At 40.8% G+C, this 57671-nt stretch carries 54 protein-coding genes and 3 tRNA genes (2 of these 57 cut by a window edge); 25 read left to right on the top strand and 32 right to left on the bottom strand.

Going from position 1 to position 57671, the window contains the following annotated elements:
* Both HUW48_RS22535 and HUW48_RS22530 read right to left on the bottom strand, forming a co-directional pair.
* A protein-coding gene (locus HUW48_RS22535; RefSeq protein WP_182413075.1) for a penicillin-binding protein 1A crosses the window boundary here: on the bottom strand, positions 1–1219 show its 5' portion. Its footprint begins 1115 nt before the window's first position; the window shows 1219 of its 2334 coding nt (coding positions 1–1219); the start codon lies at positions 1217–1219; its stop codon lies beyond the left edge, outside the window.
* A 386-nt stretch (positions 1220–1605) separates the two neighbouring features.
* Positions 1606–2763: a DUF2652 domain-containing protein gene (locus HUW48_RS22530; protein WP_182413074.1), complete on the bottom strand. Its 1158-nt coding sequence runs from the start codon at positions 2761–2763 to the stop codon at positions 1606–1608.
* A gap of 264 nt (positions 2764–3027) precedes the next feature.
* Here HUW48_RS22530 and HUW48_RS22525 point away from each other — a divergent pair.
* The 3 genes from HUW48_RS22525 (at position 3028) to HUW48_RS22515 (ending at position 5176) form a co-directional block, all read left to right on the top strand.
* Positions 3028–3099, top strand: a tRNA-Arg gene (locus HUW48_RS22525).
* Between the two features lie 261 nt (positions 3100–3360).
* Entirely contained in the window at positions 3361–3525 is a 165-nt protein-coding gene (locus HUW48_RS27085) for an ATP-binding domain-containing protein (RefSeq protein WP_317173807.1), read from the top strand.
* Positions 3526–3838: 313 nt separating this feature from the next.
* On the top strand, positions 3839–5176 hold the full coding sequence (locus HUW48_RS22515) for an APC family permease (RefSeq protein ID WP_182413073.1): 1338 nt from the start codon (positions 3839–3841) through the stop codon (positions 5174–5176).
* 178 nt (positions 5177–5354) lie between these two features.
* Here HUW48_RS22515 and HUW48_RS22510 read toward each other — a convergent pair whose 3' ends face one another.
* A complete protein-coding gene (locus HUW48_RS22510; RefSeq protein ID WP_182413072.1) occupies positions 5355–5843 on the bottom strand; it encodes a GNAT family N-acetyltransferase in 489 nt (162 codons plus the stop codon).
* Between the two features lie 120 nt (positions 5844–5963).
* Here HUW48_RS22510 and HUW48_RS22505 point away from each other — a divergent pair, with 120 nt between their 5' ends.
* From HUW48_RS22505 to HUW48_RS22485, 5 genes are all read left to right on the top strand, one after another.
* Positions 5964–6548, top strand: coding sequence for a Crp/Fnr family transcriptional regulator (locus tag HUW48_RS22505; RefSeq protein ID WP_182413071.1), 585 nt, complete (start codon positions 5964–5966; stop codon positions 6546–6548).
* Positions 6549–6624: 76 nt separating this feature from the next.
* Positions 6625–7272, top strand: a complete 648-nt coding sequence (locus HUW48_RS22500; RefSeq protein ID WP_182413070.1) for a PorP/SprF family type IX secretion system membrane protein — start codon at positions 6625–6627, stop codon at positions 7270–7272.
* A 23-nt stretch (positions 7273–7295) separates the two neighbouring features.
* The gene (locus tag HUW48_RS22495) at positions 7296–8393 is read left to right on the top strand and encodes a serine hydrolase domain-containing protein (RefSeq protein WP_182413069.1); all 1098 of its coding nucleotides are present in this window, start codon (positions 7296–7298) and stop codon (positions 8391–8393) included.
* 146 nt (positions 8394–8539) lie between these two features.
* Entirely contained in the window at positions 8540–9577 is a 1038-nt protein-coding gene (locus HUW48_RS22490) for a ligand-binding sensor domain-containing protein (protein WP_182413068.1), read from the top strand.
* Between the two features lie 303 nt (positions 9578–9880).
* The gene (locus HUW48_RS22485; protein ID WP_182413067.1) at positions 9881–10042 is read left to right on the top strand and encodes a hypothetical protein; all 162 of its coding nucleotides are present in this window, start codon (positions 9881–9883) and stop codon (positions 10040–10042) included.
* Positions 10043–10100: 58 nt separating this feature from the next.
* Here HUW48_RS22485 and HUW48_RS22480 read toward each other — a convergent pair whose 3' ends face one another.
* From HUW48_RS22480 to HUW48_RS22465, 4 genes are all read right to left on the bottom strand, one after another.
* On the bottom strand, positions 10101–10583 hold the full coding sequence (locus tag HUW48_RS22480) for a GNAT family N-acetyltransferase (RefSeq protein ID WP_182413066.1): 483 nt from the start codon (positions 10581–10583) through the stop codon (positions 10101–10103).
* A gap of 402 nt (positions 10584–10985) precedes the next feature.
* A complete protein-coding gene (locus HUW48_RS22475; protein ID WP_182413065.1) occupies positions 10986–11717 on the bottom strand; it encodes a hypothetical protein in 732 nt (243 codons plus the stop codon).
* A gap of 187 nt (positions 11718–11904) precedes the next feature.
* Complete coding sequence (locus HUW48_RS22470; RefSeq protein ID WP_182413064.1) at positions 11905–12687, bottom strand: SPFH domain-containing protein; 783 nt, start codon at positions 12685–12687, stop codon at positions 11905–11907.
* A gap of 260 nt (positions 12688–12947) precedes the next feature.
* Entirely contained in the window at positions 12948–13268 is a 321-nt protein-coding gene (locus HUW48_RS22465; RefSeq protein ID WP_220463959.1) for a cupin domain-containing protein, read from the bottom strand.
* Positions 13269–13950: 682 nt separating this feature from the next.
* On the opposite strand from HUW48_RS22465, the gene HUW48_RS22460 reads away from it, so the two are divergent.
* Positions 13951–16008 (top strand): amidohydrolase family protein, encoded by a 2058-nt coding sequence (locus tag HUW48_RS22460; protein ID WP_182413062.1) that lies wholly within the window; start codon positions 13951–13953, stop codon positions 16006–16008.
* A gap of 261 nt (positions 16009–16269) precedes the next feature.
* On the opposite strand, the gene HUW48_RS22455 is transcribed toward HUW48_RS22460, so the two are convergent.
* Positions 16270–16974, bottom strand: a complete 705-nt coding sequence (locus HUW48_RS22455) for a YetF domain-containing protein (RefSeq protein WP_182413061.1) — start codon at positions 16972–16974, stop codon at positions 16270–16272.
* Between the two features lie 175 nt (positions 16975–17149).
* Between HUW48_RS22455 and HUW48_RS22450 the strand changes: the two genes are divergently transcribed.
* Positions 17150–17791: a DsrE family protein gene (locus HUW48_RS22450; protein WP_182413060.1), complete on the top strand. Its 642-nt coding sequence runs from the start codon at positions 17150–17152 to the stop codon at positions 17789–17791.
* Between the two features lie 274 nt (positions 17792–18065).
* Here the strand turns inward: HUW48_RS22450 and HUW48_RS22445 are convergent, their stop codons facing one another.
* The 3 genes from HUW48_RS22445 to HUW48_RS27385 form a co-directional block, all read right to left on the bottom strand.
* Positions 18066–18524, bottom strand: coding sequence for a molybdopterin oxidoreductase (locus tag HUW48_RS22445; RefSeq protein ID WP_182413059.1), 459 nt, complete (start codon positions 18522–18524; stop codon positions 18066–18068).
* 11 nt (positions 18525–18535) lie between these two features.
* A complete protein-coding gene (locus HUW48_RS22440; protein ID WP_182413058.1) occupies positions 18536–20905 on the bottom strand; it encodes a molybdopterin oxidoreductase family protein in 2370 nt (789 codons plus the stop codon).
* A gap of 144 nt (positions 20906–21049) precedes the next feature.
* Complete coding sequence (locus HUW48_RS27385; RefSeq protein ID WP_262891468.1) at positions 21050–21181, bottom strand: hypothetical protein; 132 nt, start codon at positions 21179–21181, stop codon at positions 21050–21052.
* 564 nt (positions 21182–21745) lie between these two features.
* On the opposite strand from HUW48_RS27385, the gene HUW48_RS22435 reads away from it, so the two are divergent.
* A complete protein-coding gene (locus HUW48_RS22435) occupies positions 21746–22945 on the top strand; it encodes a GAF domain-containing sensor histidine kinase (protein WP_182413057.1) in 1200 nt (399 codons plus the stop codon).
* Positions 22946–23121: 176 nt separating this feature from the next.
* Here HUW48_RS22435 and HUW48_RS22430 read toward each other — a convergent pair whose 3' ends face one another.
* From HUW48_RS22430 to hflX, 11 genes are all read right to left on the bottom strand, one after another.
* Complete coding sequence (locus HUW48_RS22430) at positions 23122–23520, bottom strand: helix-turn-helix domain-containing protein (protein ID WP_182413056.1); 399 nt, start codon at positions 23518–23520, stop codon at positions 23122–23124.
* Between the two features lie 179 nt (positions 23521–23699).
* The gene (locus HUW48_RS22425; RefSeq protein ID WP_182413055.1) at positions 23700–24113 is read right to left on the bottom strand and encodes an ester cyclase; all 414 of its coding nucleotides are present in this window, start codon (positions 24111–24113) and stop codon (positions 23700–23702) included.
* Positions 24114–24266: 153 nt separating this feature from the next.
* Positions 24267–24737, bottom strand: coding sequence for a hypothetical protein (locus tag HUW48_RS22420; RefSeq protein ID WP_182413054.1), 471 nt, complete (start codon positions 24735–24737; stop codon positions 24267–24269).
* A gap of 59 nt (positions 24738–24796) precedes the next feature.
* Positions 24797–25303 (bottom strand): hypothetical protein, encoded by a 507-nt coding sequence (locus HUW48_RS22415; protein WP_182413053.1) that lies wholly within the window; start codon positions 25301–25303, stop codon positions 24797–24799.
* Between the two features lie 451 nt (positions 25304–25754).
* Entirely contained in the window at positions 25755–26621 is an 867-nt protein-coding gene (locus tag HUW48_RS22410; protein ID WP_182413052.1) for an alpha/beta hydrolase, read from the bottom strand.
* A gap of 87 nt (positions 26622–26708) precedes the next feature.
* On the bottom strand, positions 26709–27284 hold the full coding sequence (locus tag HUW48_RS22405; RefSeq protein ID WP_182413051.1) for a YdeI/OmpD-associated family protein: 576 nt from the start codon (positions 27282–27284) through the stop codon (positions 26709–26711).
* Between the two features lie 200 nt (positions 27285–27484).
* Positions 27485–27979 carry a cupin domain-containing protein gene (locus HUW48_RS22400; protein WP_182413050.1) on the bottom strand — a complete coding sequence of 165 codons (495 nt, stop codon included), beginning with the start codon at positions 27977–27979 and terminating at the stop codon, positions 27485–27487.
* Between the two features lie 218 nt (positions 27980–28197).
* Positions 28198–28680, bottom strand: coding sequence for a YybH family protein (locus HUW48_RS22395; protein ID WP_182413049.1), 483 nt, complete (start codon positions 28678–28680; stop codon positions 28198–28200).
* Positions 28681–28746: 66 nt separating this feature from the next.
* The gene (locus tag HUW48_RS22390) at positions 28747–30318 is read right to left on the bottom strand and encodes an IS1182 family transposase (protein WP_182411961.1); all 1572 of its coding nucleotides are present in this window, start codon (positions 30316–30318) and stop codon (positions 28747–28749) included.
* A gap of 160 nt (positions 30319–30478) precedes the next feature.
* A complete protein-coding gene (locus HUW48_RS22385; RefSeq protein WP_182413048.1) occupies positions 30479–31045 on the bottom strand; it encodes a suppressor of fused domain protein in 567 nt (188 codons plus the stop codon).
* Positions 31046–31259: 214 nt separating this feature from the next.
* The gene (gene hflX / locus HUW48_RS22380; RefSeq protein WP_182413047.1) at positions 31260–32492 is read right to left on the bottom strand and encodes a GTPase HflX; all 1233 of its coding nucleotides are present in this window, start codon (positions 32490–32492) and stop codon (positions 31260–31262) included.
* Positions 32493–32899: 407 nt separating this feature from the next.
* On the opposite strand from hflX, the gene HUW48_RS22375 reads away from it, so the two are divergent.
* Positions 32900–34015 (top strand): glycosyltransferase family 4 protein, encoded by a 1116-nt coding sequence (locus tag HUW48_RS22375; protein WP_182413046.1) that lies wholly within the window; start codon positions 32900–32902, stop codon positions 34013–34015.
* A gap of 146 nt (positions 34016–34161) precedes the next feature.
* On the top strand, positions 34162–34704 hold the full coding sequence (gene rfbC / locus HUW48_RS22370) for a dTDP-4-dehydrorhamnose 3,5-epimerase (RefSeq protein ID WP_182413045.1): 543 nt from the start codon (positions 34162–34164) through the stop codon (positions 34702–34704).
* 241 nt (positions 34705–34945) lie between these two features.
* Here the strand turns inward: rfbC and HUW48_RS22365 are convergent, their stop codons facing one another.
* On the bottom strand, positions 34946–36235 hold the full coding sequence (locus HUW48_RS22365) for a UDP-N-acetylmuramoyl-tripeptide--D-alanyl-D-alanine ligase (RefSeq protein ID WP_182413044.1): 1290 nt from the start codon (positions 36233–36235) through the stop codon (positions 34946–34948).
* Positions 36236–36278: 43 nt separating this feature from the next.
* Here HUW48_RS22365 and HUW48_RS22360 point away from each other — a divergent pair, with 43 nt between their 5' ends.
* Together HUW48_RS22360 and HUW48_RS22355 are read left to right on the top strand one after the other, a co-directional pair.
* On the top strand, positions 36279–38528 hold the full coding sequence (locus tag HUW48_RS22360) for an FG-GAP-like repeat-containing protein (RefSeq protein WP_182413043.1): 2250 nt from the start codon (positions 36279–36281) through the stop codon (positions 38526–38528).
* A 1-nt stretch (position 38529) separates the two neighbouring features.
* Positions 38530–38922: a hypothetical protein gene (locus HUW48_RS22355; RefSeq protein ID WP_182413042.1), complete on the top strand. Its 393-nt coding sequence runs from the start codon at positions 38530–38532 to the stop codon at positions 38920–38922.
* Positions 38923–39144: 222 nt separating this feature from the next.
* On the opposite strand, the gene HUW48_RS22350 is transcribed toward HUW48_RS22355, so the two are convergent.
* From HUW48_RS22350 to HUW48_RS22340, 3 genes are all read right to left on the bottom strand, one after another.
* On the bottom strand, positions 39145–39288 hold the full coding sequence (locus tag HUW48_RS22350; protein ID WP_182413041.1) for a hypothetical protein: 144 nt from the start codon (positions 39286–39288) through the stop codon (positions 39145–39147).
* Between the two features lie 118 nt (positions 39289–39406).
* Positions 39407–40183, bottom strand: a complete 777-nt coding sequence (locus tag HUW48_RS22345; RefSeq protein WP_182413040.1) for an amidohydrolase — start codon at positions 40181–40183, stop codon at positions 39407–39409.
* A gap of 50 nt (positions 40184–40233) precedes the next feature.
* On the bottom strand, positions 40234–41376 hold the full coding sequence (locus HUW48_RS22340; protein WP_182413039.1) for a methionine aminotransferase: 1143 nt from the start codon (positions 41374–41376) through the stop codon (positions 40234–40236).
* A 455-nt stretch (positions 41377–41831) separates the two neighbouring features.
* Between HUW48_RS22340 and HUW48_RS22335 the strand changes: the two genes are divergently transcribed.
* Complete coding sequence (locus HUW48_RS22335; RefSeq protein WP_182413038.1) at positions 41832–42224, top strand: hypothetical protein; 393 nt, start codon at positions 41832–41834, stop codon at positions 42222–42224.
* Positions 42225–42411: 187 nt separating this feature from the next.
* Here HUW48_RS22335 and mfd read toward each other — a convergent pair whose 3' ends face one another.
* Positions 42412–45783: a transcription-repair coupling factor gene (gene mfd, locus HUW48_RS22330; RefSeq protein ID WP_182413037.1), complete on the bottom strand. Its 3372-nt coding sequence runs from the start codon at positions 45781–45783 to the stop codon at positions 42412–42414.
* Positions 45784–46024: 241 nt separating this feature from the next.
* Between mfd and HUW48_RS22325 the strand changes: the two genes are divergently transcribed.
* Entirely contained in the window at positions 46025–46552 is a 528-nt protein-coding gene (locus HUW48_RS22325; RefSeq protein ID WP_182413036.1) for a hypothetical protein, read from the top strand.
* A 95-nt stretch (positions 46553–46647) separates the two neighbouring features.
* The gene (locus tag HUW48_RS22320; protein WP_182413035.1) at positions 46648–47121 is read left to right on the top strand and encodes a DUF4174 domain-containing protein; all 474 of its coding nucleotides are present in this window, start codon (positions 46648–46650) and stop codon (positions 47119–47121) included.
* A 5-nt stretch (positions 47122–47126) separates the two neighbouring features.
* Here HUW48_RS22320 and HUW48_RS22315 read toward each other — a convergent pair whose 3' ends face one another.
* The gene (locus HUW48_RS22315) at positions 47127–47678 is read right to left on the bottom strand and encodes a lipocalin family protein (protein ID WP_182413034.1); all 552 of its coding nucleotides are present in this window, start codon (positions 47676–47678) and stop codon (positions 47127–47129) included.
* A 524-nt stretch (positions 47679–48202) separates the two neighbouring features.
* Between HUW48_RS22315 and HUW48_RS22310 the strand changes: the two genes are divergently transcribed.
* Together HUW48_RS22310 and HUW48_RS22305 are read left to right on the top strand one after the other, a co-directional pair.
* Positions 48203–48694 carry a YajQ family cyclic di-GMP-binding protein gene (locus HUW48_RS22310; protein ID WP_182413033.1) on the top strand — a complete coding sequence of 164 codons (492 nt, stop codon included), beginning with the start codon at positions 48203–48205 and terminating at the stop codon, positions 48692–48694.
* A 266-nt stretch (positions 48695–48960) separates the two neighbouring features.
* Positions 48961–49725 carry a TerC family protein gene (locus HUW48_RS22305; protein WP_182413032.1) on the top strand — a complete coding sequence of 255 codons (765 nt, stop codon included), beginning with the start codon at positions 48961–48963 and terminating at the stop codon, positions 49723–49725.
* Positions 49726–49789: 64 nt separating this feature from the next.
* Here HUW48_RS22305 and HUW48_RS22300 read toward each other — a convergent pair whose 3' ends face one another.
* Positions 49790–50320, bottom strand: a complete 531-nt coding sequence (locus HUW48_RS22300) for an RNA methyltransferase (RefSeq protein WP_182413031.1) — start codon at positions 50318–50320, stop codon at positions 49790–49792.
* A gap of 327 nt (positions 50321–50647) precedes the next feature.
* Here HUW48_RS22300 and mutS point away from each other — a divergent pair, with 327 nt between their 5' ends.
* The 5 genes from mutS (at position 50648) to HUW48_RS22275 (ending at position 56104) form a co-directional block, all read left to right on the top strand.
* The gene (gene mutS / locus HUW48_RS22295; protein WP_182416485.1) at positions 50648–53242 is read left to right on the top strand and encodes a DNA mismatch repair protein MutS; all 2595 of its coding nucleotides are present in this window, start codon (positions 50648–50650) and stop codon (positions 53240–53242) included.
* Positions 53243–53832: 590 nt separating this feature from the next.
* A tRNA-Gly gene (locus HUW48_RS22290) sits at positions 53833–53905 on the top strand.
* Between the two features lie 79 nt (positions 53906–53984).
* Positions 53985–54068: transfer RNA gene (locus tag HUW48_RS22285), tRNA-Leu, on the top strand.
* A 230-nt stretch (positions 54069–54298) separates the two neighbouring features.
* Positions 54299–55468, top strand: coding sequence for a DUF262 domain-containing protein (locus tag HUW48_RS22280; RefSeq protein WP_182413030.1), 1170 nt, complete (start codon positions 54299–54301; stop codon positions 55466–55468).
* A gap of 9 nt (positions 55469–55477) precedes the next feature.
* Positions 55478–56104, top strand: coding sequence for a HEPN domain-containing protein (locus tag HUW48_RS22275; RefSeq protein WP_182413029.1), 627 nt, complete (start codon positions 55478–55480; stop codon positions 56102–56104).
* A 123-nt stretch (positions 56105–56227) separates the two neighbouring features.
* Here HUW48_RS22275 and HUW48_RS22270 read toward each other — a convergent pair whose 3' ends face one another.
* The 3 genes in view from HUW48_RS22270 to HUW48_RS22260 are tightly spaced (at most 48 nt apart) and all read right to left on the bottom strand, a layout consistent with a single transcriptional unit that may run on beyond the window.
* Positions 56228–56563 carry a hypothetical protein gene (locus HUW48_RS22270; RefSeq protein WP_182413028.1) on the bottom strand — a complete coding sequence of 112 codons (336 nt, stop codon included), beginning with the start codon at positions 56561–56563 and terminating at the stop codon, positions 56228–56230.
* The gene (locus tag HUW48_RS22265; protein WP_182413027.1) at positions 56563–57018 is read right to left on the bottom strand and encodes a hypothetical protein; all 456 of its coding nucleotides are present in this window, start codon (positions 57016–57018) and stop codon (positions 56563–56565) included. The genes HUW48_RS22270 and HUW48_RS22265 overlap by 1 nt, the downstream gene beginning before the upstream one ends.
* A 48-nt stretch (positions 57019–57066) precedes the next feature.
* Positions 57067–57671 carry the 3' portion of a protein rep gene (locus HUW48_RS22260; protein ID WP_182413026.1) on the bottom strand. The gene runs 124 nt beyond the window's last position, so the window shows 605 of its 729 coding nt (coding positions 125–729); its start codon lies beyond the right edge, outside the window; it ends in the stop codon at positions 57067–57069.

The following is a 57671-nucleotide window of genomic DNA, read 5'->3' as shown; positions in this document are numbered from 1 at the left end:
CCGTCATTTTACGGGGCGAATTCATCAATTCATTAATTTTTGCCTGATCTTTGCCGTAAAGCCGTTTTAACTTGTGGTAATATTCCGTTCGTTGCGCAATGGTCTCGATAAAATTGGGTATTTCATTATCTTTCTCATCTACCCAAGGATTTTTGCCTTTCCAGTGGCGGTTAAATTTCTTTTGCAAATCACGCATTTTTTCTTCTACCGCTTGCTCCGCTAAAGCCTGCATGCGCGAGTCAATGGTGGTGTAAATTTTTAAACCGCTGGTATAAATATCGTATTTTTCGTAACCGGCTTTTTTATTTTCTTCTTCGCACCATTTTTTTACAAAATCGTTTACGGCGCCTCTAAAATAAGTAGCGGGTCCTTCGTAATGTTTTTCTATTTTGTATTTTAAGGTAATAGGTAAAGCTTTTAAAGAATCGGCTGCTGCTTTGGTTACAATGCGGTATTTCGCCATTTTATCAATCACGAAATTTCGTTTTGCCAGCGCATTTTTCGGGTTAAATTTAGGACTGTACCGCGAGGGTGCATTTACTAAACCTACCATCATGGCCGCCTCTTCGGGCTTTAAACTATCCGGCGACGTACTAAAAAATGTTTTGGAAGCTACTTTTATTCCGTAAGAATTCGAACCAAAGTCTACTGTATTCAGGTACATGGTTAAAATTTCTTCTTTGGTATAATTGCGCTCGAGCTGCACCGCCAAAGTCCACTCCTTGGTTTTACTAATAAGCGTATTTAATACCGGGATATGCCCCAGGGCGCCCCGCGAATCGTCGGTACGGGTTTTATACAGATTTTTAGCCAACTGTTGCGTAATGGTACTACCACCCCGTTTTTCCCCACGCAATGTAAAATAAAAAACAGATCCAAGCGCTCGTGCGTCGATGCCGGAATGTTGGTAAAACCGTACATCTTCGGTGGCAACCAGCGTTTTAATGAGTATAGGTGAGATTTTACCGTAGGATACCGGGCTACGGTTTTCAGTAAAATACTTACCAATTAATAAGCCATCGGCGGTATATAGTTCTGACGCAATTTCGCTGCTGGGATTTTCCAGGTTTTCGAGACCAGGCGAGGAGCCGAATAAATACAGAAAATTTACTGAAACAAATACTACATAAATAACCAGGAACACCAACCCTACCAGAAAACCCCGCCAAAGAAAATTGACAATCTTTTGATATATAGATCTTTGTTGCTTTTCAGCCATTCTATCCAAACAAAATCAACAATAAGAAACAATTTTTCCTGCTAGAAAAAATCGGACGTAAATATACTCTATCCAGCTTACATAAACGGACTTGAGCTAAAAAATAATGCGTCAACTGCCCTATGTAACGTGGGTATCTGCTAAATCAACGCCTAGTTTCATTAAAAAAGTTCTTATTTACCTCCTATTTGCTTAACTATAAGTGGCACTTCTACTTCATCGTATCGGTTAAGAAAAGTTTAAATATTCATTTACGAATGATTGAAAAGTCGGACATGTGTAAGGCTTATTCGATTGAAGAGCCGCGCAGTTTAGTAATTTTAATCTATGTAGAAGTCTACTATCTACTATCTTGATACTTGGGGCTCTCTACATATAGGCAGCTATTAACGAGGGTTTTGCTGGTACATTTTTTCGCAGAGGCTTTTTAAGTTTAACAGCGATTTACCCAGGAAAAGCCTCATCCGGCGACGCATGTAAAAGTAAAAGAAACGGTTTTTTACTACCCGGCTGTAATGGAATTTGATAGAAAGATAGGTATGCTCTGCATCAACTACGGTCAGGTAAAAAAACAAAAGTGCGTTGGGGAATACCCGAAAATTGTAAATCTTTTCTACGTATTCAATGTGGTCTTCGCCGATAAAACTTTGTACCGTTTGAATGTCAATCTGGCCGCGGTTCAGGTTGCATTTATACGCCATGCCCATGCGGTTAGCCTTAGTTGTATCGTAATACACGTTGGTCATACCTTTCATCCAGGAAGGTTTCAACCGGAAATTACTAATAATCCGCAGTATGTAACGGGCCGGAGCCTTAATGGTAACACTACTGGCAAATGTGTTGGGGTATCTTTTACTACCATCCAGGCTGCGGTGATTGGTAACCAATAAACGTAGGGGAGTAAGATAAGCGTATTGGTACCGGATTTCGCCGAGGTGCTCGTAATGGGTGGAACCAGTTCGTAACTGGGTCCAGCTACTAAAGCTCTGCCGAATGGCTTCTTCGGTTTGCGTTTTTAAAAATCCCTCTGACAGCAGTACGTATTCATCGCTCTCCACATTGTTTTTTAACAACCGGTGCGCAATAATTACATCTTTCCCCATCAGTTTTATATGGTTGCGGATTAAGGTAACACTCAACTGCCCATAATGCACCACTACTTTTAACGTGAGATTACTGCCTGATAAAGACGCACTGAGCGAAGAGCCCCGGTCGCGCTCTACAATTCTGAGGTAATTCTGGAAGTCGAGAAAAATTTGCTTGCACTGGTTTATTACTTCCTGAATAGAAGGAGGTGGCCCCGGTCGGTAAAATAGAACCGCATCTCCCTGAATTTCGCTAAGTTTCATATCCAGAATATTAGCCTCGATAATAATTTCGAGTAAATCAGCGATAAGCGTGCGGCTCTGCGCAATGCCGGCTTCATTCACAAACTTGGTAAAACCGCTAATATCCGGAATAAAAATCAGGGCAGGCTGGGTATCGTCATCATCAATGTAAGCTTCCGGCGCTTGAGCAGTACTTCTTTTATCTAACAAAGCCATCTTGTATCGTTCGTATCAGGCAATTAAATTTTTATATAAGGTGGCCGGATAAACGGTGAGCCTGCCGGCGGGCCAGTTAAAGTAAATTAATTTATTCTTAAATCTGTTGGCAACCAACGAAACGGTTAGAAATGCTTTAACTAACTTTCGTCTATTACACGGAGGCAAGGGAATAAGGGTTTCTTAACCGGGGTATTTTATCCCATTTATCCGGGTTTGTATAACGCAATATTTCCGCTAAATTTGCAGCTTACCAACTTATTAGGTCTCATAGTTCAACGGATAGAATAGAAGTTTCCTAAACTTTTGATCCCAGTTCGATTCTGGGTGAGACCACTTCGAACCTCTCTAAAGTAAGTAATGAGGTTTTTTTGTTTTATTCGGAATTATATCGGACACCAATTTTGCGTAAGTAAATTCTTATAGATTTAAATTTGGGCTTGGACCAGATATAATTGAAACTGCCTAAAAGAATGTCCACTTCCAGGCAGAGCGTATTTTTCAACCTTTAGAGTAGATAAGAAAAGAATTATTAACTTTAAACATGACGTACACTCCCCAAAAGAGCATATGCTGGAGCTAGATTTAGCCTAGGTCATTACCATTCATAAATCTCAGGGCAGTGAATTTGAAACAATCATTCCCTTAGTTATCCAACACTTTGGCATGTTATTCCGGAATCTGGTTTATACCGGTATTACCTGGGCCAAAAAGTTAGTGGTATTGGTGGGTACCCGCAAAGCCTTAGCTATGGCCGTTTAAAAACAAAATACTGCCACCCGGCAAATGGCCCTTATCTACTTTCTCCAGGCAAGGGGGGAAGAGTAGCTATTTATACCAGAGTAAACGGGTTAATTTATTATATTACTGGTTATAGAGGATAACTTTACAAATAAGAGTGATTGGATCAACCACTTAAGGGAGCATTGCCTTTTCCGGTAAGAGTATTAACGTCGATTTCTTCCCGAATACTTGCCCTAAAATAAAACATTGGTTCTATTTAGCAGTTACTATGCCAGCCAGACCTTCCATAAAGCTTTCTGGTTTTAGAAGAAAGGCCAACTACCTATTTTTTATGCAACATACTACGGCGAGTAGCTTTCCAACGAAAGAAGGATTAAAAAGAGAAATAGGCCTTTGGGGGCTGACAGCTAATATTATCAATGTGGTCATTGGCTCTGGCATCTTTGTTTTGCCCGCCATAGTTAGCCAGGGGCTGGGGGCAACTGGCATATTGGCCTACCTGTTTTGTGGCTTTCACATCACAATTATCATGCTTTGCTTTGCCGAGGTAGGCAGTAAAGTAACCCTGACGGGAGGAGCTTACGCTTACATTGAAGCTGCCTTCGGTAAATACTTGGGCTTTCTCACCACCAACCTCTTTATTTTTGGAGCTTCTTTAATGGCCACGGCCGCGGTAGCTAATGCGTTAGCCGATACTTTATCTTACTTGCTTCCCGTCTTCGAGGATCAACTATTTAGAGCCGGTTTTTTTATAGTTCTGTTTGCTGGGCTAACCCTGGTTAATGTAATGGGGGTAAAGCAAGGCATCAACCTGGTAAAGCTAACAACTATCGCTAAACTGACACCCTTGCTGCTCTTAGTGCTCTGGGGATCCACCCAAATTGCGGTGCAGAACCTGAAATGGGAGAAAGTACCCTCCCTATCTGATTTTGGTAGTGTTTCCCTGATTCTTTTTTTCGCTTTTCAAGGTGCCGAAAATAGTTTAAGCGTCAGTGGGGAAGTTCACCACCCGCGCAAAACTATCCCGAAAGCAATCTTGCTGAGTTTATTGGTTATTCTGTTGCTTTATATAGCCGTGCAAGTGGTTGCCCAGGGAATTCTAGGCGACTCCTTTCCTGATTATAAAGCGGCCCCTTTAGCGGAGGTAGCCCAAAGAATAATGGGCCCTTTCGGCGTAACCTTAATGATCATTGGAGCCTCTATTTCCATGTTTGGTTATTTAAGCGGTGACATCTTGAATATGCCGCGGGTATTATTCCGTTCGGCTAAAGACGGGGTGATTCCCATCAGAGCTTTAGCGCTTATTCATCCTAAATTTGCCACGCCTTATGTTTCGGTGATTGCCTTCACCACTTTAGGCTGTGTTCTGGCTATTACGGGGGAGTTCAAACAGTTAGCGATATTATCTTCCTCTTCGGTGCTGCTGATTTATTTAGGGGTTGCTTTAGCGGTAATCAAGTTAAGAATCAAGCAGAAGGCAGACGCCGCTTCCTTTAGAATTCCTGGGGGATATACGGTGCCCCTTCTGGCCGTGGTCACGATTCTTGTTTTCTTGTCTAACCTGACCCAATCAGAAATGATAGGCATGCTGATTACCTTGGTCGTATTAAGTATATTGTTCTATCTACTAAAGTATTTACAAACGCACCGTTTTAAAATTGGAAGTTAAAAAAAACGACCGAACTCTTGATTATGCGTTAAGTTGTTTTACATAACGGTACTTATAGTACCTGACCGGAAGAGAAGGAGGAGATAGGCAGATATCAAGAAAAAGAGGTGCTCGGTCGTAATTAAAAGTAAGCCTATAATAGCTTATCTGGAAACTTTTTGGGCCTTCATTTTACTTTTTATATTACTTGATTCAGATTTTTAAACATTTTATAATTTACAATTTCAACTCCTTTAATAAGATTATTTTGTTCTTGAATGACTTGAAAACCTTTTCTTTCAAACAGACCCTTTGCTGTTTTACTTACATTAGAAGTCAATTTAGGGGAGTTTAATTTAATTGCTTTATTTTCTAAGGCATTCAGCAACTGGTCGGCAATTCCTTGTCTTTGAAAATCTTTATGAATAAACAAAAGATCAATATAGCTGCCATTCTCTAAGGTACCATAGCCGACAATCTTAGACCCCTTCTGTGCTACAATAACGTATTGGTTCTCGAAAATAGCCAGCCATCGTTGCTTATTCTTAACTCCAGCAGCCCAAACCTGAAGTTGTTTCTTATTATAGTCCTTCGTACAAATTGTGGTGATGGTGTCCACGTACAACTGTTGCATTTCAGCTAAGTCATCCAATTTTCCTGATCTTAGTGTCAATACTTCTGTTTGCATTTTACGCTCTAGTTTTAAGATTTAACCTATTATTTCCTATATTAACCCTACCACTTAGTATGGTTTTATAAATAGAATAACGCTTTTGTATATTAAGTTTTTTGCCGTAAAAGTATCAGGATGACTCCAAAAGACCTATTGTTATTTAATCAGACCATTCAGAAGTATTCAGAAGTTTCTTCCTCTTCCTTCAATATTCTGGCAGATCATTGCCAGCTAGAAAGGCTAGGTCGCTTTGAACATCTCATTCAAGAGCGGACAAGAAATGATTTTGAGTACTTTTTAATCCAAGGGATAGCCCATCGGTATAATGTTACGGAAGCCGGTGAGTTAATTACTACCGGGTTTTATATGCCGCAAACGGCAATTACTCCTAATTTTGCCAGAACCAATAATGGAGTTAGTTTATTTGCTGTTCAGGCCCTTACCGACATTATATTAATTAAAATTAGAGTTACTGACCTGGACACCCTCCGGAATACATATATCGACTTGAGATTATTTGGTCAGCGAGTAGTAGAGCAACAGTTGGCTGCCATTTTGAGGTTGGAAATGGCCTTCCGAAGTATGACGGCAAAGGAAAGGTTAGCCCTATTGCGAAAAGAATATGTTAATGTTGAGAACTTCATTCCTCATACTATAATTGCTTCTTTCTTAGGCGTTACACCGGTTTCTTTTAGTCGCTTGCGCAGCGAAATAGGCTAATTTGTATTTCTTATCATTTGATAATCAGGCTTACCTAATTCCGGGAGACCTTTGCTTCATACAAATTATATCAACTATGAAGCAATTAGCCATCATCACCACTATTCTGTTTTTAGCAGTAGGAACTGTTAAAAGCCAGCAAAGATCTCCAGCAGCTATCGGGTTGTATGCCTCTTTCGGGCTGCGGGAAGTAAATGCAACTAACTTTTTCATCAACACCGTAGAGAATCCCTCTTCCGCTTATACCATTGGTGCCGGTTATTCCTGGCGGAAAAATCGACTGCTTATAGGTACAGAATTTCACTTCGCCAATAAGCACCAGGAAAATAGCACTACTATCACCCACCACGCCGGATTTAATTCTGCCTTCCTGGCAGGATACAAATTAGGACAGCTAAAGGAATGGTCCTTTTACCCTATTCTTGGGGTAGGTGTTACCCAAAACAAGCTGCTGTTTTCCAGCAAGAGCAATGAGGTAACGCCACTAGGGCAAAGTAGTATTTATGCCCAGCATGCGATGATTCTTTCACCGGCCTTAAGTGTAGAAAAAATTAATGCGAAAGGAATGTTAATGGGATTCAGTATTGGTTACAGTGCCGCTATAAACGGGAAACAAGGATGGGAACAAGAAGGGAGTAGTTATAAAACCCCGTTTCATAACCAACCCGGCGGGTTCTTTATCCAGGTGAAAACTGGTGGGCTCATTCGATTAGAGAAGAAATAGTGAAAACGTTATTAATATTATTTATGGTAACTATAACTACCTGTGTCCCCGACTCCTGCCAAAATGCGGATCAAGTTTTAGTTAAAGAACTGATAAACGCCAATGCACCTTCCGTTCAATATATGGTTTTTAATCAAAATATGGTCCTCTATCATTTTCAACAGGGATTAGCCAATATAAAAGACCACGAAATTGTGCGGGATGAAACCACGTTTAACGCTTATTCTCTTACTAAAACATTTACCGCCCTCGCCGTCCTTCAGTTAGTTGAACAAGGTAAAGTAGATTTGGAAGCATCGGTTAGTACCTATTTGCCTGATTGCCCTTATCCAGCAGAAATTACCATCAAGCATTTGTTAACCCATACTTCCGGCATAGCGGATCCCATTCCGCTTAGTTGGGTTCATTTGGTGGAAGAAGACAGCACCTTCAATGAAAAAAAGTTTTTTAAAACAGTATTTGAAAAAAACCGAACATTGAAATTTAAGCCCGGAGAAAAGTTTAAATACAGCAACTTAGGTTACGTCCTTTTGGGTCAGGTGATCGCGGCAGTATCGGGAATTTCTTATGAGAAATACATTACTCAAAATATTATAAGTAAATTAAATTTACCACCCGGTGCTTTAGGCTTTCAGATTTATGATACTCGGAATCATGCTACCGGCTACCATAAAAAATGGAGTTTTTCTAATTTGCTGCTTTCCTGTTTTATTAATAAAAGTAAATTTATGGGTAAAGCCGAAAACTCCTGGCAACCCTTCAAATTTCTTTATGTGAATGGGAAAGCCTATGGCGGGCTTATCGGAACAACAAACGGCCTGGTTAAATACTTGCAGGAATTCTTGAAGCCGGAAACCAGACTTATTTCTCAAGCTAATAAACGACTGTTACTAACGGAAACGAAAACAGCTAACGATAAAAACACTGGTATGTGCTTAGCCTGGTTTACCGGGGAGTTAAATGGTACCCGGTACTATACGCATGCCGGAGGGGGAGGGGGTTTCTACCTTGAAATGAGAATTTACCCGGAAAAAGGGATTGGTAGTTTAATAGTTTTTAACCGATCCGGAATGTCCGATGAGCGCTTTCTCAATCAAGTAGATAAATTTTTTGTGCAGTAAAATAATTAAGGATAGGCAAATTGCCTAGGCATAGTGGACCATACTTAGTAATTAATCCCCAAAACATTATTTAAAATGATGGTATTTACCAAGGATAATGCTGCTGTAACGCCCCACCTTTACGGCGTACTTAAATGCAAATCATCATGCAAACAAAAGTCTTACGCATGAAAGGACAAGTAATCCGACTAGCTAGTATGTGTTTGGTATTAGTTATGATTTTTACAACTGGTTGTAAGAAAGAGGAAATAGATAAAGACAATCCGGATGGTCCCAATGAAGAAGAACCGGAATGGATTCGTTTTCATACAGCTAATTCTACGCTGCCCGATAATCAGGTAAATGCCCTGGCCATTGATTTAAACGATGTAAAATGGGTGGGTACGGCGAACGGACTCGTCCGGATTAGTGGAGAAGAGTGGACCGTCTTTAACACTAGTAATTCTCCCTTGCCTTCTTCCTTTATTCAGTCCCTGGTAGTAACCCAAAATGGTACCGCCTGGATCGGTACCAATAAAGGATTAGTCCGCTATGATCAGACGGGGTGGATAGTATATGATACTGCCAACAGTGTGTTACCCGATAACGCTATTATGTGCCTGGCGCACGATAACAAACAGAACATTATCTGGGTAGGTACCGCTAAAGGTTTGATTAAGATAGATGAGAATAAGAATTGGCAGCTTTACGATGCCTTAGAAGACGATTTAATTCTTTCTATGGCGGTAGATCAAAACGGAGCACTTTGGCTGGGCATGTTTAATCACTTTGCTTTTCGCGGAAGCATCCGCCAGTTTGCCGGAGAACAATGGTCTACCTTCCATCTTGATCAAATGGGTTATCCTTCTACCTTCCCGTATGCCCTAACGGTGGATCAGAACAATATGGTAGTAGCAGTTTTAACGGGCACTTCGGTGAAATCTGTCATTCGCCACAGCAATAATGGCTGGCAGGAAGTACCAGGTCCGGTAGAAGCAACAGGGTTAAAGACCATTCTGCTGGAAAAGGATGAAATCTGGGTGGGTGGCAATGCTTTATATCTTTTTGGCAACTCTACTTCCTTGTTTTTAACTATTCCAGGAGTAAGTTCGGGCATCTTATCGATGGCCTTGGATAGTAAAGGAAGAAAATGGCTAGGTACTACTAATGGGGGGTTAGCCGGTTATAAATCAACTTCGCAATAATAGCTCTCAGCTAAATATTGGCTTTTTAAGCTAAGGGTAACTAGCCCGATCTACTAATAAAAATATAATTGGTTAAATACCTATCAGCTGTACATCCTTTTGTACGGAAAGGAACACGTGCGCCTAATCGATTCTTGCAAATCACCTTTTAAATACAACTATTTAAATTAACTACTACAGTGAAGAAAACAATTTTAACCTTAGGATTAGTATCCGGCTTTTTGTTTACGGATTCCGCCCAATCAATAGAAGGTTTAGGCTGAAGAATCAAAGATAAAGCCAGCACCCGAATTAATACGAAGATTGATAAAGCCTTGGATATGGACTTCAGAGCGAAACGAAGAGGATAATCCGATTGCCTTCAAGATTATTCAATTACCCAGCGATACTTATGCCGCTTTCGGAAGTTTTCCTATCGGCTATAACCCGGTTCATCTACCTCTTCGATTCGTGAAAGACAAATAAGAGCTTTTAATTTTAATAACAACAAAGGCAGCGGCATTAACTCTGCTGCCTTTGTTGTTTATGTAAGTCTACTATATTTCTGAAAGTAGTGTCGATTAGTACGTTCACTTAAATCTATTTTCATGTGCTGGTGGGGAATACCTACTTCTTCGAAGGACTCATCATAAATTACAAATCCTAAGTTTAAATAAAATTGTACGGCGGTTTCCCGAGCATGACAAGTAACTTCAGTAATGCCTTTAGATTGACAGAAATCTAATAATTCATTGACTAGCAACTTGCCTATTCCTTTTCCCTGCTGGTTACTTTCCACCGCCATTTGCATTAATTGTGTCTTCTTGCCTTCTTTGTCAAGCGGTACTAATACGATACATCCAATAACACGGCCTTTCTCAACGGCTATAAAGTGCCAGGATTTTTTGTCATGCATTTCCCACGCATGATCGGGCAAACCAACGGGCTGAAGCAATATTCTATTTCTTAATTGCCGTTCAGATTGGTATAAAGGATCGTTTGTATTGATTAAATGAACTGAAATCATTGCTTGAATTTATTTATTTAGCTATTTATTTGAAGGTTCGAGTTAATGTATTTAAACTAAAGATAATAATTCAGTAAAATGGCCTTATTGTATTCTATATTTTGTTAGAATCTAGTCTTTATGTTATCAGGGCTTGTAAACCATTCCAAAGCGATCTTCTCCGTTTGTTTTATAAAAAGGTCTTTAGCTATAATTTCTTTTTTAATTAGATAAAGAGTTGGCCACTTTGTTTGGTATGTTTCCAGGGTAATTTTCATTAACGGTCTAACACAAAAAAGCAGCAGCTTAAGCGTTTGACACTTAAGCTGTTCCATGCAATTAAATAATGCTAATACATTATTTTTAAATCAATGTATTAAAGTTTTTACGCTGTATCGTTCTTTATAGGTGTCTCTTGCTAAATTAGAATTCTGGAATACTCACCAAAGCTTTAATAAGAACTCCTCCTCCGGGTAATTCACTTTTTTGTTTTACAAAATGTCGGCTTTTCGTATCAAACCAGAATATCGTAGTGCCATATTCTGGTTTGTTGTAGTTTGTTATTATTTTAAAACATTTAAATTTTTGTCCATTGGAGGTGGTAACTTCTTCCACGCCATCTACCTTAAAAGTATACCAATCCGGTACTCCGGAACCCGGATGATAAAAGTTTAAGACGGCAATGTAATTTTCCCTCCACGGCAACATTTGAAAAAGCTCCGCATCGGTTTCAAAGTTGTAAGTAGGAGCATAAAGACGGAGAGGAGTCTTTCCTTCACCGTTAACTTTTATTAAAACGGTAGTATCTAAAAACGTAAACTCTTCTTTTAGTAACTCCGTTGCTCGTTCATGATGAATAGGGGAAAAAGAAGGCAAGTGAAAGGTGGATGTAATAGTTTTACGTTTGGAAGAATCAAACGATTCCAAAGCTTGAGAAATGCGCACTGTTTTGGTTTTAGCAATAAATTCAGTAGTACGGGTCCAAAGGTCTACCTTTATTCGCTTTCCATCTTGAAGAACATAACGCACATATTGTTTTACTCCTGGTCGCAATTGCTTTATATTTAACTGATCTCCCACCCGGATAGTATCCACTGATTGGGCAATAGTTGGAAGGCTCACGCAAAAAGCTAATAGAAAAATATAAATTTTCATGTTAAAATTATTTCAAAAATTAAAGCAAGTTGGTACTGGTGAATAGGTACTTTATTATTGCTTTTAACCTGAAACAAATTTCTATCAACTCTTTTATAGATTTATTATCAAATGATAACAAATAAAATTTTGTCTAATCCGTAAATTGATGGTCAACGTTTTTTAGAACGGGTCAGTCCGGTTTTCCTTAGGGAACATTCTTAAACATCACCGGGGAACTGCCATATAAAGGGGTATGCCCATCCCACTTTTCAATAAACTGCTGCTGGATCAGTAAGGGAGTTAAGGCGGATTGTTTTAACTCATTGGCTTTCTTCTCGGCTTCGGCCTGGATGATTAACTTCTTGGCTTGCGCTTCGGCTACCTTTAACTCATTTTCGACCTGCATGGCTTCCTGCACGGCTTTGTTCTTGGCATCAATCGCCCGTACAATGGCCTCCGGATACTGGAGTCCACTGGTTAATTGTTCCAGTTTAAAGCCGTCTGCTTCTAAGGTGGTAGCTAAGGTGGATTGGACATCGGCTTCAAATTTTTGCCGGTTACTGATGAGCTCATCCGTCGAATACTTATTCATTTGATTGCGAAAAGCATCTTTGACGTAATTGTAAAGCGTCGTCTTAGTTATCTCTTCAATCCGTTTGCGGTATTTAGAGAATATATGCGGGGATTTACCCGGAGTAACGGCAAAGGAAATGGTTGGGTCCACGGTAAAGACCGAGCCATCTTTGGCATTCACATTAAAGGCTTCGTAATCGGCGGTTTGAATAAAAATGGGAAACTCATACACGTTTTCCGATAAAGGGTTATAGAAGACGCGTCCGGTCACTAAGGAGACATCCTGAACGCCTTTATCGGAACCGTATTGTTTAACTAAAATCCCTTCGTGCCCGGCATCGATGCGGGTACAACTAAAGGTTAAACCGGTAATTACCAGAGCAATTAAAATAATTGCGGAAAATATTTTGGTCATAAAGCAAGGCAGTTAGGAAAGATTATACAGGGCTTGAATATACTAGAATAAATAGAAAGTTAATTTAAGCCTGAAAAAAACCTCAAGAAGCGGTTTAAGTAAGCGTTATTTGCCCGATAATCGCGATTAGGATAAACGTATTTTCGAAGGCGGAGAGCTTTAACCTTGCTTTTGCCAAGGTTAAGTTAAGGCCCTTGTTAGGGCGAGTTTTTCTTTACCTTCATCGCCTTGGTTGTAGTTATCGTTACAGAAGAAGTTTATTAGCTAAACTCTGCCATTTTTTTAGCAATATGGTTCATGACTTCTTTGAGTTCTGCCTCGGGACTAAAATCAATTAACTTTGTATCCTGTTCCACCACGGCCGTATGTCCAGGCTGCATGTAGAATACATCGCCGGTGGTTAATAATTCTTCGGAGCCATCATCATATTTCATTCGCACGGCCCCTTCGAGTACATAGCCCCAATGGGGACATTGACAACTATTATTTTTTAATCCTTGGAAGAGGGGAGCCAGGTCCGTGCCAGCGGGCATTTGGTTAAAAGCCACCGTCATGCCGCCGTAACCGGGAAGTCCTCTCATGATGGTTCCCGGCGCTTGCATGGTTACGGGGATGTCTTCTTTGTTGATTTTCATACGGTAATAGGTTAAGGATAATTAAAGATACCAGCCAAAGGGTTCAGCATTCCTGCGGGAGGAAAAAGAAGAGTCAAGTACGGGTAATGTTATCTGGAATGCTACTCAGGCTTTAAAAAGCAAGCCCTTGTTATTTGATTAAATTCTAATGGAAGGCTCAACAACCAAAAGGGAGCTATTATTATTTAAATTCCTGCCCAAGTTAGGAGCTATATACGCCCGGACAGTGATTATTACTTTATCTAAAATAAATTAAACAACAGGAAAATGCAATTAAACAATAAATTTTTTTAATAGAGAGAGTTCTAAAAAGCACTAAAAGTACTATTCCGCTAGGATAGGTTAATCCTATTAACGATTACTATTTTAAAAACGAGGCTCTTTCTAAATTTCTTAATATTTAAGTAAGGGGAAAGAATTGAATCCGTAATGACGGCAGTGGCTATAACACCTTGCTCTTCTTTTTATAGCGAATGCCGTCTTACAAACTAAAAATGTAGTTTTGTTTAGGAGATGTTCAACTTATCTAGCTTCCAATAAAAAGGATATAAGTTGATTATTAATAAAATAGTCAAGCTACATATTAAATTTATTAGGTACATTCCATAATAATTATAATTATAATAATATGAAATACATCTCCTTAATATTCCTGGTGCTGCTTCTTTTCGTTTGTCCTGCTATACGGGCGCAAACAACAGCAAAAGTAAATAATAAAGCTTCTCAGTCCGTAACTAAAAAAGAGGAGTTATTTTCCGTAATAATGGGTGGAGCTAAAGTAGGTCATTTAAAGGTTACTACTACGGGCAACGCTCTTACGGTCGATTACGACTATAAAAATAACGGGCGCGGACCAACCATCAAAGAAACCATCATACTAAATGCGCAAGGCTTTCCTATTCAATGGGATATTGCTGGCAATACCACCTTCGGTAATAGCGTTACGGAACACTTTCAGCGGCAAGGTCAGCAGGCAAGTTGGACCGATGCCACTGGACAAGGTAGCGCAACTGTAAATAATTCTGCACTTTATATAGATCAATTTGGTAGTCCTTATTCATTGGCTATCTCGGCGCGGGCACTTTTAAAAGAAGCCAGCCTAGCCTTACCAGCCCTACCGGGCGGACAATTGCAGCTTAAAGAAATGGAAACCATTCAAGCGAACTCCGCTTCTGGTAAAATAATCTTAAAAACCTACGCTTTATCCGGAGCAGACTTAAACCCTACTTATTTCATTTTAGATGAGGAGCAAAATTTTTTCGCCTATATTTTGCCCGAGTTTATAGTTATACGTGCCGGTTTCGAGAGCGAAGAAAAAAGCCTGCGTCAGTTGGCCGAGAAATATTCAGCCGAGCGCTTTGAAAAATTGCAAGCCCAATTGGCGCACAAATACAAGGGCAACCTTAGGATCCGTAATGTTCGCATATTTGATCCCAAAACGCAGGCTTTGACTAAATTAGCTTCGGTACTGGTTAGTGGCAATAAAATTAAAAGTATTGATGCACCCAATGTAAAAGCGGGAGAAAAGGAAACAGAAATTGATGGGAGAGGCGGGACATTAATAGCCGGACTGTACGAAATGCACGGCCATGTAGGAGACAACGATGCCCTTCTAAACATTGCGGCAGGGGTCACCTCGGTCCGCGACATGGGCAACAACAACGAGGTGCTCGAGACTCTCATTCAAAAAATTGAAAGTGGCATTCTGGCCGGTCCGCGCATTACGCGTTTAGGTTTTATCGAAGGTAAAAGCCCTTTTAGCGCCAACAATGGCATTCTGGTGGAGAATGAACAACAAGCACTGGAAGCGGTGGCAACTTACGCCAGGAAAGGTTTCTATGGCATTAAACTGTATAATAGTATGAACGGGGATTGGGCGCCCGCTATCGTGAAGAAAGCCCATGAACTAAACATGCCCGTCACCGGCCATGTTCCGGCATTTTCTAATGCAAACGCTATGTTGCGAGCAGGCTTTGATGAAATGACCCACATTAACCAGGTAATGCTAGGCTGGGTACTTGAACCTAAGGAAGATACCCGCACTTTATTGCGATTAACTGCTTTAAAACGCCTCCCTAACCTGGATTTAAACGGTGTCCGGGTTAAAGAAACCCTGGATTTAATGGTAAAAAACAAGGTAGCCATTGATCCTACCCTGGCGATTCATGAGGTTCTGTTACTGTCCCGTAATGGAAAGACCCAAGCTGGTACCTTGGATTATATTGAGAACATGCCCGCCAATGTGCAGCGTGGTGCTAAAGTGGCCATGGCCAACATTGCCAGCGAAGAGGAAGACAAAGCCTATCGATTAGCATTTGATAAAATTGTAGCGACCTTAAAAATGATGAAGGAGCGTGGCCTTTTAATTATTCCTGGCACGGATATGGGCGGCGAATTCAAACTGCATCGCGAATTGGAATTATACCAACAATTAGGTTACACTCCCGGGGAATTATTGAAACTTGGCAGCTACGATATGGCTAAATATCTGGGTCATAAAGATCGGGGTTCCATAGAACCAGGCATGTTAGCCGATTTCTTTCTTGTTCCAAAGGATCCAACTAAAGACCTGAAGGCAATAAAAACCATTTCCATGGTATCTAGGGGTGGTGTGATTTATTTCCCAAGTGAAATATACCCCGCATTTGGCATCAAGCCATTTATTGAAAAGCCAGCAGTCAAGTAAGTCTACGGTCAATATCTTTTAGGACAAGTCAGTTAACCAAGTGTCTCAGGAAACAACGGAAAAAAGGGCAAGAAAAGACCTATTTGGATTAGGTCTTTTTTGCCGGATAATCCTTCTCATAAAGCCATCTTAAGAATGAACCAAATTTTTGATTTCTGAGATCTCTTTTTAAGAGATTCTGCGAGTGCAATTTTTGTTATCCGTCTTCTAAGGGCCTCCGTTGTAGAACTATTTCCTGCCTGAGCTTGGTATCTGCCATTGCTAAGTAATGCGCTTGGCCCGACACACTTCTAGCCAGAGCTCCTGCTGACATTTCGGGCAAGAATGTTTGGGAATAGGTTGAAGTTCCTTTATATGACCACAACTCTTACAAGCATACCAGCCACTCACTGGTATCTCCTGGCGTGCTTGGGCTAAGACTTCCGGGAAGATGGGTAAACCCGGTTTCATCGCGGATTCCTCGAAAAAGTACAGACTGATTTCCCCGGTTGATTCCAGGTATACTTTTCGTACCTGTCCCAAATGTTCCACTTGATATTGCCGCATTTCGCCAAAGAACTCCCGATAAGTTAACTTTTGACTTTTAAAAGCGCTTAAGTTAATTTCTCCGTCTTCTAAAATGCAAGTAGCTTTTCCTTCCAACCAGGTTTCTACCCGTTCGCTTTGTTCGGTCCAGGAGTTAAACAAAACATATAAAGAAAGGATCACGGCAAAGACAGCCACAGCATGCATAATCGGGACATCTTCGTAAAACATGGGATCGCCGGCGGCAGAACCCAAAGCTAAAATAATACTAAACTCAAACAAGGAAAGCTGTTTGATGCCCCGCTTCCCCATAATGCGCAGAGTGAGTAAAATTAATAAGTACATGAGTACACTCCGGAAAAGGACCTCGCCGAGGAAAGTAACGGGTGCTTCTTCCCCCAACCAGATGCGGGACCAATCAAAAGGAACAGTTTCTTTCATAAGCGACATCTCTACTACTGGATTACTGAAAGTTTACACAATTGGGCGATAAAAGCAATGGCTTTTGCCAATTAAAACCCCTTAAAATTAGGCTTCTGTACCGTCCGCTGGTTCAGGTTATTTTTTATACCCTAGATTGGAGTATCTTTATCATTCCACCCATCAATCCAGCGACATGAAAAAACTATTACTAATGGCACCTGTCCTCCTCCTAATTACCACCTTTGCCCAGGCGCAATCCGCCGCCAATGCTCCTGTAACTTCAACTGCTCGCCCTACGGAGTCCCGGTTTCAAGCCTTCCGCACTTTTGTAGCTTCTCGGGCTGTTTATCCGCTGATCAAAAGCAGCAAGTATTCCGGGGTGGTACCCGTAGAAAAGGTAAATGAAAAGCCCGACACGAACCTAAAGTATAAATTATTAATGGATATATCGACAGGGATAAAAGATAATGCCGCGGCTAAAGAAATAAACGACGGTCTGGCCGAAGTAGCCCGCGCCATTAATACGCATATTGCCGCTGGGGTTCCGAAAAATAACCTGGAGGTGGTAGTGGTGGTTCATGGCGGGGCTTTGAAATCCTTCTATAATAGTGCCCTATATAAAGAAAAGTACCAGATAGATAACCCCAATACGGTCTTGTTTCAAGAACTACAAGCCTTAGGGGTAAAGTTTACGGCTTGTGGGCAGTCTATGGCTTTTCAAAATATCACGCAAGAGCAGTTAGTGCCTTGGTTAAAAACGGCTTTATCGGCCCAAATTCCTATCTCTACTTATCAGCTTAAAGGCTACGTTTACAAAAAAATAGAAACCGAATAGTATGCTTTTTTATTCGAAGAAAGTTGTTTTGATACTAAAATAAAGGGAATTATGTGCTTATCAATGGCATTACAGATTTGCTTTTGCGCTCCAATTGACTGCTGATATGCCCTCTACCTTTTTCTGTACAGGGATTGTTTTACAAAGGGTTTTCTATTTTTACCGGCGCTATTTCAGGAACTAAGGAGTATTTTCTTTGGAGCTAAAAAGCCTCTTAGAATACGGCTAAGAGGCTTTTTGTTTATTAAAAGATATTTCAAACTTCAATTAAATATTATTCTGCCACTATAAGCGTTTGTGGGGCGGCAGATTTTATTCGGGTTAAAAGCCAGGATAATTGTCTTTCGGTTTCTTTGCTCAATCTTTGGCAAGTAGCATCTAACTCTTTATCCCGCAAGCCAGTCGCCGCCTGTTTTAAAATTATCCAGCAAAGATCTACTTCGCAAACTAACAGATAAAGATCATGTAAATCGCGTAGTAAGGCCAGGCTTCCGGTTCGGGTCTTTTCGAAAATGGTCTTTTTTAACCGCTCAGGTTCTTTGCTTTTTTCTTCCGAATATTTTTGAACAAAAGGTAATAAGGCGTCAATGTGGGCGTCAGACCAGGAAGCAAGCAACTGGCAGGTTTGATAAACATCTACTTCGTCGCCGTGTTCTTTGGCCACTTGGCGAAAAGCCTCGGCTAATTCCTTTTCACTTTGGTGTACCAGTCCTAAATAATTTCCGATATGCATGTTATACCTACTTAAGAGTTAAGCTTTTCCTTTACTGTCTCGAGTACTTCTTCTACGGCGTGGGCTGCTTTATAAAAAAAGTTGCCATCTGCTTTTTTAATTCGTACCGCCGAATATTTAAAGTGGGGCTGTTTACTTACCGGGTCCCATTCTGTAAGGGTTAATTCATTGGCAGCACGGGGGCGGTCTGACTTATCCCAATAACCATAATGAAATGGAATAAAAAGAGTACCAGGCTCGATATCGCCAATCTTAGCTGGTTCCATTACTTTTCCCCTCCGGGAGGTTACTTCTACCATATCTCCTTCTGCAATACCGTATTTAGCGGCATCTTCTTCCGATATCTGGACAAAACCATCCGGGGCAGCCGCCTGTAGCTCTTTCGATCTGCCTGTTTTTGTGCGGGTATGGAAATGATAAACCAGCCGGCCGGTGGTGAGCCATAAGGGATATTCGGCATCTGGCACTTCATGCGGCGGCTGGTAATCTACCCCTTTAATAAAGGCTTTTCCTTTGGGATCTATGGCCTTGTACTCTTTTGGAGTGGTTGCTGCCCCAGTAACCAGGTCATGGCCAAAAGTTTCACAATAATCGTAATCTGTGTTAAACTTGCCATTGGTATATAAATGCGGGGTGCCGTCCGGAAATTGTTCATTGCAAGGCCATTGAATGCCACTACCCTGGCTAAGTTTCGCATAACTCAAGCCTGTATAATCGCAAGGCCGTCCTCGGGTACATTCCTTCCAGGCTTCAAAGGTTTCTTCGGGCGTATTCCATTTTATTAACGGATTTCCGTCTTTGTCTTTAAAACCCATACGCCGGGAATAATCGAGAAAAATATCTAAATCAGATTTTGCTTCTCCGGGTGGCTCTATCGCTTTGTGGGAAATATGAACCGTACGGTCTACATTAGTAAAACAACCGGTTTTTTCGCCCCATATAGCCGCTGGTAATACTACATCTGCCCGGATAGATGTTTCTGTCATAAAAGCATCCTGAACTATTACAAACAGATCTTTCTTTTCCAGTATTTTTCGGATACGGGATAACTGAGGCATGGAAACGGCCGGATTGGTACCGCTGATCCAGAGCATTTTAATAGAGCCTGTTTCGGCAAACCGCCAAATCTGCATCGCATGGGTGGGCGGGGACCAATGCGGAATTTGATCCGGATCCACATTCCATAAATCTGCTAATTGCTGAACATGTTCTTTATTGCCCCAATTTCGAAAGGCCGGAAGGTCTCCATCTGCGCCGCATTCCCGGGTATTCTGGGCGGTAGGTTGGCCGTTCATCTGGTAAATGCCGCAGCCTGGTTTGCCGATTAATCCTCTGATTAAATGAATATTATTTACCTGAACCGCAGCAGCAGTGGCCTGCATGGATTGATAAACGCCCTGTAGGACAGTAGATACCAATGTTTTGGTGTTTCCTAATATTTCTGCCGCCGCCCGCAACTTATCCACGGGAACTCCAGATACTTCTGCTACGCGTTCCGGGGGCCATTTCGAAACAATTTCTTTTAGTTCTTCAAAGCCTACCGTGGAAGCTTGAATAAAGTTAGTATCAATGTTACCGGCCTGAATAATTAAATAAAGCAATCCATTAAGTACCGGAATGTTTGTACCAAGCTTAGGAGCCAAATGTACCGTTGCCTGCTGGGCAGTAAAAGTTTCCCGGGGATCCAGCACAACAAGTTTAGGCGGGTTCTCGCCGGCCAGCCGATCCAGAATCCGCATCCATAAAACAGTTTGCTGGGAAGCAATATTATGGCCCACGTGGAAGATAGCCTCGGCAGAATCCAGGTCGGTATAAGAACCGGGCTGCCCATCAGAGCCAAAAGAAACTTTTAAAGCCGCCGCCGAAGTAGCCGTGCACAGGCGGGTATTACCATCCATGTGCGGTGTTCCTAATCCTGCTTTTCCTAAAACTCCTAAAGTATAATACTCTTCCAGGAAAAGCTGGCCGGACGTATAAAAGCCTATGCCCAGACTAGTATGTTTTTCTATAATCTCTTTCGACCGCTCCACAATGAGGTTCATGGCTTCTTCCCAGGTGGTTTCTTCCAGCTTTCCGTTTTTCCGGATCAGGGGTTTAGTTAAGCGGTCTTTACTCTCGTTGGCAACCCAGCCATGTAAGCCTTTCGGACCAAGCCGTCCCCGATTAACCGCATCTACTGCGCGCCCGCGAACGCCAACTATTTTTCCGTTTTTTACTCCAATATCCATTCCGCAACCCGTCGAACAAAGTACGCAGGCTGATTGTACCCAGTGGTCGGGTTCTTCTGATATTTGTTCATCTACCCTTACGGGCCATTGCGTATGATAATATGGTGTTCTTTCTCCCCAGATGTCTTCAATACTGTCGCGGGTTTGTTTCATCGTTAAACATTTTATGAATGGGAAAATGTCGGTTATTAGACCAAGTAAATTATAAAATCACCTTCTGTTATACGAAAAAGTAATTCTGTTGCTACGTACGGGGGCAGTACTTATTTACTCCGGTGTGAATAGAGTTCCTCAGGGTTAATCTGCTTCTACAAATCTCCACCCTATGGCTTCACCGTTATCGTATTGTTTCCGGAAGAGAACATTAAAGTAGGGCATTGATATGGCCATCTCGGGATCGTTAAGATGAAATTGTTGGATCTCTTCCATGGTGAGAACAACCTGAACATAGATTTCCTCTTCGCTGTATTCGGCCGGGTGGGGAAGGCGCGGCTCCGCAGCTTGGATTAAAAAGGCTATTAACGGATTTCTAGGACTCATAAAGAAATGACTTATAGGAATAAAATTACTTTTTGCCCGATTTTACTTTTGTTCCAGCACTCTAAAAATTGTTTATAAACTGGAAAAATGCAAGAACTACAGCACTTTAGTAAATTTTGTTGGCTTTAGCTTGCTGGCAGAAAGGTTGTTTTTACCTTTTGGTTCGGGTAAAATAAAAAGTTGCCTCTACTTTAACTCCTAGCCTTTTTCATAATAAATCAAGTGTAAAATAGTTATTTAATAAAAAGCTACCAAAAATATTACTCCGAAGAAAGCACATCTCCTTCGGCTGAAAAAAGTAAATGAAGAGCAAAACAAATGGTTCTTGATTAGGTTAACGCAAAAAAGCACGCTATTGGGGTTTAAATAACCGGACGGGTTATTACATAAAACTTGGACTAAACCTAATGAATGAAGAATGTAAGAACTATTACGTAATTATATAAGCTTATAATGCAAAGTAAATTTCCGGTTCCCCTGAATGAATCTGAACGAATTAAAAACCTGGCCGGATTTGATTTAGATTACATTAATTTAGAAGATAAATTTTCTGATTTTACGTATCTGGCTTCTCAAGTAGCTGGTACCCCTATTTCTTTGATTAATTTGATTGATCCGCTTGTGCAATGGTCCATTGCCCGTCAGGGACTTCCATTGAAACAGTTGCCCCGGGAGGATTCGGTTTGCCAATATACTATTACTCAGCCAGATTACTTAGAAATTAACGATTTAACCGCCGACGAGAGGTTCTTAAATAAATCACTCCTTACCAATTATCCTGATTTACGCTATTACCTGGGCGTTCCGCTTAAAACCCAGGAAGGGTATAATGTAGGCTCCTTATGTGTTCTGGATACGAAAGTAAACGCTTTAGCCCCCGAAAAGATAGAGTTGCTGCAAATTATTGCGGCCGAAATAGTTAATCGGTTGCAAGCCATGCGCACCATTAACACATTGCAGCACCAATTAACAGAAGCCAACCAACTACCGAAAAAGTTAGTGCACGACGTGCAAGGGCCCATTCGGGCAATTCAGGCTTTGTGCCAGGTGGTGCTCGATGAAGGGTATCAAAATTCAGTGGCTACTACTTTAGAAGCGTTGGGGATGATTCAAAAAAGCAGTCAATCACTTATAGAACTGGCCGAGGAAATCTTAACTTCTTCCAGAAAGGCAGATGCCACGCCCGAATGGCAGATTACTCTGGTCCAATTAAAAGAAAAGCTCGAAAAATTACATCGCCTTCAGGCCCAAAATAAAAACGTTAGTTTTCAGGTAAATCTTAACCCGGCCGTAAGTCATATTCCTTTTTCTAAAAACAAATTATTACAAATATTAGGAAATTTAATTAGTAACGCCATTAAGTTTACCCCGACTCAAGGCCGGGTTAGTGTGTTTTTGGATTTGCTGAAAGGAGAAACTAATAATACCCTGCACCTGGTAGTAGAAGATAGCGGTGTTGGCTTAGACGAAGAAACCATTACGCAAATTCTTCAGCAAACAGCTACCTCAACCAAGGGCACAAGTGGGGAACAAGGATTTGGTTTAGGTTTGCCTTTAGTAGCCAACCTGGTTCAAGAGTTAGAAGGAACCTTGCAAATTCACTCTCAACCCGGTGCCGGTACCACTTTTGAGATTTACCTGCCCCAGGATTGATTGTTACCCATAATTACTTTAAAACCGTTTTCATCATGGTGCAGAGGCAGATTTAAGAATTGCTCCGAAATAGAAGAATAGTTGCTCATTGTTTTACAATTTTAAATAGCTCAGTAAAAACTTTGTCGGTGCAAAATTGAAAATAAGGAGCGGGAAAAAATGGTGAGGTATTCAGATTAAATGGTGAGGTTTTCCGCTTTTTCGCGTACCACTTCTTCCCGGAACTGTTTTGGGGTTTGCCCGGTGTAGCGTTTAAAGAATTTAGTAAAATTGGAGGGATCGTAGGTGAGCAAAGTGGCTATTTGGGCTATGCTCATTTTGTTTTCCGAGAGCATTTGTTTGGCAGCTGCCAGTATTCTTTCTTCAAAATAAAAGCATGGGTGTTTGCCGGTGGTTAATTTTACGGTATTGGTCAGGTGCCTGGGGTGGATGTGTAAGAGGTTGGCAAACTCTTTTATCTCAAACATGGTTTCCACGCGTCCGGTAGCCACGTCCAGAATATGTTTATCTAATTCTTTTAAAAACTCCGTCCTGATTTGCCGCTGTCGCACTGAAATTTTTGGAAGAGCTTCCATGTCTATGTGGTTTATGTAAGACTTCTTGCCTCCAACGGTTCAAGGCTTTGCGATGGGGTGGCTTTCCGTGTTGCGTTAGGCTAAATTTATTACTAATGTTCAATAGTATTTTAATCATTCGGTACTTATGCGTCAGCCACCATATTGCAAAACCGATTTAGTAAATAGTTTTTGTCTTATCATCCTTTTTTAAGTTCTATAATTACAGTCTGTAGGGTGTTAATACCCCAATGCTCCAGGTATTTTCCGTCTTTCAGCCTTACTATGTCAATTACGTCAATTTTAATTCGTTTGCCCGTAGGCTCTATTCCCATAAGAACACCTTTGTGGGTTCCAATAATTGCTTTTCGTGTTGTTACTTTATCGTTCTCTGCAATTTGATCATAGATTTCCACTTTCAAGTCTGGGAAGGCAGGTTTCAAAATATTGTTGAAAGTGTTCCACATACCGTCTGCTCTATTAGCGGTTGGCGGTGCGGTTTGGTTTATAAAATCATTGTCCATAATGGCATTGAACGTTTCCCAATTACATTGTTCAATCACTTCCCTGTTGAATTGCCTTACAACTGCTTTGTTTTTTTCTAAAATGTCCATTAGAAATAGTTCTCTTTGCTTTGTTGTCTGAAGTTTTAAAATTATGTCTACAAATATAATTACCCCGTCATTTTTATAGAGTCGTTGTCTTTTGAATTGCCTACAATGGTTTGGCTATGGTGCGTTTATGCCCTATAGGTGTTGTGTAGCCAGTTATTTTTTCTTTTTAAATTCAAATTTATCCAACATATTTCCTAATCTAATTGACTCCTCTTTTGTAGTTAGTCCTACTTGCTCAGCTACTACCATCATGTCTGTCACATAATCAAATTCTATTCTACCTTTAATTCTTCCACGGTCAAGTATTTTTTTGAGTTTATTTTCCCTCTCATAACCAAGCGCTTCATTATTAATCCTTTTCCAGAAATATTCTGTTGTCTCTCCTGATGATTCTTGAAAATAGGTAAACACGTCTTCAATGAAATATTTTAAAGATGCTAGATTCATGTATTGTGGTAGGGGATGCAATAGCTCTTCTTTCCATCCTTTATAGCAAGAAATAACATGTTCATGGCTGGTTTTATCCAAATCCTTAGGGCAGTACTTTTCAAAAGAATCAACAGCAATTTCAATCGCCCTTATTAGTTTTGCTACTTCCTCTTGATACGTTTTTCTCTTTTTCATTATTAGCTTCAACGGTCTCGTATAAACAACGTGCAAGGCCGTCGGCCGTGACATAATGTTTATACAATGTTAGCGGTAGGTATTTTTATAGAAGCTCCTGCTTTTTTAATTTTTTTGCCAAACCAAAGTCCAACAATGATAACAGGTATAAAGCCGAAAAATGTAATCCAAAATATTGGCTTAAAGTAATAATCTACAATCGGATTGTCGTATGTACCAAAATTATCAAGGCCTTCTTGTATAAAACCTATTGTGCTTCCAAGTAGTGTCCCAGTCCAAAGTGTTAAGAAGCCAATGATTATGCCTGTTAATTCATAATCTTTCTTTTTTATTAAAATTAGAAATCCAGCAAGTCGGCCATAGAAGTATCCGGAAAGAATAAATGCAATTGTTCCGACTAATAAGTTTATCCAATAATCAATTTTTGTAAACCAAAGTAAAGCATCTAAGTACGAAGAATCAATCATTATAAAACCTGACATTATCAGGTATGCAACTAAAATTCCGACCAACGTTGACTTTATGCCAATTTTTTGACCAATCAATTTTGCCCTGCTGCTGTCCACTTTCTTTTTAATTTATTGATTACTACTAAATAGCAGATAAACGCAACTACTCCGGTTATCTGCAATATATTTTACTGCATTATTCTGTTTATCTATCCAAAAATAACCGATAAGCAGCACAACTCCGTTCTGGGTATTTTAAAAATTTTACTTTTTCATCCAAGCTTTGCTCTGCCCATTCCTAAATACGTCCGGAGTTTTTCGGGGGCTGCGGTTCTTTGGTTATGTAGTAGTGAAGGCGCAGGCTTCCTGATTGGTTAAGCAATCATTTTGGATGGAGGATTTACGGCACGTTAAATTTAAAATAGTAAAGCTAGGGTTTACAAATTTACAATGGTGGGCTTTTTAGTAAATGGTTGATGCATAGACGTAAACTTTTCAAACACCTTATAACTCTTTCTGGAAAATTAATAGAAGCTTACTATAAATGATTTGCTAAAAGCAGTCTGTTTTATAGTTTGTCCAGAAAAGTAAATATTCTATCGTAAATATATTTCCGTTCGGCTGAGGTTGGGAAGTGATTACTTTCAGGCGAAAAAATTACTTCATTTTTGCTTTTATTTTCCTGCAGCAATTTAACAAATACTTCAAACGTAGCGGGAGGAATTTGGTCGTCCTTCCCGCCGTACCATAAAAAAAATGGTGGGTCATGTTTATCAAAATAAATTATAGGCTCATATTTAGTAATAATTTTATTGGGGGTATAGCCCTCCGTAAAAGGAAACAAGGAATTCCCGATATCTTTCATTAATTGTAGTTCATGATTCATAAATCCTTTTTCAACTACAGCTAATCCATCTACTAATCCCGAAAAATTTATAATTCCAGAAAATTTAATTTCTTTATTTAGCTGGTTAAAATAATCAGAATTGTTTGCCGAAAGGCCTACTATACTTGCAATATGTGCACCTGCCGAAAACCCTACTAAAATTATTTTGTTTAAATTTAATAGGTAAGTTGCCTTATTCGCTTCTAAGTAATGGAGCGCATTAGTTAAATCTTCTATTGCTATAGGTATTCCGCGCTTAAGTCGGTAATTCATATTCACCACATTCAGTCCTTTGTGTAAGTAAGGTTGAATGTATTTTTCCTCTTGAGCTTTGTCGCTAAGGTAAAAAGCGCCACCATGCAGGAAAAGGATAGTAAAATTTTTATCCGCTAATTTTGGGGCCTCTTCAGAGAGGTAAACGTCCATATTTTGCTCTTTATCGGAGCCGTAGTAAACGTCTTTTATAACTTTATAAGTCGATTTTATTTGTTCATTGGACTTATCCGGAATAGTTGAAAGTTTGATTGAGTTGGAGTTTTGAATTGCCATAAAGGATGAATGATGGATTTAGGCAATAAATAAATTTTTATAATTAACGTGAGTTCGAGATAAATATAAGGATACATTAAAAAGTTCTTATTGCAGGTGTTTGGGCTTTTGTTTTTGCGCGGCAAGTTCTACTATTTCGGTTATTCGCTTTTGTCTGGTTTCTGGGCGTTTAGCAAGAGTAACCCACTGTAAAATTGCTTTCCTAACGGATTTGCTTAAATTTTGAAAGTAGTCCAGGGCGAATGGTTTGGTTTTAAGCTCGCTTTCCAGGTCTTCCGGAATTACTAATTTTTCTACTTCATCTAAAATGGTCCAGGAGCCATTTTGCTTGGCTATTTCAATTGTTTTAAATCCGGCGTTAGTCATTAATTGCTCCTCCATCAACCGATTTACTTTGTCTTTATTAATTCTGGACCAGGTACTAGTAGGCTTGCGTTTGCTGAAAAACTGATGCGATGTTTCTTCGTCTATCTTAATTTTCTTACTATCAATCCAACCAAAGCAAAGAGCTACATCTACCGCATTGCTCCAGGTAATAGATGGTTTTCCGGATCCTTTAGTGTAAAAAACAAGCCATACCGCTTGTTTAGAAAGATGGTTTTCCTCTAACCAGTTTCGCCAATCGGTAAGGCTCGCTGGGTAAAATATTTCTATTTCCTGCATTTTATTTTATAATGGTAGCTTCAGGTTCTATTATTAAGGTAGCAAACAGAGCTTTTACTGAGAGCAATGTAATAGCTTGTTAAATATACTGAGCATACGCAATTAAGCCGCTCTTTAATATAGGCCGTGTTAGCGGTTCGGGCATGCATTCTAACTATTTTGCTTTATCCGGTATAAAAAAAATCTGTAAAAATAAAGGCTTAGTCTAGGAAATTGGGTGGATAAAGTTTTTGCCCATATTTTTCGGCTAGTTGTTGCAGTTTGTTTAACTCCTCTGACGTTGGAGGCTGCGGCGTTAAAAATTCACCTGCAGCAATAGGTTTTCCTATTTCTTTGAAAAAGCTCTCCAAACCTGCCGGAACAACGGTACATAGTAAATGTGCAACTGTATCTGTTTTATTTTTAAAGCTATGAACGGCACCTCCCAAAGGAATATTTACAAAAGCCCCTTTTTTTGCCGTGTAGCTGCCGCTTTGCATTTTAAAATCAATTTCTCCCTCAACTACATAAAACATTTCTTGCATGTCTTTATGCGCGTGAGGCCCCGGTCCACCACCAGGAGGTACTACTAGCATGTCAATAACAGCGTAATTGCCACCTGTTTGCTCGCCCGAAATCAGAATACGATACGTGTCGCCAACTACTGAAATACTTTGTCCTTGTTCATTGCCAGTATTAATAATGTTCATGTTCATAAGTATAGCTTTTCAGGTTTAATATTTAGGCGAGATGGTAAGAATAACCATTAACGGTTTATAGCTTTAAGAAGTAAGGGCATTGGGAGAACTGCAGCTTAATTTACTTTTTGCTGCTCAATAAAAGTAATCCGCTAAACGTATATTCTTCAGCCCTTATTTTTTAAAGCTGCTGTTGGCTGCTTGCTTCTTTGTTCAAACCGACATTGTCAGAATATTTACTTCGGATTTTCTGCCGTATTAGAACCGGCTACAGTAGTATTTTGGTCATGCGTTAATAACCATTTTCCCTTTTGTTTTACTACTACATAAGTTTTTAAATTCAGTTCATTTTTATGCTTCACGCCAGCCGGTAATTCAAAGTCGCTAATCTTGTGAATGACATCTGCTATTGCAACATCAGGAGTAATAAAGCGAATACTCATGCTTTGTATTGTCATACTTACTCCCTTTAAAATTGTTTGATGAACTCCTCTAACTACCTTTAAAACTTCCTCACGCCCTTTGACGATTCCGCCTCCTGGATCGAGGTGTTCCCAATCTGAGGTTGTATAAGCAGCAGCATTTTTAAAACTTCCATCATTGAAATCATCTTGAAATGCATTGATTACCTTTTTTACTGATTCTTCATCCTTGGAACTTTGTCCCATGCTAACAATTGAGACAAAAACTGTCAGCAGTAAAAAAATAAAAGTTTTCATATGCCTAATTTTAATTTGTAATGAGTAAATTTTTAATGGTCAAGCTTGCAGCCAACGGCAGTTTGTCTAATAACCTCGGCTAGATAGTTTCATAAAGATAGTATTCTTAAGATATATAAAGTAGCAGTTTAGACTTATTGTTATATTTTCCATGTATCGCTGCAACTGTACGCTAACTTTAGTACGGGAGCCGATTAGTAAGGCAGCTCGTGCTTGGATATAAGCCATAACGGCCTGCATCCCCAGTATGTGGAGCAGCCGGCGTAGGTTGTAGGCCACCAGCATGAGTCCCACATCAGCCGAAGCACGGGCTATGCCCTTCTTGGAGAGTACGTAGCTGTAGCCCCACTGCCTTTTCAGGGTGCCGAAAGGATGCTCGACAATGGCCTGTCGCCGCTTGTAAAGCTCCGGGTTGGCGGTAATGTTCGCTCGATTCTTTTCAAAAACGGGGGAGTAGACGTTGCGTTCGATAAGTTTGCCGTTTTTAGCCGTGGTGCAGCGAATACGGGCGAGACAACTTTTACAGGACCTGGTGCGGTACTGCCAAAAGCTAGTCTGGTTGGAATAACCCCGATTTTTAGTGTAGATGCTACCGTTGGTGGTAAGCACCTGTTGCTGCGGGCAGACATACACATTTCTGGCAGGGTCATAGGCAAAGTGCTCTAGGTTGTAGTTGGCGTCCGGGGCACTAGCAGCCGGTGCTGGAATGGCTACCAGTGTGCGGATACCCAGCCGTTGGGCGATTTCCAGTTCTGAGCCCGTATGGTACCCCTTGTCAAAGAGAGCGGAGAAGGAACTATGACCAACGATACTCTTGGCCCGGCGCAGCATATTACCCATCGCCTTACTGTCGTTGTGGTTCGTCACTTGGTAGTCAATAGGCAGGCAGTGCTTGGCGTCTACGGTAGTCTGTACGTTGTAAGCTACTTCGGTAATAGTATTTCGGATGATCATCTGCCGGCTTTCTGGATCTGAGGTGGACACCTGTTCCTCTCCCGAGTTCTTTAGCTGCTGAGCCAACTGGCGGTAATACTGTTGCCGCTGCAAGTGCTTGGTCATCGCCTGGGTGATCTGCTCTCTTTCCGCGGCATTATCTACTAGGGCAAGGGCTTGGGTGAAGCCAGCCAGCTTGTTTTCAATGTAGGCCAGGTGACGCGCAATCTTGCTTTGGTTATAGTTATTTTTCTTGGAGTTCTGAGCCCGCAGCTTCGTGCTGTCACCAGCCAGCAGTTGTCCCCCGATCAGTTGAAAGTGACGGGCCATTTGAACGGTGGTCCGAAAGACCTGGGTGATGGCTTTGGGGTAATTCTTGCGGAAGTTGGCAATCGTGTTGTGGTCCGGGGTGAGTTGGCCCAGCAGCCACATCACTTCAATATTGCGGTGGCATTCCTTCTCCAGGCACCGGGAGGAGCGGATGCGATTGAGATAGCCATAGATAAAGAGCTTAAGTAAGATGGCTGGATGGTAAGCCGGGCGGCCATTCTCGGTAAACGCCAGGCGGAAGCCTAGTTTCTGGAGCGGGAGTGCGTCTACAAAGGCATCGATGTAACGCACCTCATTCTCCGCTGAAATGGCCTCCTCCAGGCTGGCACCGGAAAAAGGAACTTGACTGCGTGGGCTACTTTGTATAAACTTCATCAGGTAAGTGAGCTAGTACTTTATTGTTTAGTTACTTAGCCTACTGGAGGTTACAAATTATATTATGTTATTAGACAGTCTGACGGACTAGTGTAAACGACGCGCTAGGCCATCGGCCGAAGCATAAAGTATACACGTGGTTAGCTGTTGTTTTTCTTAATTATACCACTAGTTCTTTTCTGTTTGGATTCAGATAATCAAGTTGCTTTTCCTCAAATAGCTGTTCCAAATCTTCTACACCATTTCCCATTTTATAGTCCCGTTCCTTTTCTGTAATTGGTATGAACCAGTAACAATTAATTACCTTCTCTCCTAATTCCAAAATTTCAAGTTGTTCCCCATCTAAATAGGGAAGGGATATAAATCCGTGGTCACATTTCGAATCATCAAGCCAAGGCTGCCCAATATTTACCGTGTGATTCAAATCTAAAGGAAGAACATTCCTGTGGTAAGATGCTGCAACTGTCAATAATTCTATAAGTGCAACGTCCTGACGAGGTGAGTAAATGAAAAGCTCAATAAGATTTTCTTCTTCACAATCAACTGACATCCCAACTGTGCAATAAGTCCAGAAGTCGTGGATTTTATTTGGAGCAAACTCAAGAATATAAAAGTTTGGGTGAAGTTTTTCTTTTGGTCCTTTATCTAAAACTTTTTTGTTTCCAGAAGTTTGAAAATAGCTTTCATAATGTTGCTGTACCTTATAAACATATTCCTGTGAACTCATAGAGTTTTTTTGCTTTTAAATATCAGCTAACTACCAGATAAACGGAGTAACTCCGGTTATCTGCATTATATTTTACTTCCTTATTCCATATATCCTCCCAAATACAACCGATAACCGGAACTCGTGCCAGTAATTGGTAGTAGGTACAAGTCTTTAGCTACCATAACCGAATACCGGAAAAAGATTTAAAATAAAATCAGCGAAAAAGTAAATATTAACCCTCGTACCTGTCTGGGGTATGCAGTTCTTCGGCGGAAGGGGGCAAAACATTTGGGTAGCGCTCATTATGAATGGTGGCTACCCGGGCGAACAACTCTTCTCGTAGGGCATCAATGTTCAGGCGGGCCGTGGCCGAAATAAAAATGGCCGGATTATGCATTTTAGCCATGTACGTTTGCCTGAGGTCCTCTAACGTGGGCCGTTCGGCGCCTTCGCCCATATCGTTAAGTTCTTCTGCTTCCTGAGTGCGGTACTGGTCTATTTTGTTAAACACGAGCAACACCGGTTTTTCGGCGGAGTTAATTTCCTTTAAAGTTTTATTTACTATTTCAATGTGTTCTTCAAACGAAGGGTGCGAAATATCTACTACGTGCACGAGCAAATCAGCTTCGCGAATTTCATCCAGGGTAGATTTAAAACTCTCGATCAGGCGGGTAGGCAATTTGCGAATAAATCCTACCGTGTCTGACAACAAAAAAGGAATTTGGTTAATTACTACTTTGCGCACGGTCGCATCAACGGTAGCAAATAATTTGTTTTCGGCAAAAACATCTGATTTAGATAGTAAATTCATGAGCGTGGATTTGCCTACGTTGGTATAACCAACCAAAGCTACGCGCACCATTTCGGCCCGTGCTTTTCGCTGCTGATAATTTTGCTTATCCAGTTTGTCGAGCTTGTCGCGGAGCAAAGCAATTTTATCGCGCACAATCCGACGGTCCGTTTCAATTTCTGTTTCACCGGGGCCCCGCATGCCTACACCCCCTTTTTGCCGCGATAAGTGGGTCCAGAGGTTAGTTAACCGGGGTAAAAAGTATTGGTACTGAGCCATTTCAACCTGTGTGCGGGCCTGAGCCGTTTTAGCCCGTTGCGCGAAAATATCCAGAATTAATAAACTACGGTCTACGATTTTTACCTTGAGCTCGCTTTCCAGGTTGCGCACCTGCGAAGGAGTAAGGTCGTCGTCGAAAATAACCATGTCAATCTGAAATTCTTCCACGAAGGCTTTAATTTCTTCGAGCTTGCCTTTGCCCACGTACGTGCGAATGTCGGGTTTCTCTAATTTCTGAATAAAACGCTTAATGGCTTGAACCCCTACAGTTTCCGTAAGAAAAGCCAGTTCGTGCAAATATTCTTCGGTTTGTTCGTCGGGTTGCGTTTTAGAAGGAACAGCTATTAAAACAGCAGTTTCCTGCACTTTAGCGGTATCATGTAATTTTTTGGCCATGTAAAAAATAAAAGTAAAATAAAAAGTGTACGTTAATTTTTGCAAAAAGGCCACGTAAGCAGCCCTACAAGTACTATTTCCGTTGGTTACCTATGCGTTGTTCTAAAAATCTGTTTTACTAAATAAGCTGATTAATCAATTACCCATTTTAATATAATTAGAAGGGATAAGAATAACTCAAATTTTAGCCGCTTTTCAACTCTGTTAAAACAGCTTATTCAACTTCTTTCAACGTAGCTGGCCCGCCAGGAAACCGGAAAGTAGGGTAAAAAAAGTAAATTTTGATTTTCTGACAGCCTATTTTTTAAATAATACAACCCAAAAGCCTTAACCAGGGTAATAGCAGGAACTTTGCCGGGAACTTTCTATCTTTGTGGCGCTAAAAAACGGGCGGAGCGAAAGCCATTATGCGGATTGCCATTGTAATTAATACTTCCTGGAATATTTACAATTTTCGGATGAGCCTGGTAAAAGCGCTTTTGGCAGAGGGGCACGAAGTAATAGCCATTGCTCCACCTGATGCTTATTCGCCGTATTTAGTAGCCGCCGGTTGCCAATACGTACCTATCCAAATGGAAAATAAAGGTACCAATCCTTTGCAGGATATGCTTTTAATTAAGCAGTTTTATTCGGTTTATACCAAAGTGCAGCCCCAGGTAATTTTACAATATACCATTAAACCTAATATTTACGGTACGTTGGCGGCTAAATTAGCGGGCATTCCTACTATTAATAACGTTTCGGGTTTGGGTACGGTGTTTATTGTGCGCAACCTGGTTTCGAAAGTGGCTTTGGGTTTATACCGCCTGGCTTTTTGGTTTCCGTTAAAAGTATTCTTTCAGAATCACGACGACCAGGCTTTATTTATTCATTATAAACTGGTGAAGCCTCGCTTAACGGATGTGCTGCCCGGTTCGGGTATTGATATTAAAAAATTTGTGCCCGCACCCGTATTTACCCGTAACCTGGACTTTACTTTTTTAATGATTGCCCGCGTGCTGTACGAAAAAGGCGTGGTAGAATTTGTAGAAGCCAGCCGGAAGTTAAAACAAAAATACCCGCAGGTACGCTGCCAATTGCTGGGCGGCCTCGATGAAGCAGGCAATATTGGTATCAAGAAAAACACATTTATGGCTTGGGTAAACGAAGGCGCTATTGAATATTTAGGTACCACCGACGATGTAGCTTCGGTTATTTTAGAATCGGATTGCGTAGTATTGCCTTCTTACCGCGAAGGTACGCCTAAAACCTTACTGGAAGCTGCTGCGTTGGGTAAACCTATTATTACTACCTATGTGCCGGGTTGTAAAGAAACAGTGGTTAACGGCGAAAATGGTTACCTCTGCGAAGTACGCAACGCAACGGATCTGGCAACTAAAATGGAGCAAATGTATTTGTTAGCCGATTCTCAACTGCAACAAATGGGCGCTGCCAGTCGCCGGTTAGCCGTTACTAAATTCGATGAACAATTGGTGATTGATAAATATTTAGCCGTGATTAACTCTATTCCGGCCAAAGCTTAAAAATCAGGATAAACAAACTTTAAACTTTTTTAAAAATAGGTTTTGCTGGATAGGAGGGTCTCTTTTCTAAAACAATCCGGTTCAAAACTTAACTATAAATTTTACTTTTTTAAGAGCATAAATAGGTTTTACTTACAATACACCTTATGGAATTTAAACGCTTTCTGATGGATGGTCCCGTGGAAATTATTCCGCGCCGGTTTGGCGATGCCCGGGGTTACTTTTTTGAATCGTATAGTTACCGCGTTTTTGCGGAAAATGGTATCTCTACAGAATTTGTTCAGGATAATCAATCGGTATCGCAGCGGGGGGTGTTGCGCGGACTTCATTTTCAGAAGCCTCCCTACGCGCAGGCCAAACTCGTGCGGGTAGCTGCCGGCCGGGCCTTAGATATTGCCGTGGATATCCGGAAAAATTCGCCTACGTACGGCCAGCACATTGCCTGCGAGCTCGACGCCGAAAAGAATAATATGTTTTTTATTCCGGAAGGTTTTGCGCATGGGTTTGCCGCCCTAACCGACAATACTATTTTTATGTACAAATGCAGTCATTACTATAATCCAGCCGCAGAAGGCGGCCTCCTCTGGAACGATCCAGCCCTCGGCATAAACTGGGAATTAACCGAACCCATTCTTTCCCCCAAAGACATAATCCTACCTAAACTACAAGAACTAGATTCAGGCTTTTAAGAATAAAATTATCTGGTATAACCAAGTAGTTACAAGTAGTTAATAGAAACTGACACCAGTTTGGCTATAGAGGGCCTTTTAGCGTTCCGGTGCTGCAGAGCAGCATGGCGCAACGGAGTGAGCCAAGGTTCGCTAAACCGTCTCAGCCATGTCAAACTAGATAGCACCTGAGCCTGGAGACTTGAAAAGGCTCCAAAGCTCAACAGGCAACAATACGTCTATTTAATTGGTTAATAGGCAACTATCCCAAACTATCTACTAACGTTTCTAAACTCATTCCGCGGGAGCCTTTAATTAATATCAAACTGTTTTGTACTGGATGTTCTTGCAGCCATTGCTGCAGTTCAGCTTTGGTATTAAAATGCCAGGCGGCCGGAGCATAGGCGCTGGCATTTTCCATTTCAGGACCGCACAACAGCACTTGGTCAAACGGTAAGTTGGCGGTTAGTTTACCTAATTGGGCGTGTTCTTCGGCGCTAGCAGTTCCCAATTCCAGCATATCACCCAGAATTAAGACCCGGTGCTCGGCTTCTGCTTGAGCAAAGTTTTTTACCGAGGCAGCCATCGACGAAGGATTTGCATTGTAGGCATCCAGCAAAATGGTATTCGTTCCTTTTTTAATTATTTGGGAGCGGTTATTAGATGGTAGGTAACTAGCTACTCCGGCGTTAATTTTAGTAATAGGTACATTAAAGTATTTGCCAATGCACGAAGCAGCCGCTATATTTTCAAAATTATATTCACCAATAATTTGGGTAGTAACAATTTCACCGTTCTCCGATTCGTAAACTACGTAGGGCAAGGCCGAAATAAATTTGCAATGAAAAAAATCGCCGGGAGCCGGAAAAGTAATTTTAGTAAGTAATCGGCTTCCCATCCGTTGTAAAAGTTCGTTTTGGGAATTAATAAAAGCCGTTCCGCGGTTTTGTAACAGGTGTCTGTACAACTCGCTCTTTGCGCGGGCTACTCCCTCTAAGCTGCCAAAACCTTCTAAATGGGCTTTGCCAATGTTCGTGATAATACCGTGGGTAGGCTCGGCTATCCGGCAAAGCTGTTCAATTTCGCCAATATGGTTGGCACCCATTTCAATAATGGCAATCTGGTGTTCGGGCTTAATGTTGAGTATAGTGAGCGGTACCCCAATGTGGTTATTTAAATTGCCTTTGGTGTATACCGTATTAAACCGCTGGCTTAAAACAGCGTTTATTAATTCTTTAGTGGTGGTTTTACCGTTAGAACCTGTTATGCCAATTACCGGAATGGTAAGCTTTTGCCGGTGAAAATTTGCTAAATCCTGCAAAGCCTTTAAAGTATCAGGTACTACCAATACCTGGTTGCTGGCCATACTGGGGTCATCCACCACGGCATAACGGGCGCCTTTGGCTAAGGCTTGCTCGGCAAACTGGTTCCCGTTAAAGTTGGGGCCGTGTAAAGCAAAAAATAAGCTGTTATTTTGGTTGGCTCTTGAGTCGGTGCTCACGGCCGCACATTCCAGATATTTTTCGTAGAGCAAGAGTATGGTTTCTGCCATATATTTGTATAGATTGAACTTCTTTCAGCGTTACTTAATTCGTATGACAAGGTTTTTATTTGGTTTTCTGCTTATTGGTTTTTGGGCATTTCACAGTCAAAGCTTCGCGCAGCAATATTATGAAATTCGTTACCAAAATAACGCAAAGATTACCGTAGGAGCGAAAATTTTTAATAGTCCCTGGGCCGGAGGTTTAAACAGTGCGGTTTTTTCCAAAATAGATTTAAACCACGACCAAACCGAAGATTTATTTGTTTTCGACCGGACTCAAAATAAAATTACTACCTATCTGGCAAAACAAGTAAACGGCCAATGGACTTGGCAGCACCAACCCGAATACGAAGTTCTGTTTCCGGACAGCCTGCAAGATTGGGTAGTTCTGCGCGATTACAACCAGGATGGCCGCAAAGATATTTTTACCAAAACCAATTTGGGCATAAAAGTATATCAAAATGTTACACTTCCTAATGGCCCTCTGCAATTTACTTTAGCCGAAGATTTTATTAGGTTTAACAATGGTGTAAATATTCAGGTGAGCGGCGACGATTTGCCCGGAATTCAGGATTTGGATAACGATGGCGATTTAGATATTTTGTGTTTCGACTTTGCTTCGGGGCATACGATTCAGTTGTACAAAAATATGCAAGCCGAAGACAAACTGGCAACCGACAGTTTACGGTATAAACTCGACGATTCCTGGTGGGGCAAATTAACTAAATGCGAAGATGATTGCGGTCATTACGTTTTTAATTCGGCTTGCCGTACTACAGGTACCAAGCACAGTGTACCAGCTACTATTCTGGCCCTTGATTTAGACAACGACCTGGATAAAGACGTTTTACTGGGCGGCGATCCTTGCAGCGAACTGGTCCGGATTATGAATCAGGGTACACCTGCCAAAGCCGTTATGAACAGCGCCGGGGTACAGAAAGCTTTTCCGGCAAATACTACGCCCGCTAACTTCCGGCAGTTTCTGGCAGCTTATTACGAAGACGTAACCTTCGATAACGTTCCGGATTTACTCGTGTCGCCGTACTTACCGGCCAATGTCGATGGCATTAACACTAATCAATCGGTTTGGTTGTACCGCAATACGGCAGCCGTTAATGCCAGCCCGGTGTTTTCGTTTGAGCAAAATAACTTTTTACAGGATAATATGCTGGATGTGGGCGAAGACAGTGCGCCCGCTTTTGCCGATGTGGATGCCGATGGCGATTTAGATTTACTAATTGGCAAGTATGCTACCATGCGCGACGACAATTCTGTGAGTAGCCTAAGTTTGTACGAAAATATAGGCACCTCTACCGAACCGCATTTTAGTTTTAAAACTGACGACTACGCTAATCTTTCTGCCTTAGGCTTGCAGGGAATAAAACCCCGTTTTGCCGATGTAAACGGAGATAATGCTTTGGATCTTACCTTTACCGTTTTAAATAGTTCTACGGGCAGCAATAAATATATTTTAAACAGTGCTAAAGCAGGTCAGCCTTTTAACTTTGATGTTACGAAAGTACAGTCGTTATCTATTGGCGAGAATGTAGGTGATGTTGCGCTTTTTTACGATTTAGACCGCGACGGTGACCAGGATATATTAATTGGGGCAAGTCTGCCCATCTCTGAAACCAGCGGGCCATTACTTTTTTACCGTAATACCGGTACGGCCACTAAGCCGGTGTACACGCTAGCTAACGAAAGTTTTGGTAATATTTCCTACAGCGAAGATGCCGTTCGCACGCTTTATCCGCTTATTGCCGATTTAAATAACGATAATTCTCCGGAGTTAATTACCGTAGATAACCGCGGCGTAATTAAAATATACGCCAATTTTATGGCTGATTTAAATGCTACGTTCCAGGAAACTCCGGCTTTGTTAGCCAACTCTATTAGTAACCAGGCAGTAGCTACCCGTTTAGGTGCCCACGTAGCTTTAGCCGCCGCCGATTTAAACGGCGATCGTCAACCGGAAATTATTGCCGGCAATTCCGGAGGCGGATTATTTTACTTAACGCAACAGCTCCGCAACGGTACCGGCCTGGAAGATGAAAAACCAACCCCAACTTTAGCTATTTCTGTTTTCCCAAATCCGGCTACCCAGGAAGTAACCGTTACTGGACCCGAGAAAATGGTGGTTAGTTTATATAGCTCCGAAGGAAGAAAAGTACGCTCCAGTGGTTTAAGTTACGCCCGGGAACACCAGTTTAACGTGGCCAATTTAGCAGCCGGTTTGTATTATGTACAAGTACAAACTGCAGCGGGTAAAACAGCTGGTTACCGGTTACTAATTAGCCAATAATATGTTTGCTTTTATTTACGCCGATTTACAATTCCAACCCATTTTTCCGTATCAAAAACCACTTCTAATTAAAGTAAAAAATTACTTTCCGAAAGTAGATTGCCTGGACGTAGATTCTTTTTCTGAAGAGTTTTTAATTACGCATACCTGCCAGGTAACCCAACAAGCAGAGCGCTGCAGTATTTACTTTAACTGTCCGGAACCGGATATATCTTTAGGTGCTACAATCCGTTTAGCAGAAGTTCTTATTCGTCGGCAGCAACAGAGTTTGGTTATTTTACAAGGCGAACACCAACGGCTCGAACGCCTGCTCACCAACCGAACCCAACTTACTTTTTTTAAAAACCCAGAGGAACAGCTTTTATTTCAGAATTTAGAAGATTTTTATAGTTAGTGCTTTAGAAGGCAAACCAAAACCTTAGTTAAGAAATTTCTATCAAATAAAAATAAGTAAAGCAAATCTACTATTCCTACCAATCTTATTGTTTAACCATTATCGCCCGTGACTTCCGTCACTTTCCTTTTAAAGCTGACAAATTGATAGAATACATAGTTTGCAAGGCACGGAAGTAACTTCCGCGCCATAAAGACCATAAAGAAGTCGTAGAGAGTTGATTCAGGTCTCTACTAGTAACTGACACCAGTTTGGCTGTTGAGGGCCTTCTAAGGTTCCGGTGTGGCATAGCCACATTCCGCAGACGGAGTCGAGGAAAGGAAGCTTAGACCAGCCCGAAAGAGCCAAACGAGGCCCGCCGGCCATGAGGCAAACTTAGTCCTTTGAACTGCATCAGCACCCTAGCTTGGAGACTTGCAAAGGCTCCAAAAGCAAGCCGATATTAAACAAATAATCTAATAATTGTTACAATAAATAGATGCTTTTACGATATCGTAAAATCATCAGCATCCAAATAAGCCGGAAAGCTCTTTCGGAAATCTTCTAATTCCTGGCGATTAAGAGTAATGGTTTGAGTACTCTCCTTGGACCCCGCCGAAAATAAAATAGCACCTTTAAAATTAACTACCATCGAATCTCCGTTGTACAAATGACCGTTGCCATCGTCGCCTATCCGGTTTACCCCAGCTACATAGGCTACATTCTCAATGGCGCGGGCGGGTAGTAAGGTTTTCCAGGCTATATCTCTTTTCGCGGGCCAATTTGCCACGTAGAGCAGTAAGTCGTATTCGTTTTGTACGTTGCGGCTCCAAACCGGGAATCGCAGATCATAGCAAATCAAGGGGCAAACCTTCCATCCTTTTAAGGTGACGATTAACTTACGCGCTCCGGCAGCATATACCTGGGTTTCGCCGGCCATTCTAAATAAATGTTTTTTGTCGTAATAAGCATAGTTGCCATCAGGCGGCATCCAGATTAAACGATTAAAATAATTCTCGCCTTCTTTTATAATCAAACTTCCGGTAATTACAGCTTTAGTTGCTGCGGCCATGTTTTGCAGCCAGAGTAAAGTGGGGCCATACATGGTTTCGGCCAGTTCCGGAGCCTGCATACTAAAGCCAGTCGTAAACATTTCCGGCAGAATTATTAAATCGGTAGGTTGATTTATCTCTTCTATTTTATGGGCCAGCATTTCCAGGTTTAAGGCTCGATCGTGCCAGTAAAGCGGCGTTTGAATGAAGGTTATAGTTAAGTTCTGCATGGTTAAAAAAAGTAAATTTTCTGGAATGGGGCCGAACCAAAAATTAAAATTTATAAACGATTTAATTTTTCGGCGGCGGCGCGTAAGGTGTCCTCGTTTTTAGCGAAACAAAAGCGGAGCAAGCCATGATCGGTTTGCTGGTGGTAAAATACCGAGATAGGGATAGCTGCTACGCCCACTTCAGTTGTTAACCTACGGGCAAAAGCCTGATCCCTTTCCTGGGTAATGTTTTCGTAGCTTACTAATTGAAAATACGTGCCCGCCGAAGGTGTTAAGGTAAACCGGGAGCTTTGCAGTAATTGATGAAATAAATCACGTTTGGCCTGGTAAAATGCCGGCAAAGTAAGATAATGTTCCTGATTATCGAGGTAATCGGCAATGGCGTACTGAATAGGAGTAACCGTACTAAAAGTCAAATACTGGTGTACTTTCCGGAATTCAATGGTCAATGCCGCAGGAGCCACACAATAAGCCACTTTCCAGCCAGTAGCATGGTAGGTTTTGCCGAACGAAGAAATGACAAAGCTACGAGCGGCCAGTTCGGGTTTAGTAAGTAAACTTAAATGCGGTTGGCCATCAAAAACCATGTGTTCGTAAACTTCATCGCTGATAATTAAAATATTAGTATCTGTCACCAATTCGGCTAGATTTAGTAAATCCGAAGCGCTTAAAACGGCTCCCGATGGATTATGCGGCGAATTAAGTAAAATAGCCCGGGTGCGGGACGTAATGGCTTCTTTTACCAGTTGCCAGTTTATTGCAAAAGAAGGTACTTGCAGAGGTACAAAAACGGGTTGGCCACCATTGAGTAAAATAGCCGGCACGTACGAATCGTAAGCCGGTTCGAGTATAATTACTTCATCTCCGGGGCGTAAAATGGCTGCCAGAGCAGCGTATAAAGCTTCGGTAGCACCCGAAGTAATAGTTATTTCAGTATCGGGGTCGGGCGCAAACCCGTACAATTTTTCGGTTTTACTGCTTATCTGTTCGCGTAATTTTAGTACCCCGGCCATTGGAGCGTACTGGTTAAAACCTTGCCTTAAATAATCGCTTACCAACTCAGTTAATTCTGGTGGACAATTAAAATCCGGAAAGCCTTGCGATAGATTGATAGCGCCGTACTGCTGCGCCAACTGCGACATCACCGTAAAAATGCTGGTGCCAACTTGAGGTAATTTGGAGGTAAGTATCATGCGTAAAACAGAAACGGCGCTAAATTAGAAATTAACTAGCGGGATAACGAATAGTAGTTATTTTCTGATAATAAATTTAAAACAAGCCCCGCTACTTCCTTTATTATTTTTTAAACCACATAACGGCAAATCTCGTTTATATCGAAATTGTGTGTTTAGCTATTCAACACAGGTCTTAAAAGAGTTTTAAATTCTTTACCAGGACTACCTGAAATAGACCAGTTCTCTTATTGTGCACTCAGCAATTTGCTAGTAGGACTCTGTTTAACTCAGTTCTAGGAAAGAGGAAGATACGTAAATATAGTTGAGCAAAATAAGCAGGCAATCTAACTTAATCACAGAAAAATATAGAATTATTTAAATATATTACTTGGCCTTTGTTTTTGGCCTGATTTTTAAACATTATATGCTACGACAGGTCTTTAGGAGAGTTGTCATAGAACTGCTCTTTCGGAATGGAAAAACTATACTTTACAGATCAAATCGAAATTTTTTACGATACAGACAACAACTGGATTTATGTTAATTGGATTGGTTTCCAAACGACGCAGTCGGTAAAAGATGGCTGCGGCAAAATACTCGAATATCTTATTTCCGAGGCGTGTACTAAAGTTCTAAACGATAACACTCTGGTAGAAGGTATGTGGTCTGGTGCCGCCAAATGGGGTGCCGATATTTGGTTTCCGGATTTACAGGCGCATGGCCTGCAAGCCTTTGCCTGGATTTATTCCCCGAGTATGCTCAGCCGCTTATCCACGGAAAAAACCTTAACGCACGCTCACCATCCGGATTATATTCAAACCTTCGACGACATAGAAGAAGCAAAGGCCTGGCTGCGGAATGTATAATTTAGTCGATAGACCATGGACCATAGTCCAAAGCAAAAATTTAAAAAGATACGTTTATAGCACTTAAACAGAAGTTTAAGGTAATTTATGGGCAACTAACGCCATTGCCCTTAGATCTTCGTCAGACTAAAATTTACGATTATTTAAAAATTTACCTTCCACCAGCCGGCGCCTTTCCTACTTAGCTTTAGTGCTTAATACTTTCGGTTAACTGCTCAAATACGTCGCAGGCGGCATTTACCGATTTAATGTTGTCAAAAATAACGATCAGTTTGTCTTTGGTTTCTTTCAGCCGCGATTGACGGGGATGTTGCTGCACGTATTTTAAGATGTGGCCAAAAGTTTCTGACTGAAAATATTTGTCGTTATTTACCGAAGAGATATACCCTTTCATTACCTCTTTCTTAATCGTGAGCTTCTCAAAACCTACTTCCTGCGCTTTCCAACGTAGTTTCACAATCTGAATCAACTTCTCTACTGATTCCGGTAAAGGGCCGAACCGATCGATGATACCTTTTTGAATTTTTTCCAGGGCTGGCAAATCTTTTACCCGGTCGAGTTTGCTGTACAGGTTTAAACGCTCCGAAATGTTGCTCACGTAGGTATCCGGTATAAGTATTTCCAGGTCGGTTTCTACGGTACATTCACGCACCACGTCTAGGAATTGGTTCAGGTCTTTTTCAGAGCCCAGGAATAAATCGCGGAATTCGGTTTCTTTTAGTTCTTTAATGGTATCGTCCAGAATCTGGTGGTACATTTCAAAACCTAAATCGTTGATAAAACCACTTTGTTCACCACCCAACAAGTTACCTGCTCCCCGAATATCCAAATCGCGCATGGCTACTTTAAAACCATCACCCAAATCCGAAAATTCTTCTAAAGTGCTCAAACGCTTGCGGGCATCAGAAGGTAAACTGGACACCGGTGGGGTAAGTAAATAACAATACGCTTTTTTGTTCGAGCGCCCTACGCGCCCGCGCATCTGGTGCAAATCGCTTAAACCAAACATGTGCGCCCGGTTAATAATAATGGTGTTCGCATTCGGAATATCCAAGCCAGATTCAATAATGTTTGTGGAAACTAAAACGTCAAATTCGCCTTCCACAAATTTCATCATGCGCTTTTCGAGCTGTTCGCCGTCCATTTGGCCGTGGGCAAAAGTAATGCGGGCATCGGGTACTAATTTCAAAATCAGGTTAGCCATTTCATCCAGGTCGGCCACCCGGTTGTGCACAAAGAAAACCTGACCTCCGCGCTTTAACTCGTACATTACGGCATCGCGGATAATAGTCTGATCGAAAACGTGCAGCTCCGTTTGTACTGGCTGGCGGTTAGGCGGTGGCGTAGCAATTACCGATAAATCGCGGGCACCCATTAATGAAAAATGCAGCGTACGCGGTATAGGAGTAGCCGAGAGCGTAAGCGAATCTACGTTCACGCGCATTTCCTTTAGCTTTTCTTTCGTTTTTACGCCAAATTTTTGCTCTTCGTCAATCACCATTAAGCCCAAGTTTTTAAACTTTACATCTTTACTCACAATGCGGTGGGTGCCAATCAGAATATCGGTTTTTCCTTCGGCAACGCGCTGTAAAGTTTCTTTTATGTCCTTGGCCGTTTTAAAACGATTTACAAACTCTACGTTTACCGGAAATTTTTCTAAACGATCGCGAAAAGTTTTGTAATGCTGCATGGCTAAAATGGTAGTAGGCACCAGTACTGCAACTTGTTTGCTGTCGGTAGCGGCTTTAAAAGCGGCCCGAATAGCTACTTCGGTTTTGCCAAAACCCACATCGCCGCACACGAGGCGGTCCATGGGGTGCGGCTGCTCCATATCGTTTTTGACGTCTTCGGTTGCTTTGGCCTGGTCGGGGGTGTCTTCGTAAATAAACGAGGATTCCAACTCGGCTTGCATAAATCCATCGCGGGAAAAAGCAAATCCCGGTGCCGACTTGCGTTTGGCGTACAGTTTAATCAGTTCGGTGGCAATATCTTTTACCTTGCTCTTAACCCGCTTCTTTTTGTTTTCCCATTCCGGCGAACCCAGCTTGCTCATGCTAGGCGGAGTGCCTTCCTGGCCGGTATATTTACTAATTTTATGCAGCGCGTGAATACTCACGTACAACAAATCATCGTCGCGGTATACCAACCGAATGGCTTCCTGCATTTTACCGCCTACTTCTACTTTTTCGAGGCCGGCAAAGCGGCCAATACCATTATCTACGTGTACCACATAATCGCCGGGTTGCAGCGAGCGTAGTTCTTTTAAGGTAAGGGCCTTGGATTTAGAAAACCGTTCTTTGCTTTTGTATTTATAAAAGCGTTCAAACAACTGATGATCGGTGTACAGGGCAACTTTTACCTGGTCATCGATAAAGCCTTCGCGCAGTGAAATGGTAAGCGCCTGAAATTTTACCGCGTGATCGAGCTCATCAAAAATAGTGGTAAGCCGGTCAATCTGCCGCGGCGAATCGGCCGCAATAATGTTAGTAAAGCCATTGGTTTGGTTATCGTGCAGGTTGCTAACCAGTAAATTAAAATCCTTATTAAATGATGGTTGTGGCTTGGTATTAAAAGTTATGGTTTCGGAAGCTTTAAAGTGAAAGCGTTTGCCAAATTCTACCGTAGTAAACGGCTCCAGTAACTTTTTAAAGCTTTTGCCCGATTCAAATAAGTCTTCGGGCTTAGAAACTACTTTGGTGTTACCACTGGTGAGCATTAAATACTCAAAAGCCTGTTCCGCTTTCGTAAACGATTCATCAATTATATCAATGGCGTGGCGTACGTCTTTAAACCAGAGCCGGGTATTGGAGGGTAAAAATTCTAAAAAAGATTCCCGGGTTTCCTGCAATAATTTGGTTTGCACGTTGGGTACAATGGAAACGCTGTTTTGAGTTTCCACGGAAAGCTGCGTGTTGGGATTAAACGTCCGGATGCTTTCAATCTCATCACCGAACAACTCAACCCGGTACGGCAATTCGTTGGCATACGAAAATACATCCACAATGCCCCCCCGAACGGCAAACTGGCCGGCTTCGTAAACAAAATCGGTGCGCTCAAAATCGTACTCAGTTAAAACTTCCGATAAAAAGTTTACATCCAGTTTTTCGCCCACTTTCGCGCTAAATGTATTCGCTACCAATGATTTTTTATTGATTACTTTTTCAGTAAGGGCTTCGGGATAGGCTACTATTAACAAGCCAGCAGCGGCTTTATTACTAATCTGATTTAGTACTTCGGCCCGCATCAGAATATTGGCATTTTCCGTTTCATCGAACGAATAAGGTCGCTTGTACGACGATGGAAACAGCAAGGCTTCTTGCTTGCCGTTAAATAAATGCTGCAAATCCGATAAAAAGTAAGCTGCTTCTTCTTTATCGTGTAATACACAAACATGGTGGCCGGGCTGTAAACTGCTTACTGCAACGGCCATTACGGCATCTAAACTGCCTGCTAAGCCTTTCAGGTGCAAATGGGCTTTTTCCGGCGATTTAAGGCGTTCTGCAATGGTTTGAACTACCGGATCGAGCCGGTATAGTTCCAGGAAATCCTTTATTTTCAATTTTCTTAATCTTTCAATAAATAAAGAGCAAAGATACGGAATAATCTGCTCGCAAATTCCTTACGCATAATAGGAGCAGAGGGTACATTATCTAACCAAACAAAATATTTTAAAAAACGTACTTTTAAAATGATACTCCTTGATTAATAATTATTTATATTTATCCTTCGAAGATCAGCCACTAGCAGGCGAGTAGTTTAAAGTAATTTTTTAGTCCATTTAAATATAACTAGATGATAAAATGATGTACTCTAAATTTTTAACTCCTGCTATCTTCACAGCCGGAGAGTCTGATATTCGCTCACATATCCGCAGTTTTATGGCTGGGTATACCAAGTGCATCTATCTCACGCTGGTGTTAACCGGAATCGGACTATACCTTCAGTATTTCCAGAATATAACCGATAAACTATTTGTTTTTGCTCTGGGTAGTTTGGTAATATTGTTTATGGGCCAGATGCTGCTTTCCTTCTCTTTCATGCTGAAGAACTTATGGATAGCTTTATTCGGCGCTTTTTGCAGTCTGGCGCTGGCTACTGGTTTTACGGCAGTGTTATTTACTTTTCAGGGTTGGTGGGGCTCCCGTATATTGGTAACTTTAACAGCGCCGCTAGGAGTACTTACGTTCTTGTTCCTGGTAGGATATTTACTTACCCAAAACCAACAACGTCATCGGCGTCAACGGCATTTCTTAATTTTTAATCTACTGGTTCCGTTTGGAGTTCTGTTGTTGCTGAGTATAATGTCTTTTTTATTAGGTGGCATATAACCTGCTAAGGCCATAGAAGTTTAAATAATAGGTAGGCTTAGCTAAACAAAACGGCATTTAAAAAGTTTATTTACTGCAATAGCAGAAAATCGAGCATGAGTAAAAAAACAATGGCCATTTGGAGCTGGATGCTCTGGTGTTTATGTTGGTCTATATCCGGTAAATCTCAGGCAGCCGAATCCAACCACCCTATCATTACTCAAATGGACAAAGGTAAACATCGTTTTTTACTCGTATTTTCTCCCGATAACCAAAATGAATTTTTGCTGGCGCAGGATAAAATGCTGCGTCAGGCCCGTTTAGGCCTAAGCGAACGCGACCTGTTGGTAGTACAAGTAGTAAATAATGATGTAGAAGTAAATCCGCCCGTGAAGGAAGAATTTCCTTCGGCTACCTCCTTACGCCAAACGTATAAAGTAAATCCGGAGCAGTTTACCGTAATTTTAGTAGGAAAAGACGGCACCGAAAAGTACCGGGCTGCTCATGCCCAGGCACCTGCCGTATTGTTCGGAATTATTGATGCCATGCCTATGCGGCAGAACGAAGCGCACGAAAAAAATAATAAGTAAGCTTCTTAATCAAAACAAGCCTGGTTGGTCAGGTGTAAGTGATCTATGTCAAATCCTTTCTGTTGCGCTACTTGCACCAAACGCTGATACAAGGTAGGAGCCATAAACGGCGAACGACTTAATACCCAAAGATTCTGCCGGTCGGGGGTGCCTACCAATGCATGCGAATAATCCTCGTCCAAGTCTATAATCCAGTAATCGCCTTTAAAAGGCCATTGAAACTGCACCTTTAATTTTGCATTATTGCTGTCTGGTACCGGAAACGCTTTGCCCACGGCTACCGATTTCTTGCCTTGCGGACTTTTACGATTGCAACTGTTAACTACTTTTACGTATCCGGCCGGGTCTAAGGAGTATTCAGCGGTGGTGCAATGGCAGCCTCGCTCAAAAATTAATGGAAAGGCTGCAATCTCGTACCATTTGCCTGCGTAACGGGTTAAGTCTACGGCTGGTACCGTTTCTAAGGGTTGGTGGTTGCGCGAAAAATACCGCAATGCCAGTGCTCCCAGAGCTACGGTGCCGGCACCAATTAATATTTCCCGAGTGTTCTTTTTCATAGCTTTAGCTTTATAGGTAAATACTAGGTTTTAAGTTATACGGTGGTAAATGCTCTATCGCCCGCTATTCCGTGCAAAAATAATGTTCGCTTAGTCCTTATTGTTTGATTAAGAAAGAATTTTGAAATACGTAAAACCTACAGCCTAATTCAGGTATCTTACTATCTGGTAATACTAAAGTTTACTAAACGTGGCTTTTACTATTATCTTAAACCCCTATAGCCGTTAAAAGTTTAGCGTATTTGCCAGACCAAGTAAGGTAAGCTGCTTTACTTGCCATAATCGGATGCTTTGTTTCTGGTATGTTAAAAGTACATTTTTTTAATGCTGGCTTTGCTAGCCCAACTGCCTGGTCTTTTTTACCTGAATTATTCAGGTTTATATCTCAGGTTTTTCGGATTCTATTTCTTTACTAAACCGTAACTCGGGAACCTAAGATAGGGAGCAACAAGTATGACCAAAACTATTAACTTTGTTCCCACTTATACTTCTTATTTCCTTAACCAATACTAAAACTTTTTCGCATGGCCTCATTTGATATTGTAAGTAAAATAGATCCGCAAAGTCTGGAAAACGCATTGAATACCGTGAAAAAGGAAATTCAGAACCGTTATGATTTCAAGGATACCAAAGGCAGCGTGGAACTCGACAAAAAAACGAATATAATTCATATCACCACCGAAAATTCCATGCGGGTAAAGCACATCGAAGATATTATCATGGGCAAAATGGTAAAGCAAAACCTCGATGCTACCGCTCTGGATTTCTCGGAAGAAGAGTACCCCTCTGGCCCCATGATGAAAAAAGACGTGAAGGTAAAAGTGGGCGTAGACAAAGAAACGGCTAAGAAAATTGTAAAAATTATTAAAGACAGCAAATTAAAAGTGCAAGCCGCTATTATGGACGATCAGATACGGATTACCGGTAAAAAGATTGATGATTTACAGGACGTTATTGCCTTAATGCGTCAGTCGAACCTGGGCTTGCCATTGCAGTTCGTTAACATGAAATCATAAGTAAATAGACGCAAAAACTCCAATATTGGATGTTAGAACTTTTTGCATTTAAGTTAATGGATTGTTTAATTTTTGTTGCAGCAATCACGCCATTCAATATCTTAAATAAATCTAATCTGGTTTAGTAATGGTTAGAAGTTTCTGGCATTACAACCCGTTCTGATACTGTTGTAAAATATTTGGCAGGTAAAATCTGGAGTTATAATTATTTGATTTCGTGAATTTTTACTAATCTTTTTATCAAAATATAAATTTAAAATAAAACTATGTTTGATATTTTTGCGAGCCCTGATACCTGGATAAGCTTATTGACGCTAACCTTTATGGAGGTGGTATTGGGTATCGACAATATTATATTTATTTCTATTGTAGCCGGTAAGTTACCTGCCGCCGAACAAGGACGGGCCCGTACCATTGGGTTAATGCTGGCCTTGGTTTTCCGGATACTGCTGTTGTTGTCTATTTCGTGGATTGTTAGCCTCAAAGATCCGTTGTTTACCATAAACCTGTTTTGGACTGAAAGTGATTTTGGCGTAACTGGTCGGGATTTAATTTTATTAGCGGGTGGTTTGTTTTTGATTGCTAAAAGTACTACCGAGATACACCACAAGTTAGAAGGAGAATTAGAGGAGGCCGGAGTTTCTAAGGTGTATCATAGCCTGTCCCGGGTAATCATTCAGATTGTACTCGTAGATATTGTGTTCTCTTTCGATTCGATCCTGACCGCGGTAGGCCTGGTAGATAATGTTCTTATCATGATTATTGCGGTAATTATTTCGATGGGCATTATGCTGGCTTTTTCTAAATACATTGCCGATTTTGTGAATAATCACCCAACCATTAAAATGCTGGCCTTATCGTTCCTGATTATGATTGGTTTTATGCTGGTGCTGGAGTCGTTGCATACGCATGTACCAAAAGGCTATATCTATTTTGCTATGTTCTTCTCGCTGCTGGTAGAAATGCTGAATATGCGCTTACGTAAATCGTCTACGCCGCCAGTTAAACTGCGCGATTCAGATTTTGATTAAGGCTGAATAGTAAAAAAGAAGGTCATTCGTACGAATGGCCTTCTTTTTTACTAAAAATTGAATATTAACTACGCAGCTTACTCAGGAAATCCCAAACTACCACGCCTACGGCTACCGAAATATTAAGCGAGTGTTTGGTACCGAACTGCGGAATTTCAATCACAGCATCAGCCAATTCCATTACGTCGTCTTCCACGCCAAATACTTCGTTGCCAAATACCAGAGCGTATTTTTGATTGTCTGTTGGCTTAAAATCGGCTAAAGAAACGCTGCGATCGGCTTGTTCAATGGCAATTATCTGGTAACCTTCAGCTTTTAATCTTTTGGCTAAATCGGCGGTTTGGGTCGTGTGTTCCCAGTCTACGGATTCGGTGGCACCTAAAGCAGTTTTATTAATTTCTTTGTTAGGCGGCGTACCCGTAATGCCGCAAAGATAAATTTTGCTCACGGCAAATGCATCGGCAGTCCGGAAAGTTGACCCGACGTTGTGCAGCGAGCGCACATTATCCAGAACTAATACAATGGGTAATTTTTCCTGTTCTTTAAACTCTTCCACCGATACCCGGTTGAGTTCTTCCATTTTTAATTTACGCATAAAATTTGGGATGCTAGATGCGGTAAGGCGTGCCTCAATTGTTTAATTTTGTTTTAAGTCTTCCGGCAGCAAGTTTACAGGTAGCTTTTTACAACTAATTTTTTAAAACTGCTTCCGGAATATTCAGGAGAACGCCCCAGGTACATTTAAACCACAAATTTAGCTTAAATTTAAAATAAGTTAAAATTGCTACTCGCGGGAGCTTTGGCCAGAAAGCCAGAATTACCTGCACTTAGCGGTTAAACCGGGGCATTTAGTAAATTTATTTTAAATAGCTTAAGCAATTATATTTTGAGTACCACAGCCGATATTTCTGTAACGCCTTTAATGAAACAGTATTACGCCATTAAGGCGAAGCATCCCGGAGCCTTGTTGCTTTTCCGGGTAGGCGATTTCTACGAAACTTTTGGCGACGATGCCGTTAAAGCCAGCAAAATCCTGGATATCGTACTTACCAAGCGCGGAGCCGGCTCTACTTCTGAAACAGCTTTAGCCGGTTTTCCGCATCATTCTATGGATACGTATTTGCCCAAACTGGTCCGGGCCGGCGAACGCGTAGCCATCTGCGACCAGCTCGAAGATCCCAAGTCAGTAAAAGGTATTGTGAAGCGCGGCGTAACGGAATTAGTAACGCCCGGCGTATCGTTTAACGACCAGGTACTCGAAAGAAAAAGCAATAATTACCTGGCCGCCGTGCATTTTACTAAAAACGAAACTGGCATTGCTTTCCTGGATATTTCTACCGGCGAGTTTATTACGGCGCAAGGCGACCGGCCTTATATCGGGAAATTACTGCAAAGCTTTGCCCCGGCGGAAGTGCTTTTCTGCAAAAAAATGAAGGAAGAGTTTTACCTGTCCTTCGGTCCGGATTTTTGCCAGTACGCTCTCGATGAATGGGTTTTTGGCTACGATTTCGCGTACGAGAGTTTACTGCGGCATTTTGGTACTACTTCGTTAAAAGGTTTTGGAATTGACACTTTACGGGAAGGAATTATTGCGGCCGGCTGCATTCTGCATTATTTATCGGAAACCCAGCACCACGATATCAGCCACATCCGCACTATTTCGCGACTCGAAGAAGATAAATACGTGTGGCTCGATAAGTTTACCATCCGCAACCTGGAGCTTATTTTTCCGCAGCATACCGAAGGCGTTCCGCTGATTCAGATTCTGGATAAAACGGTTACTCCCATGGGCGCCCGACTGCTTAAAAAATGGGTGGTTTTACCGTTAAAAGAAGTATCGCAAATTCAAAGGCGCCTGGATACGGTAGAAGCTTTAATTAACAACAACGACCTTTTACAGGACATTATCCATTATCTGAAACAGATAAATGACCTGGAACGGTTAATCTCGAAAGTGGCGGTAAAACGGATTAACCCGCGCGAAATGCTGCAACTGAGCAAAGCTCTGGAAGCGACCGTGCCGATCAAAGAATTACTGGGCTTTAGTCAAATTCCGGCTTTAAAAAAACTAGCCGATCAATTAACTTTTTGCGACGAGATCCGGGAAGAGATCAAACAAAAAATAAAACCGGATGCACCCATGTTGACTAACCTGGGTAACATTATCAATCCGGGCATTCACGCCGAGCTGGACGATTTACGGGCAATTGCTTTTTCGGGTAAAGATTACTTACTGCAATTGCAGCAGCGCGAAGTTAAAAATACTGGTATTACCTCGCTTAAAATTGCCTACAACAAAGTTTTTGGGTATTACCTGGAAGTAACGCACGCCCACAAAGACAAAGTGCCCAAAGAATGGATTCGCAAACAGACTTTAGTAAATGCCGAGCGCTACATTACCGAAGAACTAAAAACTTACGAAGAAAAAATTCTGCACGCCGAAGAACGGATTTTTACCATTGAGCAGCAATTGTTCAACGAACTGGTGGTTAGTACCACCGAATACGTGGGTCAGATTCAGCAGAATGCCCGCGTTTTAGGAGTAATAGATTGCCTGGCTTCTTTTGCCTGCGCTGCCGTGAGTTATAAGTATGTGAAGCCCCAGGTAAATGATTTAAATGCCTTAAATATAAAAAAAGGGCGTCATCCGGTGATTGAGCGGCAGTTACCGCCCGGCGAAAGCTATATTCCCAACGATATTTTCCTGGATACCGACGAGCAGCAAATTGCCATTATTACCGGTCCGAACATGGCCGGTAAGAGTGCCTTGCTGCGCCAAACGGCTTTAATCGTGCTCATGGCGCAAATTGGGTCTTTTGTACCCGCTGAAGCAGCCGAAGTGGGCATTATCGATAAAATATTTACCCGGGTAGGTGCTTCGGATAATTTAAGCCGGGGCGAGAGTACTTTTATGGTGGAAATGACCGAAACCGCCAGTATTTTAAATAATTTATCAGAGCGCAGTTTAGTTTTAATGGACGAAATTGGTCGGGGTACCAGCACCTACGACGGTATTTCTATTGCCTGGGCCATTGTGGAGCACCTGCACAACCACCCGAAATCCCGCGCCAAAACTTTGTTTGCTACCCATTACCACGAACTAAACCAACTGGCCGAAGAACTACCGCGGGTGCGCAATTTTAACGTGAGTGTAAAAGAAACCGGAGGTAAAATATTGTTTATGCGCCAGCTTAAACCCGGTGGGAGCGAACATAGCTTCGGGATTCATGTGGCGCAAATGGCGGGTATGCCTAACACCGTGGTTCTGCGTGCCAGCACCATTATGCACCACCTAGAAGAAGATAAAATCCGGCAGAATCCTGATCAAAATTTAAAAAATCTGCCTAAACAGCAATACCAATTGAACATGTTTGAGTTGAATGATCCGGCCATGGTGCGCCTGCGTGAAATTTTCCAAAAACTAGACATTAATACCATTACGCCGGTAGAAGCTTTATTAAAATTAAACGAACTGAAAATGCTGGTAGACGAGCAGCAAGTACCGGGTAAGAAGTAGTTTTTTCTTCCGAAGTTTAAATTTTTACTTTTAAAAGGTGATTATTTTGAGTAGTTCTGTATCTGAACCTGCTTGGCGGGGCTTTGGGGAGTAATTACTTTCTACAAGCGCTATGGTATGGCCTCAAGGCTGGCGGGCCTCGTTTTTGCTTTTAGGGCGGTTTAGCGAACCTTTCCTCGCTCCGCTGCGGAACTGTGGCTTCGCCCCACCGGAACGCTAAAAGGGCCTAAAACCAAAAACTGGTAAAATTATCTGTAACTTTTTTCCTATAAAATAAATTTATTACTTAGGGGAAGGTTTATTTAAAAAACTCCCTTCCTAAGATTAGGAGGGCAGGGGTGGTTGACTCTGGTAAGGCAAAATTTAAAAACAGGTTCTTTTCGTCAGTTTTCTTGTTACCGGAACCAAATTAAAATTGTTTCGTGAGCGTTTTTCTGATTAATTACCTGTTTTGTTGCGTTAAATAAGAAATAATGAAGCTGATAATCAGGAAGAAGAAGGGATTAGTAAATTTTTTTTAATTTGGTACTTGACAAATGAAAATTAGTGCTTAAATTTGCATCACTAATTCAATAAAACGAATCAGAAAAGCGAAAGTAGCTCAGTTGGTAGAGCGCGACCTTGCCAAGGTCGAGGTCGCGGGTTCGAACCCCGTCTTTCGCTCGAAAGAAGAAATCCTTCAAGAGACGTTGCGCCCGCAACGTCTTTTCTTTATAGAATTGGACCGGCGCAAGCCGTCCATGCCGGGGTGGTGAAACTGGTAGACACGCAAGACTTAAAATCTTGTGTCCATTAGGACGTGCGGGTTCAAGTCCCGCCCCTGGTACTTTAAACCCTTGTAAGTCTCTGATTTGCAAGGGTTTTTACTTTTTTAGGTGTCAGATTTGGTGTCACTTTTATTTAAAATTCGGAAAGGTAAACTTCAGTCCTTTCAATCCTGCCTAAGTAATTGCTAAAACTTATATTTTGAATAGTTTATTTATTATAGTTACCTTTTACCTGTGCTTTGGTAATTGAAAACCAATTTTATAAAGATTTATAATAATAAATTTAAATATGGCAGAAGAAGATTTCGAAGAAGAGATATTAAGGGACAATCAGGAAATTGCAGAAGATATTGAAGAATTTAATCCTGCAGATATTGTTGTTTATTCTAGAGATTGGACAATTGAGACAATATGCTCTCAAATAAAAAATGGAAATATAGATCTTAATCCTAAGTTCCAAAGAAGAAATGCATGGACAGATGAAAAAAGAAGTAAATTAATTGAATCAATTTTAATAGGGTATCCTATACCCGAAATAGTTCTTGCAGAAGATCCCAAAAAGAAAAAATCATTTATTGTTATAGATGGGAAGCAGCGACTTCTAACCTTAGCAGGATTCGTTGAACATGAAGCGTACGAATATTGGGTTAAGCCTAAGCTTGTATTATTAAAGATTCGTTCCGACTTAAATAATGTAACATATAATGACATGGAAAGTGAAGCAAGCCTCTCAAATGAGCTAAGAGAATTCCATAATGCATCATTACGTTGTACAATAATTACGAATTTTAAGAAAAATGATATTTTATATGATATATTTTATCGGTTAAATTCAGGTTCTGTGCCTCTTTCAACTCAAGAGCTACGGCAAGTACTTAATAGAGGTGAATTTTCTAACTACCTAGTTAGTGTTACAGATACAAAACAACCACTTCATTCTGTTTTAAATCTTGAAGGTCCTGATAAAAGACTTAGAGACACAGAAATATTATTAAGACTTTTTGCATTCTGTTTATATTCTTCTTCCTATCAAGGTAACTTGAAAAAGTTTCTTGATGAAAAAATGGCATTAATAAATGATAATTGGGCTGAATTGAATAGAGATATTAGTCAAGTATATATCAGCATTAACAAAAGTATTGAATTTCTTAAAATTCTTTTTGGGGATTATAAAAAAATAGGTAGAAAGGCAACGGCTGATGGTTTTGAATCTCGATTTAATAGAGTTCTTTTTGAGGTTCAAATTTTTTATTTTTCTAAGATGGAGGCTAATGTTATAAATCCAGAAAATACATTTGTGAATGATTTTAGAAGATTGTGTGTCGGAGATCCAGAATTTAGAAGTTCTATAGAATCAACTACAAAAACGATTGAAAGCTACAAAATTCGCTATAGTAAGTTTGAAAGTCTTATTAACACCTCATTTGGAAAAGAAATAAATATCAATCCATTCAAGTAGTGTAATTATATGGACTTTAATGAAGTTTTTAATCAGTTGGAAGAATACATCAATGGAATTAAATCAAAATTTATTAATGCTCATTTAGAAAATTCTTTAGCTTCACCAGATGAATACGATCTAGATGTAAAATCTTATTGTATTCTTTGCCATGCTGCTTTTGAGGAATTTGTAGAAATAATTTCCCTACAAGTAATGTCAAAATGTATAAAAAGGTATTTAACTGAATCAAGAGTTTCTAAACCTTTAATAACATTAATGCATTTTAAGGGAAATTATTCTAATTATTTAGAAAAGGATTTAGAGCCGACAGTTGAAAAGGTTTTTGATTATAATAGAAGAATATTAAATGATTTGAAGGCTACCTTTTCACAAGAAATCTTTAATAATCATGGGGTATCTTCAAAATATTTGCGGAAATTATTAATGCCTGTGTCTATAGATATTCCAGAAAATGTAAACTGGACAAATTCATTAGAAAAACTAGCTAATGCAAGGGGGGCTTATGCTCATAAGTTTTTAGAGCAAGGTCGTGTACAACAAAGCTTGGAACCTGAAGAAGCAAACACAATAGTGTCTGATTGTTTAGAAATGTGTAAAGAATTAAAAAATAGGGCAATAACGGTTCTAGCATAACCATTTAGATCTTTTATAGTTACGGTTTCAGTAAGACTTATTAAAAAGGTCTAAGAATTGAACAACTTACTTAGCCATTCAATTCTTAGACCTTTTTTTATTATCTAAATTACCTAGACTTAATTAGTGTGAGTATTTTTTTTGGTACTCGATAAATTGTAGACAAACAAATGCCATTTTGGTTTTATCTGACAATCTCCCTTTTATTCTTAAGTCTTTTAAGCTTTTTATTCCTAAAGAAAGCAAAGAACCGAAAATTAAGTATGAAAGCATTTTTGAGAGTTCTCCTACTGAAAATACCTCTTTTTCAACAATCCTATACGTTCCTATATAATCTCCTTCCAAATAGATTGCTATTATTTTAAAACGCTCAAATCTAATAGAATCCTGAACAATGGTAAATAATAGATTAGAAGGGTTATATACTAAGTGATCTTTATAGACATATATTGAATCCATTACTTTACTGCTCCTTTTCTTTTTAAATCACATTCACTTGGCTGAAAGTCAGAAAGTATTTCGCCAGTTTGAGTATTTACCCAATTGGAAAAATTTTCCATCCATTCAAATTCTACTTCATCTACCCAAGCTTCTGTTTTATCATTTGTTTTGTTTTCTGAGGGTTTCATCTCTTGATGGGCAACAAACCCAAAAGGCTGGAATGCTCGTCTATTGGTAAGATTTTGAAAAATAGTATCTAGTGCAGCCGGCGTAATAAATTTATCTTTTGAAGAATTAGAAGTGAGTTTAGTAAAGTATTTAAAAAGCTCCTTTACAGATTTCTCATCAGCTTTCTTGAAATCTTGGAATTGTGGATCTGCAGTTAGTTGTTTTCTGAACTCCCTAAATTCCTCTAACTGGATATACTTACTTTTGGAAATGCCACTATTTACTTTATTCTGGATGCAAGTCATTAGGCTTTTTAAAGTTTGCTTGCAAACTCCTTCATTAAACTTGAAAATTCATTTTTCAATTATGCTCTCAGCAGATAAGCCACTTTCAAGGACAAAATGGAAATGAGGGTGATAGGTATTTTCGGTTCTATTATAAGTTATTTCCAGTTTTCTTATACCTATTAGGTTCCGACCTGCTTTTCTTTCTGAATCTTTGATTTCAGTAAAATACTTATGCATTTTATCTAAAGTATCTTTCAACTTTTCGGCAGTACAGTTTTTAACCGTAAGCGTAAGAAATACCTTTTCCTTCCAAGAATCTAAGGTAAGACCGTACTTCTGGATAAGTTGAGCAGTTCGGATTCTGTTACAGATTAAGCACCATCTATTTTTACAAAATTTAGATTTTGCCTCTGTGCCACTAACTATAATCCTATGGGAGCAATGAAAGGTATCCCAATATTTATCCTTTAAAGAAGTTTTTAAGTTAGCTAAAGCAATTGCTATATTATTATTGAAAAATTTCGCCCTGGCTCTCTTAGTTAGTTTCTCCCTGTTGTACTCACAACTTCTATCAAACACAATAACTTCGGAACCTAATTCCGAAGTTATTTCTAATTTATCAAGAGAAACCTTTTTAGGGGAACAATCAGGGCTAGGTACGCTTTTACACT

This window comes from Adhaeribacter radiodurans, assembly GCF_014075995.1.
Taxonomy (GTDB): Bacteria; Bacteroidota; Bacteroidia; order Cytophagales; family Hymenobacteraceae; genus Adhaeribacter; species Adhaeribacter radiodurans.
This window is presented reverse-complemented; position numbering and strand designations above follow the sequence as displayed.

Coding starts and splice junctions, on each gene's coding strand:
- HUW48_RS22530 (WP_182413074.1), bottom strand. CDS start 2,763: ATGGCTTTGTTAGATAAAAGAAGTACTGCTCAAGCGCCGGAAGCTTAC.
- HUW48_RS22515 (WP_182413073.1), top strand. CDS start 3,839: ATGCAACATACTACGGCGAGTAGCTTTCCAACGAAAGAAGGATTAAAA.
- HUW48_RS22510 (WP_182413072.1), bottom strand. CDS start 5,843: ATGCAAACAGAAGTATTGACACTAAGATCAGGAAAATTGGATGACTTA.
- HUW48_RS22505 (WP_182413071.1), top strand. CDS start 5,964: ATGACTCCAAAAGACCTATTGTTATTTAATCAGACCATTCAGAAGTAT.
- HUW48_RS22500 (WP_182413070.1), top strand. CDS start 6,625: ATGAAGCAATTAGCCATCATCACCACTATTCTGTTTTTAGCAGTAGGA.
- HUW48_RS22495 (WP_182413069.1), top strand. CDS start 7,296: ATGGTAACTATAACTACCTGTGTCCCCGACTCCTGCCAAAATGCGGAT.
- HUW48_RS22490 (WP_182413068.1), top strand. CDS start 8,540: ATGCAAACAAAAGTCTTACGCATGAAAGGACAAGTAATCCGACTAGCT.
- HUW48_RS22480 (WP_182413066.1), bottom strand. CDS start 10,583: ATGATTTCAGTTCATTTAATCAATACAAACGATCCTTTATACCAATCT.
- HUW48_RS22475 (WP_182413065.1), bottom strand. CDS start 11,717: ATGAAAATTTATATTTTTCTATTAGCTTTTTGCGTGAGCCTTCCAACT.
- HUW48_RS22470 (WP_182413064.1), bottom strand. CDS start 12,687: ATGACCAAAATATTTTCCGCAATTATTTTAATTGCTCTGGTAATTACC.
- HUW48_RS22465 (WP_220463959.1), bottom strand. CDS start 13,268: ATGAGAGGACTTCCCGGTTACGGCGGCATGACGGTGGCTTTTAACCAA.
- HUW48_RS22460 (WP_182413062.1), top strand. CDS start 13,951: ATGAAATACATCTCCTTAATATTCCTGGTGCTGCTTCTTTTCGTTTGT.
- HUW48_RS22455 (WP_182413061.1), bottom strand. CDS start 16,974: ATGAAAGAAACTGTTCCTTTTGATTGGTCCCGCATCTGGTTGGGGGAA.
- HUW48_RS22450 (WP_182413060.1), top strand. CDS start 17,150: ATGAAAAAACTATTACTAATGGCACCTGTCCTCCTCCTAATTACCACC.
- HUW48_RS22445 (WP_182413059.1), bottom strand. CDS start 18,524: ATGCATATCGGAAATTATTTAGGACTGGTACACCAAAGTGAAAAGGAA.
- HUW48_RS22440 (WP_182413058.1), bottom strand. CDS start 20,905: ATGAAACAAACCCGCGACAGTATTGAAGACATCTGGGGAGAAAGAACA.
- HUW48_RS27385 (WP_262891468.1), bottom strand. CDS start 21,181: ATGGAAGAGATCCAACAATTTCATCTTAACGATCCCGAGATGGCCATA.
- HUW48_RS22435 (WP_182413057.1), top strand. CDS start 21,746: ATGCAAAGTAAATTTCCGGTTCCCCTGAATGAATCTGAACGAATTAAA.
- HUW48_RS22430 (WP_182413056.1), bottom strand. CDS start 23,520: ATGGAAGCTCTTCCAAAAATTTCAGTGCGACAGCGGCAAATCAGGACG.
- HUW48_RS22425 (WP_182413055.1), bottom strand. CDS start 24,113: ATGGACATTTTAGAAAAAAACAAAGCAGTTGTAAGGCAATTCAACAGG.
- HUW48_RS22420 (WP_182413054.1), bottom strand. CDS start 24,737: ATGAAAAAGAGAAAAACGTATCAAGAGGAAGTAGCAAAACTAATAAGG.
- HUW48_RS22410 (WP_182413052.1), bottom strand. CDS start 26,621: ATGGCAATTCAAAACTCCAACTCAATCAAACTTTCAACTATTCCGGAT.
- HUW48_RS22405 (WP_182413051.1), bottom strand. CDS start 27,284: ATGCAGGAAATAGAAATATTTTACCCAGCGAGCCTTACCGATTGGCGA.
- HUW48_RS22400 (WP_182413050.1), bottom strand. CDS start 27,979: ATGAACATGAACATTATTAATACTGGCAATGAACAAGGACAAAGTATT.
- HUW48_RS22395 (WP_182413049.1), bottom strand. CDS start 28,680: ATGAAAACTTTTATTTTTTTACTGCTGACAGTTTTTGTCTCAATTGTT.
- HUW48_RS22390 (WP_182411961.1), bottom strand. CDS start 30,318: ATGAAGTTTATACAAAGTAGCCCACGCAGTCAAGTTCCTTTTTCCGGT.
- HUW48_RS22385 (WP_182413048.1), bottom strand. CDS start 31,045: ATGAGTTCACAGGAATATGTTTATAAGGTACAGCAACATTATGAAAGC.
- hflX (WP_182413047.1), bottom strand. CDS start 32,492: ATGGCCAAAAAATTACATGATACCGCTAAAGTGCAGGAAACTGCTGTT.
- HUW48_RS22375 (WP_182413046.1), top strand. CDS start 32,900: ATGCGGATTGCCATTGTAATTAATACTTCCTGGAATATTTACAATTTT.
- rfbC (WP_182413045.1), top strand. CDS start 34,162: ATGGAATTTAAACGCTTTCTGATGGATGGTCCCGTGGAAATTATTCCG.
- HUW48_RS22365 (WP_182413044.1), bottom strand. CDS start 36,235: ATGGCAGAAACCATACTCTTGCTCTACGAAAAATATCTGGAATGTGCG.
- HUW48_RS22360 (WP_182413043.1), top strand. CDS start 36,279: ATGACAAGGTTTTTATTTGGTTTTCTGCTTATTGGTTTTTGGGCATTT.
- HUW48_RS22355 (WP_182413042.1), top strand. CDS start 38,530: ATGTTTGCTTTTATTTACGCCGATTTACAATTCCAACCCATTTTTCCG.
- HUW48_RS22350 (WP_182413041.1), bottom strand. CDS start 39,288: ATGGCCGGCGGGCCTCGTTTGGCTCTTTCGGGCTGGTCTAAGCTTCCT.
- HUW48_RS22345 (WP_182413040.1), bottom strand. CDS start 40,183: ATGCAGAACTTAACTATAACCTTCATTCAAACGCCGCTTTACTGGCAC.
- HUW48_RS22340 (WP_182413039.1), bottom strand. CDS start 41,376: ATGATACTTACCTCCAAATTACCTCAAGTTGGCACCAGCATTTTTACG.
- HUW48_RS22335 (WP_182413038.1), top strand. CDS start 41,832: ATGGAAAAACTATACTTTACAGATCAAATCGAAATTTTTTACGATACA.
- HUW48_RS22325 (WP_182413036.1), top strand. CDS start 46,025: ATGATGTACTCTAAATTTTTAACTCCTGCTATCTTCACAGCCGGAGAG.
- HUW48_RS22320 (WP_182413035.1), top strand. CDS start 46,648: ATGAGTAAAAAAACAATGGCCATTTGGAGCTGGATGCTCTGGTGTTTA.
- HUW48_RS22315 (WP_182413034.1), bottom strand. CDS start 47,678: ATGAAAAAGAACACTCGGGAAATATTAATTGGTGCCGGCACCGTAGCT.
- HUW48_RS22310 (WP_182413033.1), top strand. CDS start 48,203: ATGGCCTCATTTGATATTGTAAGTAAAATAGATCCGCAAAGTCTGGAA.
- HUW48_RS22305 (WP_182413032.1), top strand. CDS start 48,961: ATGTTTGATATTTTTGCGAGCCCTGATACCTGGATAAGCTTATTGACG.
- HUW48_RS22300 (WP_182413031.1), bottom strand. CDS start 50,320: ATGCGTAAATTAAAAATGGAAGAACTCAACCGGGTATCGGTGGAAGAG.
- mutS (WP_182416485.1), top strand. CDS start 50,648: ATGAAACAGTATTACGCCATTAAGGCGAAGCATCCCGGAGCCTTGTTG.
- HUW48_RS22280 (WP_182413030.1), top strand. CDS start 54,299: ATGGCAGAAGAAGATTTCGAAGAAGAGATATTAAGGGACAATCAGGAA.
- HUW48_RS22275 (WP_182413029.1), top strand. CDS start 55,478: ATGGACTTTAATGAAGTTTTTAATCAGTTGGAAGAATACATCAATGGA.
- HUW48_RS22270 (WP_182413028.1), bottom strand. CDS start 56,563: ATGGATTCAATATATGTCTATAAAGATCACTTAGTATATAACCCTTCT.
- HUW48_RS22265 (WP_182413027.1), bottom strand. CDS start 57,018: ATGACTTGCATCCAGAATAAAGTAAATAGTGGCATTTCCAAAAGTAAG.